The sequence below is a fragment of the Allobosea rubneri genome (genome assembly GCF_032464875.1).
Classification (GTDB): Bacteria; Pseudomonadota; Alphaproteobacteria; order Rhizobiales; family Beijerinckiaceae; genus Allobosea; species Allobosea rubneri.
Genome location: NZ_JAWDID010000005.1, coordinates 56,136 through 112,890, shown reverse-complemented (window position 1 = coordinate 112,890; position 56,755 = coordinate 56,136). Strand labels below are relative to the sequence as shown.

The 56,755-nt window shown below is 67.1% G+C and carries 52 protein-coding genes (2 of these 52 only partly in view); 32 read left to right on the top strand and 20 right to left on the bottom strand.

Translation table 11 applies throughout. The features are described 5' to 3' along the window. The 3 genes from mltG to gmk form a co-directional block, all read left to right on the top strand. Positions 1-34, top strand: the final stretch of a protein-coding gene (gene mltG, locus RKE40_RS05425) for an endolytic transglycosylase MltG (RefSeq protein ID WP_316017219.1). It extends 1,340 nt beyond the left edge of the window; only the last 34 of its 1,374 coding nucleotides appear in the window; the start codon falls outside the window, past its left edge; the stop codon is at positions 32-34. Positions 35-118: 84 nt separating this feature from the next. Beyond that, entirely contained in the window at positions 119-1,000 is an 882-nt protein-coding gene (locus tag RKE40_RS05420) for a YicC/YloC family endoribonuclease (protein ID WP_316017218.1), read from the top strand. After that, the gene (gene gmk / locus RKE40_RS05415) at positions 1,000-1,653 is read left to right on the top strand and encodes a guanylate kinase (RefSeq protein WP_390893256.1); all 654 of its coding nucleotides are present in this window, start codon (positions 1,000-1,002) and stop codon (positions 1,651-1,653) included. The genes RKE40_RS05420 and gmk overlap by 1 nt, the downstream gene beginning before the upstream one ends. A 36-nt stretch (positions 1,654-1,689) precedes the next feature. Here the strand turns inward: gmk and rsmA are convergent, their stop codons facing one another. The 5 genes from rsmA to lptF are packed head-to-tail and all read right to left on the bottom strand — an operon-like array spanning position 1,690 to position 8,474. Next, positions 1,690-2,553 (bottom strand): 16S rRNA (adenine(1518)-N(6)/adenine(1519)-N(6))-dimethyltransferase RsmA, encoded by an 864-nt coding sequence (gene rsmA, locus RKE40_RS05410; RefSeq protein ID WP_316017216.1) that lies wholly within the window; start codon positions 2,551-2,553, stop codon positions 1,690-1,692. After that, positions 2,550-3,569 carry a 4-hydroxythreonine-4-phosphate dehydrogenase PdxA gene (pdxA, locus tag RKE40_RS05405; protein ID WP_316017215.1) on the bottom strand — a complete coding sequence of 340 codons (1,020 nt, stop codon included), beginning with the start codon at positions 3,567-3,569 and terminating at the stop codon, positions 2,550-2,552. The genes rsmA and pdxA overlap by 4 nt, the downstream gene beginning before the upstream one ends. Before the next feature lie 43 nt (positions 3,570-3,612). Further along, positions 3,613-6,147: an LPS-assembly protein LptD gene (locus RKE40_RS05400; RefSeq protein WP_316017214.1), complete on the bottom strand. Its 2,535-nt coding sequence runs from the start codon at positions 6,145-6,147 to the stop codon at positions 3,613-3,615. Positions 6,148-6,195: 48 nt separating this feature from the next. Then, positions 6,196-7,284, bottom strand: a complete 1,089-nt coding sequence (gene lptG, locus RKE40_RS05395; protein ID WP_316017213.1) for an LPS export ABC transporter permease LptG — start codon at positions 7,282-7,284, stop codon at positions 6,196-6,198. Continuing rightward, positions 7,284-8,474: an LPS export ABC transporter permease LptF gene (gene lptF, locus RKE40_RS05390; protein ID WP_316017212.1), complete on the bottom strand. Its 1,191-nt coding sequence runs from the start codon at positions 8,472-8,474 to the stop codon at positions 7,284-7,286. The genes lptG and lptF overlap by 1 nt, the downstream gene beginning before the upstream one ends. A gap of 178 nt (positions 8,475-8,652) precedes the next feature. Here lptF and RKE40_RS05385 point away from each other — a divergent pair, with 178 nt between their 5' ends. From RKE40_RS05385 to RKE40_RS05375, 3 genes are read left to right on the top strand one after another with little or no spacing between them, the layout of a single operon-like run. Then, a complete protein-coding gene (locus RKE40_RS05385; protein ID WP_316017211.1) occupies positions 8,653-10,146 on the top strand; it encodes a leucyl aminopeptidase in 1,494 nt (497 codons plus the stop codon). Positions 10,147-10,193: 47 nt separating this feature from the next. Beyond that, a complete protein-coding gene (locus RKE40_RS05380) occupies positions 10,194-10,646 on the top strand; it encodes a DNA polymerase III subunit chi (protein WP_316017210.1) in 453 nt (150 codons plus the stop codon). After that, the gene (locus tag RKE40_RS05375; protein WP_316017209.1) at positions 10,643-11,053 is read left to right on the top strand and encodes a hypothetical protein; all 411 of its coding nucleotides are present in this window, start codon (positions 10,643-10,645) and stop codon (positions 11,051-11,053) included. Before RKE40_RS05380 ends, RKE40_RS05375 begins: the two co-directional genes overlap by 4 nt. Before the next feature lie 42 nt (positions 11,054-11,095). Here the strand turns inward: RKE40_RS05375 and RKE40_RS05370 are convergent, their stop codons facing one another. Next, positions 11,096-12,976, bottom strand: a complete 1,881-nt coding sequence (locus tag RKE40_RS05370; RefSeq protein ID WP_316017208.1) for an ABC-F family ATP-binding cassette domain-containing protein — start codon at positions 12,974-12,976, stop codon at positions 11,096-11,098. Positions 12,977-13,130: 154 nt separating this feature from the next. Between RKE40_RS05370 and RKE40_RS05365 the strand changes: the two genes are divergently transcribed. From RKE40_RS05365 to RKE40_RS05340, 6 genes are all read left to right on the top strand, one after another. Next, the gene (locus tag RKE40_RS05365; RefSeq protein WP_316017207.1) at positions 13,131-13,313 is read left to right on the top strand and encodes a hypothetical protein; all 183 of its coding nucleotides are present in this window, start codon (positions 13,131-13,133) and stop codon (positions 13,311-13,313) included. 57 nt (positions 13,314-13,370) lie between these two features. Next, a complete protein-coding gene (locus RKE40_RS05360; RefSeq protein WP_316017206.1) occupies positions 13,371-15,509 on the top strand; it encodes a methyl-accepting chemotaxis protein in 2,139 nt (712 codons plus the stop codon). 39 nt (positions 15,510-15,548) lie between these two features. Continuing rightward, on the top strand, positions 15,549-16,049 hold the full coding sequence (gene coaD, locus RKE40_RS05355) for a pantetheine-phosphate adenylyltransferase (protein WP_316017205.1): 501 nt from the start codon (positions 15,549-15,551) through the stop codon (positions 16,047-16,049). Positions 16,050-16,169: 120 nt separating this feature from the next. Further along, on the top strand, positions 16,170-17,501 hold the full coding sequence (gene proS, locus RKE40_RS05350) for a proline--tRNA ligase (RefSeq protein WP_316017204.1): 1,332 nt from the start codon (positions 16,170-16,172) through the stop codon (positions 17,499-17,501). A gap of 13 nt (positions 17,502-17,514) precedes the next feature. Continuing rightward, on the top strand, positions 17,515-18,813 hold the full coding sequence (locus RKE40_RS05345) for a lipoprotein-releasing ABC transporter permease subunit (RefSeq protein ID WP_316017203.1): 1,299 nt from the start codon (positions 17,515-17,517) through the stop codon (positions 18,811-18,813). A 14-nt stretch (positions 18,814-18,827) separates the two neighbouring features. Further along, entirely contained in the window at positions 18,828-19,517 is a 690-nt protein-coding gene (locus RKE40_RS05340; RefSeq protein WP_316017202.1) for an ABC transporter ATP-binding protein, read from the top strand. 135 nt (positions 19,518-19,652) lie between these two features. On the opposite strand, the gene RKE40_RS05335 is transcribed toward RKE40_RS05340, so the two are convergent. Then, entirely contained in the window at positions 19,653-20,606 is a 954-nt protein-coding gene (locus RKE40_RS05335) for a DMT family transporter (protein WP_316017201.1), read from the bottom strand. A 445-nt stretch (positions 20,607-21,051) separates the two neighbouring features. Between RKE40_RS05335 and dnaE the strand changes: the two genes are divergently transcribed. From dnaE to pncA, 3 genes are all read left to right on the top strand, one after another. Next, a complete protein-coding gene (gene dnaE, locus RKE40_RS05330; protein WP_316017200.1) occupies positions 21,052-24,522 on the top strand; it encodes a DNA polymerase III subunit alpha in 3,471 nt (1,156 codons plus the stop codon). A 241-nt stretch (positions 24,523-24,763) separates the two neighbouring features. Further along, on the top strand, positions 24,764-25,486 hold the full coding sequence (locus tag RKE40_RS05325; RefSeq protein ID WP_316017199.1) for an FkbM family methyltransferase: 723 nt from the start codon (positions 24,764-24,766) through the stop codon (positions 25,484-25,486). After that, positions 25,483-26,109: a bifunctional nicotinamidase/pyrazinamidase gene (gene pncA, locus RKE40_RS05320; protein WP_316017198.1), complete on the top strand. Its 627-nt coding sequence runs from the start codon at positions 25,483-25,485 to the stop codon at positions 26,107-26,109. The genes RKE40_RS05325 and pncA overlap by 4 nt, the downstream gene beginning before the upstream one ends. 14 nt (positions 26,110-26,123) lie before the next feature. Here the strand turns inward: pncA and RKE40_RS05315 are convergent, their stop codons facing one another. Further along, positions 26,124-27,290 carry a GGDEF domain-containing protein gene (locus RKE40_RS05315; protein WP_316017197.1) on the bottom strand — a complete coding sequence of 389 codons (1,167 nt, stop codon included), beginning with the start codon at positions 27,288-27,290 and terminating at the stop codon, positions 26,124-26,126. 318 nt (positions 27,291-27,608) lie between these two features. On the opposite strand from RKE40_RS05315, the gene RKE40_RS05310 reads away from it, so the two are divergent. From RKE40_RS05310 to pyrH, 4 genes are all read left to right on the top strand, one after another. Further along, positions 27,609-27,935 carry a pore-forming ESAT-6 family protein gene (locus RKE40_RS05310; protein WP_316017281.1) on the top strand — a complete coding sequence of 109 codons (327 nt, stop codon included), beginning with the start codon at positions 27,609-27,611 and terminating at the stop codon, positions 27,933-27,935. A gap of 315 nt (positions 27,936-28,250) precedes the next feature. After that, positions 28,251-29,255 (top strand): 30S ribosomal protein S2, encoded by a 1,005-nt coding sequence (locus tag RKE40_RS05305; protein ID WP_316017196.1) that lies wholly within the window; start codon positions 28,251-28,253, stop codon positions 29,253-29,255. A gap of 167 nt (positions 29,256-29,422) precedes the next feature. After that, the gene (gene tsf / locus RKE40_RS05300) at positions 29,423-30,346 is read left to right on the top strand and encodes a translation elongation factor Ts (RefSeq protein WP_316017195.1); all 924 of its coding nucleotides are present in this window, start codon (positions 29,423-29,425) and stop codon (positions 30,344-30,346) included. 107 nt (positions 30,347-30,453) lie between these two features. Next, on the top strand, positions 30,454-31,161 hold the full coding sequence (gene pyrH, locus RKE40_RS05295) for a UMP kinase (protein WP_316017194.1): 708 nt from the start codon (positions 30,454-30,456) through the stop codon (positions 31,159-31,161). A gap of 27 nt (positions 31,162-31,188) precedes the next feature. On the opposite strand, the gene RKE40_RS05290 is transcribed toward pyrH, so the two are convergent. Further along, positions 31,189-31,602 carry a VOC family protein gene (locus tag RKE40_RS05290; protein WP_316017193.1) on the bottom strand — a complete coding sequence of 138 codons (414 nt, stop codon included), beginning with the start codon at positions 31,600-31,602 and terminating at the stop codon, positions 31,189-31,191. A gap of 264 nt (positions 31,603-31,866) precedes the next feature. Between RKE40_RS05290 and frr the strand changes: the two genes are divergently transcribed. The 11 genes from frr to lpxB all read left to right on the top strand — a co-directional run bounded on the left by frr (position 31,867) and on the right by lpxB (position 43,842). After that, positions 31,867-32,430: a ribosome recycling factor gene (gene frr, locus RKE40_RS05285; protein ID WP_316017192.1), complete on the top strand. Its 564-nt coding sequence runs from the start codon at positions 31,867-31,869 to the stop codon at positions 32,428-32,430. 57 nt (positions 32,431-32,487) lie between these two features. After that, positions 32,488-33,252, top strand: coding sequence for an isoprenyl transferase (locus RKE40_RS05280; protein WP_316017191.1), 765 nt, complete (start codon positions 32,488-32,490; stop codon positions 33,250-33,252). A gap of 20 nt (positions 33,253-33,272) precedes the next feature. After that, a complete protein-coding gene (locus RKE40_RS05275) occupies positions 33,273-34,076 on the top strand; it encodes a phosphatidate cytidylyltransferase (RefSeq protein WP_316017190.1) in 804 nt (267 codons plus the stop codon). Between the two features lie 7 nt (positions 34,077-34,083). Then, entirely contained in the window at positions 34,084-35,265 is a 1,182-nt protein-coding gene (gene dxr, locus RKE40_RS05270) for a 1-deoxy-D-xylulose-5-phosphate reductoisomerase (RefSeq protein WP_316017189.1), read from the top strand. Between the two features lie 23 nt (positions 35,266-35,288). After that, the gene (rseP, locus tag RKE40_RS05265; protein ID WP_316017188.1) at positions 35,289-36,437 is read left to right on the top strand and encodes an RIP metalloprotease RseP; all 1,149 of its coding nucleotides are present in this window, start codon (positions 35,289-35,291) and stop codon (positions 36,435-36,437) included. A gap of 300 nt (positions 36,438-36,737) precedes the next feature. Further along, positions 36,738-39,257, top strand: a complete 2,520-nt coding sequence (gene bamA / locus RKE40_RS05260; protein WP_390893234.1) for an outer membrane protein assembly factor BamA — start codon at positions 36,738-36,740, stop codon at positions 39,255-39,257. A 42-nt stretch (positions 39,258-39,299) separates the two neighbouring features. Further along, on the top strand, positions 39,300-40,364 hold the full coding sequence (gene lpxD, locus RKE40_RS05255) for a UDP-3-O-(3-hydroxymyristoyl)glucosamine N-acyltransferase (RefSeq protein WP_316017186.1): 1,065 nt from the start codon (positions 39,300-39,302) through the stop codon (positions 40,362-40,364). Between the two features lie 90 nt (positions 40,365-40,454). Next, positions 40,455-40,913: a 3-hydroxyacyl-ACP dehydratase FabZ gene (gene fabZ, locus RKE40_RS05250; RefSeq protein WP_316017185.1), complete on the top strand. Its 459-nt coding sequence runs from the start codon at positions 40,455-40,457 to the stop codon at positions 40,911-40,913. A gap of 66 nt (positions 40,914-40,979) precedes the next feature. Further along, on the top strand, positions 40,980-41,789 hold the full coding sequence (gene lpxA, locus RKE40_RS05245; protein WP_316017184.1) for an acyl-ACP--UDP-N-acetylglucosamine O-acyltransferase: 810 nt from the start codon (positions 40,980-40,982) through the stop codon (positions 41,787-41,789). Next, positions 41,786-42,655, top strand: a complete 870-nt coding sequence (locus tag RKE40_RS05240; protein WP_316017183.1) for an LpxI family protein — start codon at positions 41,786-41,788, stop codon at positions 42,653-42,655. Before lpxA ends, RKE40_RS05240 begins: the two co-directional genes overlap by 4 nt. After that, on the top strand, positions 42,652-43,842 hold the full coding sequence (gene lpxB, locus RKE40_RS05235; RefSeq protein ID WP_316017182.1) for a lipid-A-disaccharide synthase: 1,191 nt from the start codon (positions 42,652-42,654) through the stop codon (positions 43,840-43,842). The genes RKE40_RS05240 and lpxB overlap by 4 nt, the downstream gene beginning before the upstream one ends. A gap of 7 nt (positions 43,843-43,849) precedes the next feature. Here the strand turns inward: lpxB and RKE40_RS05230 are convergent, their stop codons facing one another. From RKE40_RS05230 to gltX, 3 genes are all read right to left on the bottom strand, one after another. After that, positions 43,850-44,848 (bottom strand): Bug family tripartite tricarboxylate transporter substrate binding protein, encoded by a 999-nt coding sequence (locus RKE40_RS05230; protein WP_316017181.1) that lies wholly within the window; start codon positions 44,846-44,848, stop codon positions 43,850-43,852. 144 nt (positions 44,849-44,992) lie between these two features. Further along, the gene (gene gltA, locus RKE40_RS05225) at positions 44,993-46,282 is read right to left on the bottom strand and encodes a citrate synthase (protein WP_316017180.1); all 1,290 of its coding nucleotides are present in this window, start codon (positions 46,280-46,282) and stop codon (positions 44,993-44,995) included. Positions 46,283-46,592: 310 nt separating this feature from the next. Beyond that, positions 46,593-48,011: a glutamate--tRNA ligase gene (gene gltX / locus RKE40_RS05220; protein ID WP_316017179.1), complete on the bottom strand. Its 1,419-nt coding sequence runs from the start codon at positions 48,009-48,011 to the stop codon at positions 46,593-46,595. A 289-nt stretch (positions 48,012-48,300) separates the two neighbouring features. On the opposite strand from gltX, the gene RKE40_RS05215 reads away from it, so the two are divergent. Further along, entirely contained in the window at positions 48,301-50,433 is a 2,133-nt protein-coding gene (locus RKE40_RS05215; RefSeq protein ID WP_316017178.1) for a ComEC/Rec2 family competence protein, read from the top strand. Here the strand turns inward: RKE40_RS05215 and lexA are convergent. After that, positions 50,427-51,158, bottom strand: a complete 732-nt coding sequence (gene lexA / locus RKE40_RS05210) for a transcriptional repressor LexA (protein WP_316017177.1) — start codon at positions 51,156-51,158, stop codon at positions 50,427-50,429. The genes RKE40_RS05215 and lexA overlap by 7 nt on opposite strands. Before the next feature lie 178 nt (positions 51,159-51,336). On the opposite strand from lexA, the gene RKE40_RS05205 reads away from it, so the two are divergent. Then, positions 51,337-51,696, top strand: coding sequence for a hypothetical protein (locus tag RKE40_RS05205; RefSeq protein ID WP_316017176.1), 360 nt, complete (start codon positions 51,337-51,339; stop codon positions 51,694-51,696). 6 nt (positions 51,697-51,702) lie between these two features. Here RKE40_RS05205 and RKE40_RS05200 read toward each other — a convergent pair whose 3' ends face one another. The 7 genes from RKE40_RS05200 to RKE40_RS05170 all read right to left on the bottom strand — a co-directional run. Continuing rightward, positions 51,703-52,914 (bottom strand): molybdopterin molybdotransferase MoeA, encoded by a 1,212-nt coding sequence (locus RKE40_RS05200; protein WP_316017175.1) that lies wholly within the window; start codon positions 52,912-52,914, stop codon positions 51,703-51,705. Beyond that, on the bottom strand, positions 52,911-53,399 hold the full coding sequence (gene moaC, locus RKE40_RS05195) for a cyclic pyranopterin monophosphate synthase MoaC (protein ID WP_316017174.1): 489 nt from the start codon (positions 53,397-53,399) through the stop codon (positions 52,911-52,913). The genes RKE40_RS05200 and moaC overlap by 4 nt, the downstream gene beginning before the upstream one ends. Then, positions 53,396-54,208: an indole-3-glycerol phosphate synthase TrpC gene (gene trpC, locus RKE40_RS05190; RefSeq protein WP_316017173.1), complete on the bottom strand. Its 813-nt coding sequence runs from the start codon at positions 54,206-54,208 to the stop codon at positions 53,396-53,398. The genes moaC and trpC overlap by 4 nt, the downstream gene beginning before the upstream one ends. Positions 54,209-54,215: 7 nt before the next feature. After that, on the bottom strand, positions 54,216-55,229 hold the full coding sequence (trpD, locus tag RKE40_RS05185) for an anthranilate phosphoribosyltransferase (RefSeq protein WP_316017172.1): 1,014 nt from the start codon (positions 55,227-55,229) through the stop codon (positions 54,216-54,218). A gap of 14 nt (positions 55,230-55,243) precedes the next feature. After that, positions 55,244-55,861, bottom strand: a complete 618-nt coding sequence (locus RKE40_RS05180) for an anthranilate synthase component II (RefSeq protein ID WP_316017171.1) — start codon at positions 55,859-55,861, stop codon at positions 55,244-55,246. Between the two features lie 143 nt (positions 55,862-56,004). Next, complete coding sequence (locus RKE40_RS05175) at positions 56,005-56,535, bottom strand: DUF1579 domain-containing protein (RefSeq protein WP_316017170.1); 531 nt, start codon at positions 56,533-56,535, stop codon at positions 56,005-56,007. 104 nt (positions 56,536-56,639) lie between these two features. Further along, positions 56,640-56,755: the end of a DoxX family protein gene (locus tag RKE40_RS05170; protein WP_316017169.1), read on the bottom strand. It continues 304 nt past the right edge of the window; only the last 116 of its 420 coding nucleotides appear in the window; the start codon falls outside the window, past its right edge; it ends in the stop codon at positions 56,640-56,642.

Below are 56,755 nucleotides of genomic sequence, written 5' to 3'. Positions count from 1 at the left end.
CAGCCCGAAGGTCGTTCCGGCCCTGCGGCCCTGACCGCGCCTTTCCACATCCCGCGCTTGTCGTCGTGACAAGCGCTGTCTAGGGTCCGGCCGCATTCGCGGGCAGGAATATCGCAATATGGCAATCGAAAGCATGACGGGCTTCGCGCGTGAGGCCAGGACCGTCGCCACCCACGCCTTTGCCTGGGAGGTGCGCAGCGTCAACGGCCGCGGCCTCGATGTCCGTGTCCGCGTCCCGCCGGGCTTCGAGCTGTTCTCGGAGGCCGCGCGCAAGCAGATGTCCGCCGCCTTCTCGCGCGGCACGCTGCACGTCAATCTCGCCATCACCAGCGCGGCGGCGCCGGCGCGCCCGCGGATCAACCAGGAGGCGCTGGCCGCCCTGGTCGAAGCTGCAGCAACCGTGTCTCTGCCGGCCGGCATGGCTCCGGCCTCGCTCGACGGTCTTCTCGCCATTCGGGGCGTCGTCGAGATCGCCGAGGAGGCGGAGGATGCCGCCGCGGCACTCGAGAAGCCGGTTCTGGCCGCGCTCGAGCGGCTCGTCGCCTCGCTCAAGCAGGCGCGTCTCGGCGAAGGCCTCGCGCTGGAGACCGTGATCGGGGGGCATCTCGCCACCATCGCCCGGTTGACCGGGGAGGCCGAGAACCACCCCGCGCGTAGCGTCGAGGCGGTGAAGGCGCGTCTCGCCGCGCAGGTCGCCGCGCTGCTCGAAACCGGCAATGCCCTGGATGCCCAGCGCCTGCATCAGGAGGCGGCCCTGCTCGCCGTCCGCGCCGATATCCGCGAGGAGATCGACCGGCTGCATGCGCACGTCACCGGTCTGCGCGAACTGCTCGCCCAGGGCGGGCCTATCGGCCGCAAACTCGACTTCCTCGCGCAGGAGTTCGGACGTGAATCCTCGACGCTCTGCGCCAAGGCCGGCGATCCCGGCCTGTCGCGCATCGGCCTCGATCTGCGCACGACGGTCGACCAGCTCCGCGAACAGGTTCAGAACGTGGAATGATGGCGATGGCTGATCTCGTCCGCCCGGCCCGTCGCGGCCTGATGCTGATCCTGTCGTCGCCCTCCGGCGCCGGCAAGTCGACCCTGACGCGTACGCTGTCGCAGAAGGAAACCAATCTCGACCTCTCCGTGTCGGTGACGACGCGCGCCCGCCGGCCGTCGGAAATCGAGGGGGTTCACTACCATTTCATCGAGCGCGATTTGTTCGACGGTTTGCGCCAGCGCGACGAGCTGCTCGAATCCGCGGAAGTCCATGGCAATGGCTATGGCACGCCGCGCAAGCCGGTCGAGGAGGCGCTCAAGGCCGGCCGCGACGTGCTCTTCGACATCGACTACCAGGGCACGCAGCAGATCCTCGAAAAGGCCCGCGACGACGTCGTCGCGATCTTCATCCTGCCGCCCTCCATGGCCGAGCTGCGCTCGCGTCTTGTGCGGCGCGCCGAGGATGCACCCGAGGTCATCGCCAAACGCCTCGCAAATGCCCGCGACGAGATCGCGCGCTGGAGCGTCTACGACTACGTCATCATCAATGACGATCTCGGCGCGGCCTATGAATCGGTCCGCGCGATCCTCGTCGCCGAACGCCTGAAGCGCGCACGCGCGACCGGAATGGCGAGCTTCGTCGAGCAATTGCTCGAGGAGCAGACCGTCTGAGGAGCTGGCGGCGTCTCTGATCGCGCCGCCCCCAGCCTACAGAGCTTCTGCCAACGCGTTCGCGAGGCGCACGAAGCCGGAGACCGGGATCTCTTCGGCCCGCGCCGTCGGCAGCAGGCCCGCGGCTTCGATGATCGGCGTCGGCTCGGCGAGCACCGGCTTCAGGCTCTGGCGCAGCATCTTGCGACGCTGCCCGAAGGCGGCGAGCGTGACCCGCTCCAGCAGCAGGCGGTCGCAGGGCTCCGGACGCTGCCGGGGCACGAGTTGCACGATCGAGGAGGTGATCTTTGGCGGCGGCACGAAAGCGGTCTTCGGCACATCGAACAGGATCTTCGCTTCGCAGCGCCAGCCGGCGAGCACCGCAAGGCGTCCATAGGCGGCGCGCTGATCGGGCGTCGCGACGATGCGTTCCGCGACCTCGCGCTGGAACATCAGGGTTAGCGAACTCCACCAGGGCGGCCAGGGTTCGGCGCTGAGCCAGCCGACGAGCAGAGGCGTGCCGATATTATAGGGCAGGTTGGCGACGATCCGGGCTTCGCCGCCGCCAAGCAAATGCGAGAGGTCGACGGCGAGCGCGTCCCCGTCGACGACCTCAAGCCGCCCGGGATAGTGCGCGGCGATCTCGGCCAGCGCCGGCAGGCAGCGGCGGTCGCGCTCGATCGCGATCACGCGTCCGGCGCCGTTCGCCAGCAGCGCCCGCGTCAGTCCGCCGGGGCCAGGCCCGATCTCGACGACCGTCTGTCCGGCGAGCGGCCCGGCCGCCCGCGCGATCCGACCGGTCAGGTTGAGGTCGAACAGGAAGTTCTGGCCGAGCGCCTTCTGCGCCATCAGGCCATGGCGCTCGACCACCTCGCGTAGCGGCGGCAGCCCGTCCTGGGCAAGGCCATCCGATGCGCTCATGCCTGCGTCTCCATCTCGGCCTCCGCCATCCTGGCGGCGAGCCTCAGCGCCGCGCAAAGGCTGTCGGGCCGCGCCACGCCCTTGCCGGCGATATCGAATGCGGTGCCATGGTCCGGCGAGGTCCGGATGAAGTGCAGGCCGAGCGTGACGTTGACGCCCTCGTCGAAGGCGATCGTCTTGATCGGGATCAGCGCCTGGTCGTGATACATGGCGAGCGCGACGTCGTAACTGGCGCGCGCTCTTTCATGGAACATCGTATCGGCCGGGTAGGGTCCGCTGGCGTCGATGCCGAGTGCACGCAGTTCAGTGACCGCCGGAGCGACGACGGCATCGTCCTCGGATCCGAGCGCCCCGCCTTCGCCCGCATGCGGATTGAGCCCGCTCAGCGCCAGCCGGGGACGGGTGATACCGAAGCGCCGCGCAAGATCGGCCGCGACGATCTTTCCGGTCTCGACGATCAGTTCGGTGGTGAGCAGGCTCGGCACGGCCGTGAGCGGCACATGGATCGTCACGGGTACGACGGCGAGCCCCTCCGACCAGATCATCATCACCGGCTGCGGCACGGTCTTGCCGCCGCGTCCGGCGAGCTCGGCGAGGAACTCGGTGTGGCCGGGATGGCTGAAGCCTGCGGCGTAGAGCACGCTTTTAGCGATCGGATTGGTGACAAGGGCAGCCGCCAGTCCGGACTCAACGGCTGCGACACCGCGCTCTATCGCTCCGATCACGCCCGCCGCATTGGCCGGGTTGGGCCTGCCTGGCTCGACGGGCGACGCTCCATCGATCTCGACAACCGGAAGCGCCTCGTCGAAGACGGCGGTCGCCTCTTCCCACGTGATGCTCCGGACCGGTACCGCCAGGCCAAGCCGTTCTGCCAGCGCCTGCAGGGCAAGGGCATTACCGAGATAGGCGAAGGCAGGCAGCCGCTGCTGCCTGCGCAGCAGCCAAGCCATCAGGCTGATCTCCGGGCCGACCCCGGCGGGGTCGCCCTGTGTCAGGGCCAGCAGGCGATGGCGCAAGCGCGGCCTCCTCGGGCGATGGTCAGACCGCGTCTTTGCTTCGTCAGTTGCTGGCGACGCCGTCGCCCGAACTGCTCGTGCCGAGATTCTGCGAATAGCTGATCTCGCCCAGGGTCCGCAGTTCGAGCCGGAACATCACGGTCCGCGTGTCGTCCTTCGCTCCCGCCTGCCGGTCGGCATAGGACTGCGTATAGGTCACGTCGAAGATCGTGCACTCGTCCTGGTATCGCAGCCCTGCAGACAGGCCGGCCGTTTGGAACGGCCCGGTCTTGGGATAGACGGGGGCAGTATAGAGCGCCGGATTGAGCTGGTTGGCGACAAAGGCGTCGCGATAACGCTCGCGGTCGTACTTGTACTTGTCGAGGTCGAACAGCACGCTGCCGCGGACGCTCCAGTACTGCGCGAAGCTGAAGGACTGACTCAGGCTCAGGCCCTCGCGCCGCCGCGGAATGCCCAGTTCGGGCTGCGGCTCATAGCGGCTGTAGCCGACCGTGGTTGCGAAGAGCTTGTGTGTGTAGGAGGCCGAGGCGTCGATGCGCTGCGCCTCCCAGTTTGACTCGTCGAACCTCGCTCCGCCCTGGAAGAGCAGCCCCTTGAACGGCTGGTACTGTGCGCGCGCGACGTAATCCGAGTTGCGGGTATCGAGGCCGGACTGGAGGCCGGTATTGACCAGATCGCCGCTCGCGTATGAGTTGCGGCCACCGAGATGGTAGGACTGGCCGAAGAGCAGATTGGCGTAGGAATCCTTGCCGAACGTACCGGAGTAGCGCAGGCCGATATTGGCGCGGGTGCCGCCCTCGACCCGGTCGTAGCCCGAGAACTTGTTCCACTCGAACAGGTTCGTGTCGTCGAAGACCATGCTCTGCGCATCTTCGTTGGCGACGCGCATGCTGTTGGTTTCGTTCGGCCGGGCGACGATCTGAGCCACGGGCTCGAGAATGTGCGTGCCCCACGAGGTCGTGGCAACGAAGGGGTAGCGGTACATCAGGCCGGCCGCCGGCATCACCCGCCCGAACACGTCGTCCGTCGCGTCGGCGATCGTGCGGACATGGTAGTTGGTGTAGTCCGTCGTGTTCGGATTCACGGAGAAGATGTCGGCCCGCATCGAAGCGTAAGGCGTCCAGATCTGGCCGAACGAGTCGGTGAAATTACGCCGCCAGGCGACCTCGGCCGTTGCACGGGCGATATTGCCAGCGAGGCCGCGGATCAGGCAGCGGTCCTTCTGATAGACGGCGCAGCCGTCGTACAAACCATAGCCGGCCATCGTCGGGGTCGCCGGGATGTTCAGGAGATATCGGTCCTGGTTCGGGATGCCCTGGAACGCCGCCGCCTCACGCGAAAGATGCGTGATGTTGACGGTGAAGGAGAGTTCGCCGCCGATCAGCGAGGGCTTGTGGAGCCGCTTGTTGTAGTCGACCACCGGTAGCGCGACCGGCTGCTGCTTCTGCCAATCAAGATAGCTGAGCGGTTGGAAGTAGTAGCCCCGCATGTCGAACCAGGCGTTGGCGCTCTGGCCGTTAAGCCCCACGCTCGACGTCGATTCCTGCAGGTAACTGCCGTTCGTGATGCTCTCGCTTCGGATGCGGTAATTCTTGTAGAAGAACCGGTCGGTCGAGCCGGCGATATCCCAATTGAAGGTCCAGCGCGGATTGATGAAGACCTTGCCGGCGGTCTCGATCGAGCCGCGGAAATCGTCGTCGCCTGCGCCGAAGGGGCTCTTCAGGAAAGCGTCCTTGTCCTGCTGGAAGATACCCGCTGCGCGGATGTTGTAGGAGCCGTTGGAGAAGCGATGGCGCCATTCGACCTCGCCAAGGAGACCCTGGCGGGACAGATAGGTTGGGGTCAGCGTGACGTCGTAGTTCGGCGCGAGATTGATGAAATAGGGCAGGCCGACGCCGACACCCAGCGCGGAGGTGTTGATGAATTTCGGCGACAGGAATCCGGTCTTGCGCTTAACGGTCGCGTCCGGCCCCGACATGTAGGGGATATAGGCGATCGGGATGCCGGCGAACTCGAGCCGGGCATCCTCGTAATAGATCATCTGCTCGGACTTCTTGTGAATGATCCGGGCAGCGCGGACTTGCCAGAAGGGCGGCTTTTCTGGGTTCTCGGCGCAGGGTTCGCAGGCGGTGTAGATGCCCTTGTCGAAAACGAAGACCTCGCCGTCGGTGCGCTCGGCCCGCGGAGCCGAGAAGCGCGTCTTGTCGGTATTCACGACGCGCAGCGAATCGATGAATCCGTCGCGGAAATCGTCGGTCAGATTGAAGCGGTCGCCGGTGATGACGGTGCCGTTAGATTCGGTGATGCGGGCATTGCCGGTCGCCACGACGCGCTTGCTCATCCGGTCGTAGACGACGCGGTCGGCTTCGATGGTGCGGCCCTGATAGAGAATCTGGACGTCGCCGACGGCCGAGACCGTGTTCTTGTCCTTGTCGTAGACGAGCTCGCGCGCGTCCACGACCATACGCTCCTGCGGCTTGGCGGCGTTTTGCGCGAAGGCAAGGTTCGGTCCCGCGAAGACCGGCGCGAGCGTCGTCGCCAGCGCGGTCGCTGCGGCAAGGCGCGCGATGCGTCTCACGCCCGGAACCATGAACTCAATCCAAAATTAACCATAGGCACCGTACTATCAGCCGTCTTCCTGATGAAGCAGGGCAAGAGCGCCGAGAAGGCTACCCACGATCGCGGGCAGCCACGCGGCCACCGGGGCGTTGATGATCCCCGATGAGCCCAACTCCTCAGATAGTTGCGTAGCCACATAGAGCATGAACCCGGCCGCCACGCCACCTACCACCAGCTTGGTAACACCACCAAACCGGAAAAATCTTAAGGAAACGGATGCGGCCACCAGAATCATCGCGATGAGCAGCAGCGGGCGGGCTTTCAGGGATTCGTAGCGCAATTCATAGCGCGTCGTGTCGAGTCCGGCCTTGCGGGTCCGTTCGATCACGGTCGGCATCGACCAAAAGCCTACCGAGTCCGGTGGAGTGAAACTTTGCCGCACCTGCTCGGGCTCCAGATTGGTCGCGACGAGGTATGTCGTGTAGCTCTGTGGCTCTTCCATGACCGAGGTCACCCGGGCATCCGAAAGCTCCCAGTAGCCGTGATGCAGCACCGCCTGGCGGGCCTCGATGCGCTCGCTGAAGCCGCCATCCGGGGCGTAGTTGAAGAACGCGACCTGGGCGAGGCCTACGCCGTCCTCCAGAGCTGCCGCGGCCCTGATGATCGCCTGGCCATCGACGCTGCGCTGGCGAATCCAGATCTCCTTGCCGCTGGCTACCTGCCCGGTCCTGGCGAATAGCGAGGCTTCCAGTTTGGTGGCACGCTGCTTCAGCTCGGCCGCGACGGGGTTGTAGATGCCGATCGAGATCAGGCCGATCAGCCCTGCGACCAGAGCGGCCGGCTGCAGGAATTGCCAGGCCGAGATTCCGACCGAGCGGGCTACCACCAATTCGAGCTTCCGGCTCAGGTTCAGCAGGGCGAACATTCCGCCGAAAAGGACGGCGAAGGGGAAGATCTGCTCGGCGACCGAAGGCGCGCGATAGAGCGCGAGCTGGATGATGCTCGGCGTGGTCGCGACCGGCGAGTCGCCGGCGCGGCGCATCAGTTCGACGAAATCGAGCGTCAGGATCAGGAAGAAGAACGTCCCGAACACGCTCAATATGGCGCGGAAGAAGCGCTGGGTGAGATAGCGCCCAAAGGTCTTGAAGAGCAGCATCAGCTTCGCCGCCAGCGTGCCGAGATGGCGAGGAAAGGTGCGGCCAGCGAGTCTGTCAGCCGGTCGAGGACCGCTCGCGCCCGCGCGCCGAAGGCGATCATGCTGGCCGACACCGCGATGGTGACGAGCGGCAGCACATAGAGCAGCACGACCGCGAATCCGGAGCGCACGCTCGCGGTCCAGGCGGCGTAGGCGCCGATCCTGATCGCGCCGACCAGCAGGATCGCGAGCTGGATGGCGACGGCGCGGCCCTGGCGGGTGGTGCGCGCCTCGCCGAGCACGGCGAAGGCGACCAGCATGAAGGCGATCGGATAGAGCGGCGCCGAGAGGCGGTTGTGCAGCTCGGCGCGGAAGCGTCCTTCCTGGATCTTGTAGTAGGGCTCGTTCTTGTCCTGGGTCAGCAGCGCCCAGGTCGTTCGCTCGCGCGGCTTATAGATCACCTTGTCGCCGTCGCCGCCGCCGGCTCCGTCGGAATCGCCCGACAGGGCGGAGAGGTTGAGCGCATAGCGCTCGAACGAGATGATCGAGCTCGAATTCCGGTCGCGGCTCTCGCGCTGGATCGTGCCCTTTTCCAGCATCAGGAAGCTGTTTCCGTCGGCTTCCGCGGTCTGGCCACGCTCGGCGATGTAGATGGCTGGCTGGTTCGGGTCGCGCCGGTCCTGCATGAAGATGCCGAGCAGGGCCTGGCCCGAGCGCTCGCGGTAGTGGAAGGTGACGCCGGAATCGAGCGCGACGAACTGGCCTTCCTTGACGACGTTGGCGACGAAATCTGCCCGGATCATGGTGATCAGGTCGCGCAAGGCGCGGAAGCCGGCTGGCATCACCGAGACCGACATCCAGCCAACCAGCGCCGCCGTCGCCAGCGTCAGCACCAGGAATGGCCGGGTCAGGCGCTTCGGCGCGACCCCGGTCGCATTCATAACGATCAGCTCGGAATCGCTGTTGAGCTTGTTGAGCGTGTAGAGGGTCGCCATGAACAGCGCGACCGGCGCGATGCCGGCGATCAGCGCCGGCAGCGAGAGCAGGGTCACGGTGAAGAAGATCACCACCGTCTGGCCCTTGCCGGTGATCAGGTCGACTTCGCGCAGGGCCTGCGTCACCCAGATGACGCTGGTCAGGCCGACGAGCAGAATGACCGTCGCCACCGCGGCAATCTTGAGGATGTAGCGGTCGAGCAGTCCAAAACGCACGCGGTTCGATCCTGGGCAGGCGGCACAAGGGCGAAGGCGCTGCCCTTGGACGGCTCGCCTCGAAGCTCCTATGGTATAGCTTCGATCATGGCGCAAACGGGAATCGTTTGTGGCCGTCCCGCGCCATTGCCAGTCGATCCCGCCCCTTCCGTCCGCCCTCCGCCAATGTGAGCCGTCGATGTCGCAGCGCCTGAAGCTTGAGGTCAAAGCCCTGAACGCCGTCACCGGGGAGGATCTCGTCATCCTCGTCTCGGACAGGCTCGTACCGGCGCAGGCCGCCGAGGAATGGCTGGGCGAGGGCGGTCGCGGCCTGATCGCCCGTGCGGCCGCGGCCGAGCGCTTCAAGGGCAAATCTCTCTCGGGCCTCACCGTTCTGGCGCCCGAAGGGGCAAGCTACGAGCGGCTGATCCTGATCGGAACCGGGCCGGATGGCGAGCGCGACAAGCTCGATTTCGCCTTGCTCGGTGGCGCCATCGCCGGCCGGCTCGGCCATGGTCGCAGCGCCGACATCATCGCCGCCCTCCCGGAAAGCGAGCTCTCCGCCGCCGAGGTCGCCGAGATCGGCCTCGGCCTGAAGCTGCGTTCCTATGCCTTCAACCAGTACAAGGCCAAGAGCCGCGAGGCTGAGCAGAGCGAGCCGAAGACCGCGATCCTGCGCGTCGCCGACCCGTCTGCCGTCAAGAAGGCGCTGAAGGCGCGCGAGGCGATCGCCGGTGGCGTCGAGCTTGCTCGCGATCTCGTGAACGAGCCGCCGAACGTGCTCTACCCCGAGGAGTTCGCCGACCGCGCGGCCAAGCTCGAGAAGCTCGGCGTCGAGGTCGAGATTCTCGACGAGAAGCAGCTGAAGAAGATCGGCATGCGCGCGCTGCTCGGGGTCGGCCAGGGCTCGCGGCGTGAGAGCCGCGTCGTGGTGATGCGCTGGAACGGCGCTGGCAAGGGCGAGCAGCCGGTCGCCTTCGTCGGCAAAGGCGTGACCTTCGACACCGGCGGCATCTCGATCAAGCCGGCTGGCGGCATGGAGGACATGAAGGGCGACATGGCGGGCGCCGCCTGCGTCACCGGGCTGATGCACGCGCTCGCGGCCCGGAAGGCCAAAGTCAACGCGGTCGGCGTCATCGGTCTCGTCGAGAACATGCCGGACGGCAACGCCCAGCGTCCCGGCGACATCGTGACCTCGCTCTCCGGCCAGACCATCGAGATCATCAATACCGATGCCGAAGGCCGGCTCGTGCTCGCCGACGTGCTCTGGTACACGCAGGAGCGCTTCAAGCCGGCCTTCATGGTCAATCTGGCGACGCTGACCGGCGCCATCCTGGTCGCGCTGGCGCAGGAGAATGCCGGCCTGTTCTCGAACAATGACGCGCTGGCCGAGCGGCTCTTCGCTGCCGGCAAGGCCACCGGCGAGACGGTCTGGCGCATGCCGCTCGGCGCTGCCTACGACAAGATGATCGATTCCAAGTTCGCCGACATGAAGAACTCGGCCGGGCGCCATGGTGGCTCGATCACCGCGGCGCAGTTCCTGCAGCGCCATGTCAACGACACGCCCTGGGCCCATCTCGACATCGCCGGAACCGGCATGGGGTCGCTCAGCACCGAGATCAACCGCTCCTGGGGCTCGGGTTGGGGCGTACGCCTGCTCGACCGGCTGGTCGCGGATCACTACGAGGCTTGATTCGCATTATCAGCCCGCACGCATAAGCTGCTGGAAAAGCCGGCTTCATGGCCGAGATCTGGTTCTACCATCTGCAGTCCCGTCCGCTTGAGCAGGTCTTGCCGACCTTGCTCGAGCGCTCGCTTGCGCGCGGCTGGAAGGTGGTCGTCGAGTGCTCCAGCCGCGAGCGTCTCGCCTCGCTCGACGACCGGCTCTGGACCTATGCGGACGATTCCTTCCTGCCGCACGGTACGGCCGGCGAGCCGGACGCCGCCGGCAACCCGATCGTGCTCACCACCGACTCGGACAACCCGAATGCGGCGCAGGTCCGTTTCTGCGTCGATGGTGTCCGCATTCCCGACGCATTGGACACCTATGAGCGCGTCATCCTGATGTTCGACGGGGATGATCCGGAAGCTTTGGCTTCGGCCCGCGAGGACTGGAAGAAGTTGCGAGCGCGGGGCCTGGCTGCGACCTATTGGCAGCAGGACGACACCGGCCGCTGGGAGAAGAAAGCGTGAAAATTCCTGTTGCCCTGGCCCGGGCGACTGCGCTCGCCGGCTGTTCCGTCGACATGGGCGGGTATTCCTTCGTTTCCGACGAGCGCGGCACGCGCAGCAGCAGCGCCACGGCCCGCGTCTCGACGCAGGAGGCGATGCTGACGCCCGAAGGCGAATGCGCGGCCGATGTCTCGCTCGATCCGGCGACGCGACCACTGCCGAAGGAGATCGCGCCCGGAATCACCGAATGCGAGCTGGTCAGGCTGAAGGCCAAGCGGCCGACCGACGTGCTCATCGGTGAGAGCGGCAAGGGCCAGCGCGAAGTCCAGGTGCTCTATGCCGAGCCCGGCGGGCGCGAGATCTACATGTTCACCGACAACCGCCTGAGCCGCATCGTCAAGCCGGGGCAGCCAGAGCAGCAGGGCTAACTGCCTCTGGGGCCCGCTAGACCGCCGGCGTCGGGCGATGCCTCAGGCGCTCTCCAGCTCTTCGCTCAGCGAGAGCCATTCCTCTTCGGCCGCGCCGAGAGCCTCGGCGAGTTCGGCGCGCTGGCGTGAAAGCAGCAGCGCCTTCTCTGGGTCGCGCGCGAAGGCCGCGCCATTGCCGAGCACCTCGTCGACCTTCTCGATCAGCCCGGTGAGCTTGGCGATTCGTGCCTCGGCGAGGTTGAGCTTCTGGCGCAGCGGCCCCTGCGCCGCGCGCTTCTGGGCGTTGCCCTTGCGATCCTCGGCCTTGCCCCCAGAGGCGGGCGCTTCCTGCTTGCCCGATTTCTCGCGCCGCGCCGCCTTGGCGCCGCCGAGCACCAGGCTGCGGTAATCCTCCATGTCGCCGTCGAAATTCTTCACCGTGCCGTCCGCAACCAGCCAGAGCTGGTCGGCGCAGGCCTCGATCAGGAAGCGATCGTGGCTGACCAGGATCACGGCGCCGGGATAGTCGTTGATCGCCCTGACCAGCGCCGTGCGGCTGTCGATGTCGAGATGGTTGGTCGGCTCGTCGAGGATCATCAGATGCGGCCCGCCGAAGGTGGCGATGCCGAGCATCAGGCGAGCCTTCTCGCCGCCGGAGAGATTTTTCACCGGCGTGTCGGCCTTGGCTGCGGGAAAGCCGATCTGCGCCGTCCGGGCGCGGACCCGGGCCTCCGGCTGGTCCGGCATCAGCTCGCGGATATGGCCGACGGGCGTGTCCTCCATCCGGAGCTCGTCGAGCTGGTGCTGGGCGAAGTAGGCCGACTGGAGCTTGGACGAGCGCCGCATCTGGCCGGTCTTAGGCTCGAGCCGCCCGCCGATCAGCTTGCAGAAGGTCGACTTGCCGTTGCCGTTCGAGCCGAGCAGGGCGATGCGATCGTCGGGCGACAAGGTCAGGTTGAGCCGCGACAGGATGGTCCGGTCGCCATAGCCGGCGCTTGCGCCTTCGAGCACGACCATAGGAGGCGACAGCGGCCGTTCGGGTGCGGGGAAAGAGAAGGGCTGGACGTCGCGATCCTCGATGACCGCGATCTCCTGCATCTTCTCCAGGCGCTTGACGCGCGATTGCGCCTGCCGCGCCTTGGTCGCCTTCGCCTTGAAGCGATCGACGAAGGCCTGGAGATGCTTGCGCTCGGCGTCCTGCTTCTCGCGCTGCCTGGCGAGATTGGCCTGCTTCTCGGCGCGGAGCTTCTCGAAGGCGCTGTAGCCGCCGCGATAGATCGTCAGCTTGCCCTGGTCGAGATGCAGGATGTGGTCGACGCAGGTGTCGAGCAACTCGCGGTCATGGCTGACCACCAGCACGGTATGCGGATAGCGCTCGAGATAGTCGTAGAGCCAGAGGGTGCCTTCGAGGTCGAGATAGTTGGTCGGCTCGTCGAGCAGCAGCAGGTCGGGCTCGGAGAACAGCACCGCGGCAAGCGCGACGCGCATGCGCCAGCCACCCGAGAAGTCGGAGCAGGGGCGCTGCTGCGCGGCCTCGTCGAAGCCGAGCCCATAGAGCACCGTCGCGGCGCGGGCCGGGGCGGAATGGGCGCCGATATCGGCGAGCCGGGTCTCGATCTCGGCGATGCGCAGCGGGTCCGTCGCGGTCTCGGACTCCTTCATCAGCGCGGAGCGCTCGGTATCGGCCGCCAGAACGACCTCGATCAGCGTCTCCGGTCCGCCTGGCGCCTCCTGCGCGACCCCGCCGATGCGCATGCCCCGCGGCAGGCTGACGCTGCCGCCTTCGGGCGAAAGGTCGCCGGTGATGATGCGGAACAGGGTCGTCTTGCCGGTGCCGTTGCGGCCGACCAGCCCGACGCGCGCGCCTGTCGGCAGCGCCGCGCCGGCCTTGTCCAGCAGCAGCCTGTCGCCGAGCCGGTAGGTGATATCGCTGAGGGTGAGCATGGGCTGGCTTTAGGCAAACTTGTCGGCGCGATGCAAACACGAAATGGCCGGCGAGGGCGCAGACACGAATTCGACATATTCCAGCCATGCTGGAGCCCGCCGGCTCCCGCACCTCGAAGCTTCGTGCAACGCACTGATTCGCAAAGAACAATCCATGCAGCTCGGCTTTCTTGTCCAGCGTCGGCGTCGCGTTTCGCTCATGGCTGTCTTCATCGTTCTTCTGGCCGTCGTCGTCGGCAGCGCCGCCGCGCTCGCGGCGCTGACCCCGTCCCCGGGCTCTCTCCGCGGCAAGGCGGGGGCTCAGATGGGCCAAGCCGGCAGCTTCAAGCAAAGTTAACCGGCTTAGGGTTGTATCGCCCGCAATCGACTGAAGATCGAGCGGGGATACAGAGCAGTGTTCAGCCTAAGGGTGCGGCTTCCCGCCGCCATGCTCGCGCTCGCCTGTCTTGCAGCGATAGCCGTCGGCGTCTCCGCCTATCTCGCCATCTCCAACTGGGCCCATGAAGCGGCGCGAGCGCGGCTGCATGCGCTGGCCGAGAGCCATTCGCGCGCCATCGAACGCCGACTCGTGCTGCTGCGGTCCGAACTCGCAGTGCAGGCCCGCAGCGCCTATACGGTCTCGGCGCTGGACGAGCTGGGCAAATGGCTGGAGCTCGGCTCGCACGATCTCAACAGCATCCTCGCTCACTATCAGGGAGACGGGATGCGACCCGCGGCCGAGCGCATCGCGCTGACCGGGCAGGGCCACCAGCACGGCTATTCCTGGCGTCATGTCCGGATCCACGAGACCTATGCGGCGGCTCTGAAGCAGTTCAACTACGCCGACATTTACCTGGTCTCGATGAAGGGCAGGGTGGTCTACAGCGTCACCAAGGGCCCTGAATTCGGCCGCCTCCTCAGCGATCCGCAGCTCGTCGATACCGGGCTCGCCCGAGTGGTCGAGGAGGCCCGCCACAAGCCCGCCGGCACGCAGATTTTGCGCGATTTCGCGCCCTACGAGCTCTTCGGCGGCGAACCACGCGCTTTTCTGGCGGCGCCCTTCTACGACACTGAATCCGGGGAAACCGAGCAGAGCGGGACCATCGTCATCGCCGTCAATTCCGGGCTGATCGACGATGTGCTCCGCGCCAATGCTGCCGGGGTCGGTGAGATCGGTGTCTTCGTCATCGGCGATGACGGCATCATGCGTTCCAGCCCCTCGGCTCGCCGCGAGGCATCGGCGCCGCGCGATACGCTCGACCAGCGCAGGTTGGCCGCGCTTTCGGGTGATGCGTTGCTGCGGATGTCGAGCCTTGACGGCACGCCCCTCGTCGCCAGCGGCCAGAAGATCTCGGCCGGCGACTGGCACTGGCAGCTCTGGCTCACCGAGCCAGAACGCACCGCCTTCGCCGTCGTCGGCAAGATCCAGGGGGCGATCGTCACTGCGGGCCTGCTCGTCCTGGCGCCTCTGCTCGGCTTTGCGATCCTGCTCGGCTGGTCGGTGGCGCGGCCGATCGGCGGGCTCTCCGACGCGCTTGCCGGCATCGCAGCCGGCCGCACCGACCAGCCGATACCGGGCGCCCAACGACGCGACGAGATCGGCGGCATCGCCGCCTCGATCGGCGTGATCCGCGAGACATTGCAGCGCGAGGCGCAATGGCGCGAGGCGCAGCAGGAGACGCGCCGCGCCGAGGCCGACCGGCATCGCCGCAGCCTTCTCGGCGAACTTGCAGGCGAGCTCGAGCAATCGGTCCGCACCGTCAGCGCGTCCGTCGCGACGGCGGCAGGGGCGCTCGCCGCCACCGCCGACCAGCTCAGCGAGAGCGCCAGCGAGGCCAGGACTGGCGCCGCCGACGCCGATGTCTCGACCGGCAACGCGATCGCCCGGGTCCACTCGATCGAGCGCGCGGCGCAGGATCTGCTCGGCGCCGTCGACAGCCTGTCGGCCGAAGTCCGCCACTCCGATCTCACGGCGGGGCAGGCGCACAGGCACGCCGACGAGGTCAGCCAGGTCGTCGACGGGCTGGCCACGGGCGCGGCTCGTGTCTCCGAGGTTGTCGGCCTGATCTCGGCCATTGCCGGCCAGACCAATCTGCTCGCGCTCAACGCGACCATCGAGGCGGCGCGTGCCGGTGAGGCCGGACGGGGCTTTGCTGTCGTCGCCGCCGAGGTGAAGTCGCTCGCGACCCAGACCGCCGGTGCCACTCAGGACATCGCGCTCCAGATCGACGCGATGAACCGGGCGACCGTCGCCACGGTCGAAGGCATGGCCGGGATTCGGGCCATGGTGCAGGAGCTGAGCGAGGCGACGCGGCGCACCGCGCACACCATGCTGCGCCAGCACGAGGCGACGCGTGCCATTGCCGCCGACGTCGTCGCCGCGACGCAGGAGATCGTCCAGATCGGCCAGGCGACGGGGCAGGTGGCGCTCGCCTCGCACCAGACGGCAGGCTCGGCCGAAGCCGTGCTGGCCGCAGCGGACGAGCTGACTGGGCTGGCGCAGGCGCTCGAAGGCCGCGTCGACCGGCTGATCGCCGAACTTCGCGTCGCCTGAGTGCTTGTCGTCGCTCAGCGCTTTGGCTAACGCTGGCGCATGCGTACCGCCTTCTACACCGGCTCCTTCGATCCCGTGACCAACGGCCATGCCGACGTCATCGCGGCGGCGTCCAAGCTATGCGACCGGCTCGTGCTCGCGATCGGCGTCCATCCCGGAAAGAAGCCGGTGCTTTCCGTCGAGCAACGTGCCGCGCTGCTGCGTGTCGTCGCGGAGCCGTTGGCGCAGGCGGCCGGCGCGAGCGTCGAGGTCGTGACCTTCGATGATCTGGCCGTCGACGCAGCCCGCAAGGCCGGGGCGAGCATCATCATCCGCGGCCTGCGCGACGGTACCGATCTCGACTACGAGATGCAGATGGTCGGCATGAATGCGGCGATGGCGCCGGAGCTGCAGACCGTGTTTCTGCCGGCGACGCCGCTGACCCGCCATATCACCGCCACCCTGGTGCGCCAGATCGCTGCGATGGGCGGCGATATCTCGGCCTTCGTGCCGGCGCCGGTCGAACACGCGCTGAAGGCTGCCTTCGCCACCAAGGCGTGAGGGCGCTGTCCAGCGTTTAAGGCACTCGCCGGGTTGCAATTTCGCGACTGGGATGGTGTTTCTGAAGCCTTGCCGACTCGCTGCGCCGTCCGGCGCAAACTCCTCCTGAAGAGCCCTGCGATGCGCCTCTCCCGCTATTTCCTGCCGATCCTGCGCGATACGCCCAAGGAGGCCGAGATCGTCTCGCATCGGCTGATGCTGCGCGCGGGCATGATCCGCCAGCAATCGGCCGGCATCTACTCCTGGCTGCCGCTGGGCCTGCGCGTCCTCAACAAGATCAGCGCCGTGGTCCGCGAGGAGCAGAACCGCGCCGGCGCCGTCGAGATCCTGATGCCGACGATCCAGTCGGCCGATCTCTGGCGCGAGAGCGGACGCTACGACGCCTATGGCAAGGAGATGCTGCGGCTCAAGGACCGGCACGACCGCGAGATGCTCTACGGCCCGACCAATGAGGAGATGGTCACCGAGATCTTCCGGTCCTACGTCAAGTCCTACAAGGACCTGCCGCTCAACCTCTACCACATCCAGTGGAAGTTCCGGGACGAGGTCCGCCCGCGCTTCGGCGTGATGCGCGGCCGCGAGTTCCTGATGAAGGACGCCTATTCCTTCGACCTCGACCAGGCCGGCGCGCGCCATGCCTACAACCGGATGTTCACAGCCTATCTGCGCACCTTCGCGCGGCTCGGCCTTAAGGCGATCCCGATGCGGGCCGACACCGGCCCGATCGGCGGCGACCTCAGCCACGAGTTCATCGTGCTCGCCTCGACCGGCGAGAGCGAGGTCTTCTGCCATCAGGACTATCTCGGCTTCGAGACGCCGTCGGCTGACACCGATTTCGACAGCGTTGCCGGGCTGCAGGGCGTGGTCGACAAGTGGACGAGCCTCTACGCCGCCACCGAGGAGATGCACGACAAGGCGGCCTTCGACGCCATTGCGGCCGACAAGCAGGTTTCGGCCCGCGGCATCGAGGTCGGCCACATCTTCTATTTCGGCACCAAATACTCCGAGCCGATGGGCGCGACGGTCGCCGGCCCCGACGGGCGCGAGACGCCGGTCCATATGGGCTCCTACGGCATCGGCCCGAGCCGGCTCGTTGCCGCGCTGATCGAGGCCGGCCATGACGAGGCCGGCATCGTCTGGCCCGACGAGATCGCGCCCTTCGACATCGCGATCCTCAACCTGAAGACCGGCGATGCCGCGACCGACGCCGCCTGCGAGCAGCTCTACAAGGGCCTCGCCGCCAAGGGCTACGACATGCTCTATGACGACCGCGACGAGCGGCCGGGTGGTAAGTTTGCCACTGCCGATCTGATCGGCATGCCCTGGCAGGTGATCGTCGGGCCGAAATCCCTCGCCGAAGGCAAGGTCGAGCTGAAGCGGCGCGCAGGCGGCGAACGCGAGCTGGTTTCGCTGGAGGCGGCCCTGGCCCGCTTCCCCGGCAAGAGCGTGTGAGCGGGGCGCGGCGATGAGCATGGCCAGCGAGGCGCCTCCTGCTGCAGCGGCGCCCACCGGCACGAAGCCCTTTGCCGGCTTCGAATGGTTGCTCGCCGGACGCTATCTGCGCACGCGCCGCCGCGAAGGCTTCGTCTCGGTCATCGCCGGCTTCTCCTTCCTCGGCATCCTGCTCGGCGTTGCCACGCTGATCATCGTGATGTCGGTGATGAACGGCTTCCGCAAGGAGCTGCTGGAGAAGATCGTCGGCGTCAACGGCCACATCTTCGCCACCCCGATCGACCGTCCGCTCGACGATTACGAGGCGGTGGCGCAGCGGCTGCGCAAGGTGCCCGGCATCAAGTTCGCGATCCCGCTGGTTGAGGGGCAGGCGCTTGCCTCCTCGCAGGTCGGCAATGGCGGTGTGCTGGTGCGCGGCATCTCGGAGGAGGACATCAAGTCGATCCCCTTCGTCGCCAACAACATCAAGCAGGGCACGCTCGACGGTTTCGGCACGTCAGGCGGCGTCGCCATCGGCCGGCGGCTCGCAGGCTCGCTCGGCCTGCAGGCCGGCGACACCATCACCATCGTCACGCCGCGCGGGGCTTCGACGCCCTTCGGCACGGCGCCGCGGATCAAGGCCTATCCGATCACGGCGATCTTCGAGATCGGCATGTCGGAGTTCGACGCCTCCTTCGTCTTCATGCCGTTGGGCGAGAGCCAAGCCTATTTCAACCGCGACGGTGACGTGAACGTCATCGAGATCTTCATCGACAATCCCGACCAGACACAGGCGGTGCGCGATGCGATCGAGGCGGATGCGCCGCGCCCGCTCGTCCTGTCCGACTGGCGCCAGCGCAACCGAACCTTCTTCAACGCGCTCGAGGTCGAGCGCAATGTGATGTTCATCATCCTGACGCTGATCGTGCTGGTCGCGACCCTCAACATCGTCTCCGGCCTGATCATGCTGGTGAAGGACAAGACCGAGGACATCGCGATCATGCGCACCATGGGCGCCTCGCGCGGCACGGTGCTCCGGGTTTTCCTGATCACGGGAGCAGCGATCGGCGTCTTCGGCACCATAGCCGGCTTCATCCTGGGCGTCGTCTTCGCCAAGAACATCCAGACCATCAACAAGGGGCTGAGCAGCCTGCTGGGCGTCAATCCCTGGGACCCGACGGTGCGCTTCCTCAGCGACATCCCCTCGGTGATCGACTGGCGCGAAGTCGCCGTCGTCGTGGTGATGACGCTCGTCCTGTCGCTGCTGGCGACGCTCTATCCGGCCTGGAAGGCGGCGCGGCTCGACCCCGTCAAAGCCTTGCGGATGGGCTGAGGAGCAGAAGGCAGATGGCAACCGAAACCCCCGCGCTCTTCCTCTCGCAGATCGAGCGCTTCTATCCGCAGACCGATGGGCCGCTGGAGATCCTGCGCAAGGCCGATTTCGCGATCTGGCCCGGCGAGATGGTGGCGCTCGTGGCGCCGAGCGGGACCGGCAAGTCGACCTTGCTCCACGTCGCCGGCCTGCTGGAGAGCCCCGATGCCGGCGAAGTCTTCGTCGGCGGCATTGCGACCTCGCAGCTCGACGACAAGGACCTGACCCGGCTGCGGCGCACCGAGATCGGATTCGTCTACCAGTTCCACCACCTCCTGCCCGAATTCACCGCGCTGGAGAACGTGGTGCTGCCGCAGCGCATTCGCGGCCTCGGCAAGCAGGAGGCGTCCGAGCGGGCGACGGAGCTGCTGACCTTCCTCGGGCTGGGGGACCGGCTGGACCATCTGCCGAGCGAATTGTCGGGCGGCGAGCAGCAGCGCGTCGCCATCGGCCGCGCCGTCGCCAACGCGCCGCGCCTGCTCCTGGCCGACGAGCCGACCGGCAATCTCGACCCGCACACCTCGCTGCACGTGTTCGGTACGCTGGTGGCGCTGGCCCGGGCCTCCGGGCTCGCGGCGCTGATCGCGACGCATAATCTCGATCTGGCCTATCGCATGGACCGGCGCGTCACCATCCGCGAAGGGCTGGTCGTCCCGCTCGACTGAGGCTGGGCCTCGGGACGGCGCCGACCGGGTCGAGGCGACTTGACCGGCGCATGCGCCGCGCGTGCATGGCAGATTGCAGGACCGCCCGGCCGGGCGCCTGGTTCCGGTCCGGAACCGCGGGAGCCTCTGGCCTGGTCAGGACGACCTTGCTTTCCGGCGCGGCGCGACGACGATCAGGCCGGCGACGACGATCACCGCGATCCCGGCCCAGGTCGCCGGCGCCGGAAAGTCGCCGAACACTGCAAGCCCCAGAATGGTCGCGCCGACCAGCTCGAGATAGACCAGCGGCGACAGCGTCGAGACCTGGGCGAAGCGGAAGGCGCTGATCGTCATCAGATTGCTGGCCGCCGAAACCAGGCCCATGAGCAGGATCAGCATGAAGCCCTCGCGGTCCGGCACGCTCCATTGGAAGGCGACGAAAGGCGTCAGCATGGCGATGCCGAGGATCAGCTGCAGCGTCAGGGTCGATAGCGGCGAGGAGGCCTTCGCCGTGGCGCGCGTCATCACCAGATAGCAGGCCATCAGCCCTCCCGAGAGCAGAGCGATCAGCGTGCCGCTGCTGGTCTCGGCGCCGGGACGCACGACCAGGAGCGCACCGGCGAAGCCGAGCCCGACCGCCGCGAAGCGGCGCCAGTCGAGCCCCTCGCGCAGGATCACGGTCGCGAGCAGGGTCGCGATGATCGGGGCGATGAAATAGGCGCCGAGCGCATCGGCGAGCGGCACATGCTTGATCGCCATGAAGTACGAGGTCATGGCGCCGACGAGGAAGGCGGTCCGGACGATTTGGGGCAGGAACTGCCCGCGCGCGACCAGCGGCTCAGGCGAACGCCACTGCGCGATGGCCACGATCGGAAGCAGGAAGCCGAGCGCCGCGACATAGCGGGCCCAGCTCAGGAAGACGGCCGAATGCGCGCTGCTGAGATATTTCGCGATCGCGTCGGAGCTCGGGATGATCAGCATGGATCCCGCCATCAGCGCGATGCCGAGCGCCGTGTTGCGTCCCTGATCGGCCTGGCTCTTCCGGGGGCTCGTCGTCGCGGCCGCCTCGTTCCCGGTTTCGCGCGCCCCGGTCTTCTGATGCGTATCCATAAGCGGGGGTCCCGGCCGGCTCGGCTCCGCGGTCATGGATGCGAAGCCCGTGCCGGCTTGGCGTGGAGCTGTCTTCGGCGCAAGTCAGTCGAAGCTGAAGAAAGGTTTTGTTAACCGCTGTCGAATGCGAGGCAGATGGAACTAACCTACCGGCATTGACGAGAACAAAATAGGAACTAATCTGAACATAGATCGAACGAAGGAGATCGACATGCTGATCGCTCGCAAGCTGATGGCCGGCGCCGCCGAGTTTTTCGCCCTGGCGCTGTTCGTCGGAATGATCTGGGTCTGGGCTGCGCTCGCCGCCGCTCCTGGCGTCTGAGAAGGTTGATGGCGTGCCTCGCGGCCACGGCTGCGCGGCATGCGCCGGGCGTCCACAGGCCCGGCCCCGGCAGTGTCTCGACCCCGGCGCGGCGCTGCGCGATAACCCGCCCGAGAGGGCATCATGAGCGACCGGAAGAACGATTCGCAGGTTGAGGACGAGGTCGGATTCGTCCACCTCCACGTCCATTCGAGCTATTCCCTGCTTGAAGGCGCGATCCAGGTCGGCGCGCTTGCCAAGCTCGCGGCCGGCGACGGTCAGCCGGCGATGGCGCTGACCGACACCAACAATCTGTTCGGCGCGCTGGAATTTTCCGAGAAGCTGGCGGGCGTCGGCGTGCAGCCGATCGCCGGCGTGCAGCTCGGCGTCGATTTCGGTGACGACGAGACGGGCGGCCGCAAGCCCGTCCAGCCGGTGATCGGCCATCTCGTCCTGCTCGCCATGAACGAGGCGGGCTACGGCAACCTGATGAAACTGGTGAGCCAGGCCTGCCTCGCCGCCGGCACCGGCCAGCCCGTGGTGACCATCGAGCAGCTTGCCGAAAGCCGGGAGGACCTGATTGCGCTGACGGGCGGGGCTGGCGGTCCCCTCGACCTTGCCCTGCGGGCCGGACAGCCGGCGCAGGCCGGGGCGCGGCTGCTGCGGCTGCAGACGATCTTCGGTGATCGTCTCTATGTCGAGTTGCAACGCCATGAGCGCGATGACGGCCCTTCGGTCGAGGCCGGGTTGCTCAAGCTCGCCTATGACGCCGACCTGCCGATCGTCGCGACCAACGAACCCTATTTCGGAAAGCCGGCGGATTTCGAGGCGCACGACGCCTTGCTGGCGGTCGCGGCCGGGCGGCTGCTGTCCGACAATGAGCGCCGCCGCGTCACGCCGGAGCACTATTTCGCAACGCGGGCCGAGATGAAGCGTCGCTTCGCCGATCTGCCGGAGGCGCTGGCCTCGACCGTCGAGATCGCGCGGCGCTGCTCCTGGCGCGTCGGTACCCGCAAGCCGATCCTGCCGCGCTTCGGCGAGGAGGGGCGCGACGAGGCCGAGGAGCTGGAAAGCCAGGCGCGGGCAGGGCTCGCCGCAAGGCTGGAGAAGCATGGGCCGGCACAGGGCTTCGCCGTCGAGGATTACGACAAGCGGCTCACCTTCGAGCTCTCGATCATCACCCGGATGAAGTTCCCGGGCTACTTCCTCATCGTTTCCGACTTCATCAAATGGGCCAAGGACCACGACATACCGGTCGGGCCCGGCCGCGGCTCGGGCGCCGGCTCTCTCGTCGCCTATGCGCTGACCATCACCGACGTCGACCCGCTGCGCTTCGGCCTGCTGTTCGAGCGCTTCCTCAATCCGGATCGCGTCTCGATGCCGGACTTCGACATCGACTTCTGCCAGTACCGGCGTGAAGAGGTGATCGAGTACGTCAAGCACCGCTATGGCGAGGAGCGCGTCGCCCAGATCATCACCTTCGGCACCTTGCAGGCGCGCGGCGTGCTGCGCGACGTCGGCCGCGTTCTGGAAATGCCCTACGGCCAGGTCGACAAGCTGACCAAGCTGGTGCCGCAGAACCCGGCAAAGCCGATCACGCTGCCGGAAGCGATCGCCGGCGAGCCGAAGCTGCAGGAGGCGGCGGCCGAGGAGCCGGTCGTCGCGCGGCTGCTCGAGATCGCCCAGAAGCTCGAGGGCCTGCACCGGCACGCCTCGACCCACGCCGCCGGCGTCGTCATCGGCGACCGGCCGCTGGAGCAGCTGGTCGCGCTTTCGGTCGATCCGCGCACCGGCATGCGCGTCACCCAGTTCAACATGAAATGGGTCGAGCAGGCCGGGCTGGTGAAGTTCGACTTCCTCGGCCTGAAGACGCTGACGACGCTGACCATCGCGGTGAAGCTGATCGCGCAGCGCGACATCAAGGTCGATCTCGCGCAGTTGCCCTTCGACGACCCGACCACCTACGCCATGCTGGCCCGCGGCGAGACCGTCGGTGTGTTCCAGGTGGAATCGGTCGGCATGCGCAAGGCGCTGGTCGAGATGAAGGCCGACCGGATCGAGGATCTGATCGCGCTGGTGGCGCTCTACCGCCCCGGCCCGATGGACAACATCCCGACCTATTGCCGCCGCAAGCTTGGGCTGGAGGAGCCGACCTATCTCCATCCCGGCATGGAGCCCTACCTCTCAGAGACGCATGGCATCATCGTCTACCAGGAGCAGGTGATGCAGGTGGCGCAGGCGCTCTCGGGCTATTCGCTCGGCGAAGCCGACCTGCTGCGCCGCGCCATGGGCAAGAAGATCAAGGCGGAGATGGACGCCCAGCGCGACCGCTTCGTGAAGGGCGCCATCGAGAACGGCATCAAGAAGGACATCGCTTCCGAGATCTTCGATCTCCTGGCGAAATTCGCAGACTACGGCTTCAACAAGAGCCATGCCGCGGCCTATGCCGTCGTCGCCTTCCAGACCGCCTATCTCAAGGCCAATTTCCCGGTCGAGTTCCTCGCGGCGTCGATGACGCTCGATATCGGCAACACCGACAAGCTCTCGGAATTCCGCCGCGATGCCGAGCGCCTCGGCATCAAGGTCGAGCGGCCCTCGATCAACCGCTCGGGCGTCGATTTCGACGTCGCCGACGGCGCGATCCGCTATGCGCTCGGCGCGATCAAGGGCGTCGGGCGGGCCGCGGTCGAATCGATCGTCGTGGCGCGTTCCAAGGAGGGGCCGTTCCGCGACCTCGCCGATTTCGCCCGCAGGATCGATACGCGGCTGGTCAATCGCCGAACGATCGAGGCGCTGATCTGCGCCGGCACGCTCGACGAGATCGAGCCGGAACGCGCCAAGGCGATGGCGGCCGTCGACGGCATGCTGGCGCTCTCCAACCGCACCCGCGATGCGGCGGAGGGCGGCCAGTCGGAACTCTTCGGCGGCGGCGGGGTGGCGGAAGCCTTCCGCATTCCGCCCTTCGAGCCCTGGGCTCCGGCCGAGCGCCTTCAGCGCGAGCACGACGCCGTCGGCTTCTTCCTCTCCGGCCATCCGCTCGACGATTACGAGCATGTGCTGAAGCGGCTGCGGGTCCAGAGCTATGCCGATTTCGCCCGCACCGTCCGGGCCAGCGGCACTTCGATCGCCAAGGTCGCCGCCTCGGTCATCGATCGATCGGAGCGCCGGACAAAGTCCGGCAACAAGATGGGCATCGTCCAGCTCTCCGATCCCAGTGGCCAGTTCGAGGCGATCCTGTTCTCGGAAGGCCTGCAGCGCTATCGCGAGTTGCTCGAGCCCGGCGCTGCGCTGGTGCTGCGGCTCTCGGCCGTGCTCGACGGCGAGGAGGTGCGTCCGCGGATCGAGGATGTCGAGCGCCTCGACGAACTGGCCTCGCGCCAAAAGCAGGATCTCTGCGTCTTCCTGCGCGACGACAAGGCACTCGCCTCGATCGCCGAGCGGATCAAGCCGCGCGGCGACGGCGCCCGGGCCGTGGGCAAGGTCTCGCTGGTGATGATCCTGGACGACGGCGCCCAGGAGGTCGAGGTCGAGTTGCCCGGGCGTTACCCGATCAACCAGCAGGTCGCGAACGCCGTCCGCGCCGCGCCGGGCGTGGTGAACGTCGAGCTGCGCTGACGGAAGGCATGTCGAAGCAGGGCCTTCCGGCCCCTCTTCCTGAGGAGCAGCCGAAGGCTGCGTCTCGACGGATGTTCCCGGAGTCTCTGGAGCCAGTTCGACCATGCTTCGAGACGCGATCCAATGAAACGCTCCTCGGGACTCAGATGGAGAACGGCCGGAAGCGGTTTCTTGAGCTTGCGCTGTAAGCCGTTGCTGCCTCAGAGTGTTTGCAGAAGACGATGACGTCCGGGGGGACCTGATGAAGCAGTATGTCGCGCGCATTCCGATGAGCCTTGCCGTGCCGGACGCCATGCATTGGGCGATCAAGGACGTGCTCGAGGGTGAGTACGAGGCCGGGTTCGACGGCGTCGGCCTCGACATCCTCGACATCGGCGCAAATGTCGGCTCCTTCGCGCTCTGGGCGACGGCGCGCTGGCCGGGCAGCGTCGTCACCTCCTATGAGCCGCATCCCGGCACCTTTGAGCTGCTCAAGCGCAACACCGATCGGCGCCGCGACATCCGGGCGGTCAATGCGGCGCTGTTCCCCGGCGGCCAGAAGACGGCAAGCTTCGTCAGCCGTTTCGCCGGCGACGGGGAATCGGGGCTGGCGTCCTATGCCGGCGACACCTTCGTCGACGGCGCCATGGTCGAGCGCTACGAGGTCGCGGTGGTCGATCCGGCGAGCCTGCCCTCGGCCGATATCGTCAAGATCGACATCGAGGGCGGCGAGGGCGACGTGCTCGACCACATCGACCTCTCGCAGACCTCGCTCGTCCTGCTGGAATATCAGAACCGCAAGAACCGGCTGCAGCTCGAGGCCCGGCTCGCCGCTGATTTCGAGCTGATCGATACGGTGGAGCATATCTGGGACCCGCTGCTCGAGCAGCGCTGCTACCGCCCCGATCTCGCCGGTGACGTCTATGGTCGCATGTTCGCGGCCCGCAGGGGGATCACCCGGATGACCAGGTCGGCCACGCGATGATCGACGCCGGGACGGCACTGATCGCCGTCGATCTCCAGAACGATTTCTGCAGCGGCGGCAGCCTCGCCGTGCCCGGAGGCGAGGAGGTCGTTCCGCTCGTCAATGCGCTCGGAAGAAACTTCTCCACGGTCGTGCTTACGCAGGACTGGCACCCTGCCGGTCACGCCTCCTTTGCCTCAAGCCACCCGGGGCGCGCGCCCTTCGAGATCGTCGAGATGCCCTATGGCCCGCAGGTGCTCTGGCCGGACCATTGCGTCCAGGGACAGGCCGGTGCCGATTTCCATCCGGCAATCGAACTCAGCATGGCACAGGCCGTCATCCGCAAGGGCTTCCATCGCGGGGTCGACAGCTATTCCGGCTTCGTCGAGGCCGATGGCCGCACGCCGACGGGGCTCGCCGGTTATCTGCGCGAGCGCGGTGTCGGGCGCATCGTCATAGCCGGGCTCGCCACGGATTTCTGCGTCAACTGGACGGCGCAGGATGCGGTCCGCGGCGGCTTCGAGGTGCTCGTCGTCGAGGAGGCCTGCCGGGCGATCGATCTCGACGGTTCGCTTGATCGGGCCTGGGCCGAAATGAACGCGCTCGGCGTCCGGCGCGTGAGCATGGCGGAGTTCGCCGGCTAGACCAGCATTGTGCTTCAGTAGAGCGCGGCGGCCGGGTGCAGCTCGGCCCGGTCGCGGCCGAGGCGCTTCGAGCGATAGAGCGCTTCATCGGCCTGCTGCAGCAGCGCTTCCAGCCGATTGTCGGCGACGCTCCCCTCGGCGACGCCGATGCTGAGCGTCGGCTTCACCCTGGTCTCGCCCCAGGCCGCCAGGGCCCGCCCGAAGGCGGCGCGAATCCGGTTGGCGACGCCGATCGCCTCCGCCGCTGTCAGATGCGGGAGCACGACGACGAACTCGTCGCCGCCCTGCCGCGCCAGGATATCGCTCGCGCGCAGTTCGCTGCGCGCCGCATCGGCGAAGATCAGCAGGATCTTGTCGCCGGCAGCGTGGCCATGGGTGTCGTTGAGCCGCTTGAAATGATCGATATCGATGAGCAGGACGGCGAGCCTGCGCGGGCGCCGCACGGCTTCGGCCGTCAGTTCCTCGATCGAGCGCTCCAATCCGTTGCGGTTCAGCGCTCCCGTCAGCGCATCCTGCTGAGCGAGCGAGACGAGCGCGTTGCGATGGCGCTCGGTGGCGAGCAGCAGCAGGGCGCAACCGCGCAGCAGCAGGAAGGCGGTGCCGGTGACTGCCAGCCAGGGCTGTGCCTCGTTCGGCGTGAAGAGCTCGGGGCCGATCTGGCCGGAGGCGGCGAGGTAGGCGTTGAAGGCGAAGGTCGCGGCGGTCGGCGCGAACAGGCCGATCAGGATCGCGCCCGAGACCAGACGCTCGCGCCGCAACAGGTTGAGCCCCTCGCGGACCACGGCGATGTCGCAGCCGCTCGCCAGCACGGACATCAGCATGACGCGGTTGGTGAAGCCTTCGGGCTCGTTCCAGAGCAGCAGCAGAATGCCAGCGATGGCGATGGCGGCGAGGTAGATCGGCAGGCGGGCCGGACGCCCGGCGAAGGACCTGACGCTGTAGAGCGTGAGCAGATAGCCGGTCCAGCTCACGAGATTGGCGAGCGGTATCGAGATCAGGTCCGGGATCGAGCCGCGCAGGGCGACACCGATCGTACCGATCCCGATCAGCAGGTTGCTCAACCCCCACCACAGCGGCCAGCGCTCGAATCGACCCGTGGCGAACGCGAGCAACTGCACGAGCCCGAGCAGCGTGCAGGTGATCGCGCCTGCCAGATAGATTGTCCTCAGGTCGAGATCCACGCAGCCGCCAAGTCGATTCTGTCGTAGCGAAACGCCTAGCAGCATCCCGTGAATCGTTGGTTCACGGCGCGTCTCCCGCTCGGGAAGCGGCCAGCGCGTTCTGCTGGCGCCGCCGGCGACGATCCTGTCAATCAGTGTTCGCTCATGATCGTCATGCGCTTGTCTTCGGCCTGACGCAACGCTAGCTCGGACACGGCCGGGGGGCGCCACCGCATCGACAGATGCCATGATCGGAAACGGAAGATCCCCATGACATTTTCCCTGAAGTCTCTTTGCGCTGCCGTTGCGGTCTCCATCCTGGGCTTCGGCCCTGGCGCTATGGCTCAGGCTCCTGCCGATCAGATGGCCATCGCCTATCAGGCGGGGCGCAATCAGCTCGGCATTCTCGCCTATTGCGCGGAGAAGGGCCATGCCGGAGCCGACGTCGTCGAGATCCAGCGCAAGATGCTCGGCCTGATTCCCGTGCCCGCCGACAAGAGCGCCGGCGATACGGCCGAGGAAGCCGGCCGCAAGGGGACGATCTCGATGATGGGCGTCACCCAGGACATCGAGACGATAGCGAAGGCGCAGGGCGGCTCGGCGGCGAGCTACTGCAAGCAGATCGGCGATGTCGTGAAGCAGGCCGGCGCGTCGCTGCCGAAATGACGCCGATCAGGGCAGAGGCGCTGTCTGCTCGAGATCGTGACGTATTCTCAGGGGCATGCTCGGCTATTCCAAGGTGTTGATCGAGCATGCGCGGCGGCGTTGATCGCTCGCCTCTGCCGGCGCGGCCCGTATCGGCCGCCCGGCAATGCTGTCTCGCCGCGGGGTTCCGCCTTGCATTTTCGCCGCGCGCCCTGTAAGGCGCAGGCCATTCCACATGGGGAGCATCACCTCGATACCGAGGCGTTCCGGTGACCGGCCAGTCGATGCCCGGCTCATTTCGCTCCCCAGAGGCTCAACCGGAAGGACAAGAATACGATGGCTCTGCCTGATTTCTCCATGCGCCAGCTCCTCGAGGCCGGCGCCCACTTCGGCCACCAGGCCCATCGCTGGAACCCGAAGATGTCGCCGTACATCTACGGGACCCGTAACAATATCCACATTCTCGACCTGTCGCAGTCGGTGCCGATGCTGTCGCGCGCCCTGCAGGCGGTCAGCGACACCGTCGCCCGTGGCGGCCGCGTCCTCTTCGTCGGCACCAAGCGCCAGGCGCAGGATGCCATCGCCGACGCCGCCAAGCGTTCGGCCCAGTACTATGTCAACTCCCGCTGGCTCGGCGGCATGCTGACCAACTGGAAGACCATCTCGGCTTCGATCCAGCGCCTGCGCAAGGTCGACGAGCTGCTGAACGGCGCCAGCACCGGCCTGACCAAGAAGGAGCGCCTGATGCTGGCGCGCGAGCGCGACAAGCTCGAGAAGGCGCTCGGCGGCATCAAGGACATGGGCGGCACGCCCGACATGATCTTCGTGATCGACACCAACAAGGAGCAGCTGGCGATCAAGGAGGCTCAGCGCCTCGGCATCCCGGTCGCCGCCATCGTCGACTCGAACTCGGATCCGGACGGCATCACCTTCCCGGTCCCGGCCAATGACGACGCCGGCCGCGCCATCCAGCTCTATTGCGACCTGATCGCCCGTTCGGCCATCGACGGCATCTCGCGCGCCTCGGGCGATCACGGCATCGACCTCGGCGCCGCCGAGGCCCCGCTCGTCGAGACCGCTCTGGCCGAGCCGGCCGCCGACGCGGCCGCCGCTTTCGAGCTGCTGACCGCCCCGCGCGGCGCCCCGGACGACTTCATGAAGCTCTCGGGCATGGGCCCGGAGATCGTGCAGAAGCTCAATGACGGCGGCATCTTCCACTTCTGGCAGCTCGCTGCCATGAGCCCGGCGGATGTCAGCAAGGTCGATCATGACCTGAAGCTGGCCGGCCGCATCGAGAGCCAGGGCTGGGTTGCCCAGGCCCGCGATCTCGCCGACGCCTGATTCTCCAGGATTGCGGCGCGTCATCGGCGCGTCGCACTTCGATACTGACTAAAGCCGAAGCAGCGCCGACGGCCGGAAACGGAGCGTCGGCGTTTGCCGATCGGTACCACGACCAGGATTGCGGCACGCCATCGGGCGGCGCCGCCAAGAGAGCAAGGACGACGCAAATGGCTGCGATCACCGCCGGCATGGTGAAGGAACTCCGCGACAAGACCGGCGCGGGCATGATGGACTGCAAGGCCGCTCTGTCGGCCACCGACGGCAATATGGAAGCCGCCGTTGACTGGCTGCGTGCCAAGGGCCTGTCAAAGGCCGCCAAGAAGGCCGGCCGCGTCGCCGCCGAGGGCCTCGTCGCCGTCGCCGTGCGCGGCAACAGCGGCGTCGTGGTCGAGGTCAACTCCGAGACCGACTTCGTCGCCCGCAACCTCGAGTTCCAGGCGCTGGCCCGCACCATCGCCGATGTCTCGCTCGAGCGGGGCGGTGATGTCGAGGCGCTGGCCGCCCATCACTATCCGGGCGGCGGCACGGTTGCCGACGCGATCGCCAACGCCATCGCCACGATCGGCGAGAACATGACGCTGCGCCGTGTCGCGCAGGTCTCGGTTTCGGCCGGCGTCATCGGCTCCTATGTCCATGGTGCCGTCACCGACGGTCTCGGCAAGATCGGCGTCATCGTCGGCCTGGAAACGTCCGGCCAGGGCGAGGAACTCGCCACGATCGGCCGCCAGGTCGCCATGCACATCGCCGCCAGCAACCCTGTCGCGCTCGATCTGGCTTCGGTCGATCCGGCCGTGCTGGAGCGCGAGAAGGGCATCCTGGCCGAGAAGAACGCCGGCAAGCCCGAGCATGTCCTCGCCAAGATCGTCGAGAGCGGCATGAAGAGCTACGCCAAGGAGTACTGCCTGCTCGAGCAGACCTACATCCATGACGGCTCCAAGTCGGTCTCGCAGGTGCTGAAGGAGGCCGAGGGCAAGGTCGGCGGTCCGATCAAGATCACCGGCTTCGCGCGCTTCGCGCTCGGCGAGGGCATCGAGAAGGAAGAGCAGGACTTCGCGGCCGAGGTCGCCGCGGCCGGCGGGACCGCTGGCTGAAAAGCCGGTTGATAGAGACCAGAAAGGCCGCGCATCGCGCGGCCTTTTTTGCAAGAAGCTGACATCGCTCCCAATCCGAGAGTGGCGGCACGAAACGGAGAGCCCCGATGAGACCCAAACGCGTGCTTGTGAAGCTCTCGGGCGAAGCCCTGGCGGGAGCGAGCGGAAACGGCCTCGACGGCGCGACGCTGACGGCGCTTGCGGCGGATATCTCAGCTGCGGCGCGCGAGGGTGTCGAGATCGGCATCGTCGTCGGCGGCGGCAATTTCTTCCGTGGCGTCCAGGGGCTGAACAAGGGGCTCGACCGCACCAGCGCCGACTCGATCGGCATGCTCGGCACGGTGATGAACGCGCTCGCGCTCGAACATGCGATCGAGACGGCCGGCGCTCCGGCCCGCGCCATGTCGGCGGTGCCGATGCCTTCGCTCTGCGAGAGCTATGCCCGCAAGCGGGCGCTCGACCATCTCAGCAATGGCAAGGTGGTGATCCTCGGCGGCGGCACTGGCAATCCCTATTTCACCACCGACACCGGCGCCGCGCTCCGCGCCGCCGAGCTCGACTGCAGCCATCTGCTCAAGGCGACGCAGGTCGACGGCGTCTACACCGCCGATCCGAAGAAGGATCCGGATGCGGTGCGCTTCGATCGGCTGACCCATGTCGAGGCGATCACCCGCGACCTCAAGGTGATGGACACCGCGGCCTTCGCCCTGGCGCGCGATGCCGGCCTGACCATCGTCGTCTTCTCGATCGCCGAGCCCGGCATGCTCGCGGCCGTGCTGCGCGGCGAGGGCAGGGCGACCTACGTCACGCCCTGAGCGGCGCTCAGGGCCGAGTGCGCCGGCTCAGTAATTTGGCCACAGGCCAGGCGTCGCCAGTTCGAGCATGTGGCCGTCGGGATCGCGGAAGTAGAGGCTCCTGCCGCCGCGGTCCCAGCTCATCCGGCCCTCGATCGCAATCCCCTGCTGCTGCAGCCTCTCGTCCCAGAGGGCGAGTTCGTCGAGATCGACGGCAAAGCAGATGTGAAGTGGGCCGGAGCCGTCATGCGGCGGTATGCTGCCGCCGGCCGACATTTGCGTCCTGAGCGACTGGCCACGCAGGAACAGCAGCAGCACGCTGGCGCCGCCGACATCGTAGGCGAACAGCGTCCCGGTCTTGAGCATGGGGGGCAGGCCGAGCTTGACCTCGTAGAAGTCGCGGGCGCGCTCGAGGTCGTCGACATAGAGCGCGGTCTCGATGATGCGGTTGAGGCGGGGCACTGGCTTGCTCCTCGGTTGTTCAGAATGGAAGGCCGATGGGCTGGCGCTGCCTTCCAGATCGGCTATGAAGCAAAGGGCGGCATGGTCGCCGCCGCAAGGCTTTCCGGGCAGGTGCAGTACGCGCTACCGGGAAGCCGATATCCAGCTTGCTCCGGCAAAGTGCCACCGAGGCATGAAATCCTTGACCCTGCGCGAGCCGCTCGCCATGGTCGCGCGCATTTCCGGTTCGGTCCTCTGCCGGGTTTCGACAAGGTTTTGAAGACGATGGCCCAAACCACTTTCGATCTCGCCGACCTGAACCGCCGCATGGACGGCGCCGTCCAGTCGTTCAAGAGCGATCTCGCCTCGCTGCGCACCGGCCGCGCCTCGGCCAATGTGCTCGATCCGATCACGGTCGAAGCCTATGGCGCGCGCACGCCCCTGACCCAGCTTGCCACCGTCAGCGTCCCCGAGGCGCGCCTGCTTTCGGTCCAGGTCTGGGATCGCAGCATGGTCCAGGCGGTCGAGAAGGCGATCCGCGAATCCGATCTCGGCCTCAACCCGCAGACGGAAGGCCAGGTGCTGCGCATCCGCATCCCCGAGCTGAACGAGCAGCGCCGCAAGGAGATGGTCAAGGTCGCGCACAAATACGCCGAAGAGGCGAAGATCGCAGTCCGCCATGTCCGCCGCGACGGCATCGACCTGATCAAGAAGCTCGAGAAGGACGGTCACCTGCCCAAGGACGACGTCGCCAAGCAGTCGGACCAGGTCCAGAAGGCGACCGACAAGCACATCGGCGAGATCGATCAGGCGCTGGCGTCGAAGGAAAAGGAAATCCTGCACGTCTGAGCCGCGGCACGGACCTGCAATCATCGACGGACGGGCTCGGCCCGAAGAGGCATAGGAATGTCAGACGGCCCGCGCCCGGTATCGCCCGGCATCCAATCGGCCCCGACCCATGTCGCGATCATCATGGACGGCAACGGCCGCTGGGCGCAGATGCGCGGCCTGCCGCGGCAGGAAGGCCATCGCCGCGGGCTCGAGTCCCTGCGCCGCGCTGTCCGCAATGCCGGCGAGCTCGGCATTCGGGTCCTGACGCTCTATTCCTTCTCGACCGAGAACTGGCGCAGGCCGAAGGCTGAGGTGTCCTTCCTGCTCGGCCTGCTCCGCCGCTTTGTCGAAAACGACCTCGCCGAGTTGCATGAGGCTGGCGTCCGCGTCCGCATCATCGGCAGCCGGGATCTCGCGCCGGATCTGCGCCAGCTGATCGAGCGCGCCGAGAGCATGACCGCCGGCAATCGCGGCCTTACCCTGGTCGTGGCCTTCAATTACGGCTCCCGCGACGAGCTCGTGCGGGTCACCCGTGCGCTGGCTGCCGACGTTGCAGCCGGCCGGCTGAGCCCGGAGGCGATCGACGAGGACATGCTGACCTCCCGGCTCGACACCGGAGACCTACCGGAGCCCGATCTGGTGATCCGGACCTCCGGCGAGACCCGCATCTCCAACTTCCTGCTGTGGCAGGCCGCCTACGCCGAGTTCGTCTTCACGCCCGTCCTCTGGCCCGACTTCGACCGCAAGGCACTCGAGGATGCGGTGGCGGAGTTCCACCGCCGCGAGCGTCGCTTCGGCGGCGTCAACCAGCCGGCAGCTTGCAATGTGGGGGTCGCGTGAATGAGCCTTCCGGCGACGCTGTGAAGGCCGGCGCTTCCGAACTGCGTCTGCGCGTCCTGTCCGCGCTGGTGCTGGCTGCCGTGATTCTGGCGGTTACGCTGCTCGGCGGTCCTGCATTCCGTTTTGTCTGGGTGCTGGTGGCTGGCCTTGTTGCCTATGAATGGCTCGCCATCATCAGTGCGCGCAACGCGATCGCTGGTGGGATCGGTGTCGCCCTCGCCGGATTCGCGCTGGGCTTTGCGCCGGTGAGCGACCCGGCGCTGGCAGGCTCCGCGGCGGTGCTGGCCCTGGCCGGCGCGGTCGTGACCACGCAGGTCGATGATCGCCGCATGCTGGAGGCCTGCGGCGTCGCCTATGCGCTTTGCTTTGCCCTTGTCACGCCGGCGTTGCGCCAGGTGCCGGAGATCGGGCTGTTCCTGATCGTCTGGACCTTCGCCGTGGTCTGGTTCACCGATATCGCCGCCTATTTCACTGGCCGTGCCCTGGGTGGCCCGAAGCTGATGCCGAGCGTCAGTCCAAAGAAGACCTGGTCGGGTGCCCTCGGCGGCGCTGCGGCCGGTACGGCAGGGGGGCTGGCGGTCTGGTACCTGTCGCCGGTGGCGACGGGGCTCGGCCTTGCTATGGTGTTCGCAATCTCGCTCGCGGCCTCGGTCTTCAGCCAGGCCGGGGACCTGTTTGAATCGGCCATCAAGCGCCGCTTCGGCACCAAGGACTCCAGCCGCCTAATCCCCGGCCATGGCGGTTTCCTCGACCGGCTCGACGGCTACTGGGCCGTGCTGGTCTTCGCGGGCATGCTGCTTTATCTCGCCCGTCTGGGGCACTGATCGTACCATGCGCCGTCTTGTCACCATCCTCGGAGCGACCGGCTCCGTCGGCCGTTCCGCCCGCGATGTCATCGCCGAGAATCCGGACCACCTCGCGGTGGCCGCAGTCGTTGCAGGTCGCGACGTGTCGGGCGTGGCGCAGGTGGCGCGCGAAACCGGGGCGCGCTTTGCTGCGATCGCCGACGAGACGCTTGCCGGCGCGCTCCGCGAAGCGCTCGCCGGCAGCGGCATCGCGCACGGTGCCGGGCGCACTGCCGTGCTCGAGGCTGCAAGCCTGGATAGCGACATCGTCGTCAGCGCGATCTCCGGCGCCGCCGGCCTGGAGGCCACTTTCGCCTCGCTCCTACCCGGGCGCGTCGTCGCGCTCGCCAACAAGGAGAGCCTGGTCTGCGCCGGCGAGGCCGTGATGGCTCAGGCGTCCCGGGTCGGGGCGCGCATCCTGCCGCTTGATTCCGAGCATAATGCCCTGTTCCAGGTGCTTGGCACCGAGCCGGTCTCGGCGATCCGCTCGATGACGCTGACCGCGTCGGGCGGCCCGTTCCGGACCTGGAGAGCCGAGCGGATCGCTGCGGCGACGCCGGAGCAGGCGCTCGCCCATCCGAACTATGCGATGGGCGCCAAGATCACGATCGATTCCGCCAGCATGATGAACAAGGGACTCGAACTGATCGAGGCCCGCTTCCTGTTCCAGCTTGGCGCCGATCAGATCGACGTGCTGGTCCACCCGCAGCAGATCGTGCACGGGCTGGTCAATTTCCGCGACGGCTCCGTGAGCGCCGGCATGGCCATCCCCGACATGCGCGTCGCCGCGGCGCATTGTCTCGGTGTCGATGGCAGGCTCGACGCGCCGCAGGACCGGTTCCTCGACCTCGCGAGCTGTGCGCCGCTCGTCTTCGAGCGCCCGGATCTTGCGCGCTTTCCGGCGCTCGGTCTGGCGATGGCGGCGCTCGCGGAGGGCGGGGCTGCCCCGGCAATCCTGAATGCCGCGAACGAGATCGCCGTGGCGGCTTTCCTCGCGCGTCAGATCCCGTTCTGGGCGATCCCGGCCCTGGTCGAAGCCGTCTGCGCGCAGCCGAGCGGGCAGGGGCGTGAGGCGCCGGCGAGCGTCGCCGCGGCGCTGGCGATTGACCAAGATGCGAGAAACCGCACCCGGCTCCTCTTGTCGGAAGGCCGCTTCGCTGTCACCTAGTGGCGGTAAGTCGGGAGAGTTTTATGGATATCCTGGGATCGGTCTGGCACGCGGGAAGCTTCCTGCTGGGCTACCTCGTGCCCTTCCTGTTCGTCCTGACCATCGTCGTGTTCGTCCATGAGCTCGGCCATTTCCTGGTCGGGCGCTGGTGCGGCGTCGACGTCAAGGTCTTCTCCATCGGCTTCGGCCGCGAGCTTTTCGGCTTCAACGACAAGCATGGCACGCGCTGGCGCTTCGCGCTGATCCCGCTCGGGGGCTACGTCAAATTCTCCGGAGATGCCGACGCCTCGAGCACGCCGGACGGCGAAGCCGTGGCGCATATGAGCCGCGAAGAGCGCGAGCGCTCCTTCCCGGCCCAGTCCGTCGCCGAGCGTGCGGCGATCGTCGCTGCTGGGCCGATCGCGAATTTCCTGCTCGCGATCGCGATCTTCGCGGTCACGGCCTACAGCTTCGGCAAGCCGGTGCTGGCGCCGCGCGTCGAGATGGTCACGGCGGGGGGCGCGGCCGAGCGGGCGGGCCTGAAGGCCGGCGACCTGATTCTCAAGGTCGAGGATCGCGAGATCAAGAGCTTCTCCGATCTGCAGCGCCAGATCTCGACCCGTCCGAGCGAGCCTCTGCCGGTGACGTTCGAGCGGGACGGAGCGACCATGGTCCTGACCGTGACGCCGGATCTCGTCGAGACCTCCTCGCCCTTGGGCAAGCAGCGTCTCGGCATCATCGGCGTGCAGGCCTCGTCAAAGCCGAGCGACTGGACCACCCAACATTTCGGCCTGGTCGAATCGTTGAAGCTCGGCGTGAGCGAAACCTGGTTCGTGGTCGAGCGGACCTATGACTACCTCGCCAAGCTCATCAAGGGGAAGGAATCGACGGACCAGCTCTCCGGGCCGATCCGTATCGCGCAGGTCTCCGGAATGGTCGCCTCGAGCGGTGGCCTGCTCGCGCTGATCAATCTCGCCGCGATTCTGTCGGTCTCGATCGGCCTGATGAACCTGTTTCCGGTGCCGATGCTCGATGGCGGGCATCTGATGTTCTATGCCATCGAAGCGGTGCGTGGCCGGCCGCTGAGCGAGCGGGCGCAGGAGATCGGCTTCCGGGTCGGGCTCGGCCTGGTGCTGATGCTGATGCTGTTCGTGACATGGAACGACCTCGTTCATGTCCGCTCGCTGCTCTGACCGCAGTCCGTTAACGGAACCGGCCGAATCCGAGCTTTTCGGGTTGTGATATCCCTGCCACGCTGACGCGCCGGATTATGGCATTTTCTGGCCGCTTCCGGCCGTGAGCCCCGATTCTATCGGGGCCCGCGCGTGACCTGACGGCAACGAACGACGTAAAAACACTTTGTTAACGACAATGCTGGTTTGCGTCCCGCGGGAAACTTTGTAGAAGCGTTTGGTCTTCAATGTCGCCGTGCTCCCGCCGCTTGCGGGGGTCCCCTCACGGGGTGGTGACCCAAGAATGGAATAGGCGACCCGATGACGTCGACGCTTCAGAGCCGGTCCTTGAGAATGCGGCTCTCTCGATCAGTCGGACTTTCGGCCTTTATGTTGGCCGTTAGCGGTGGCGTGGTGTTTGCGCAGGCCGTGATTGTCCAAGGAAACAGGCGCGTCGATGCGGAGACGATCCGCTCCTACGTGACCGCGCAGGGTTCCGGGAGCCCGGCGGAGATTCGTCAGAATCTCCTGTCGACCGGACTCTTCTCCAATGTTCAGGTCAGCCGCCGCGGTTCGCAGACCGTTGTCTCCGTCCAGGAGAACGACACGATCAATCGCGTCGCTTTCGAGGGTAACCGTCGCCTCAAGAGCGATGTCCTGCTTGGTCAGGTTCAGTCCAAGGCCAACGGGCCGCTGAGCCAGGCGCTGGTCGATGCCGACGTCGAGCGTCTGAAGGAGGTCTATCGTCGCGCGGGTTACGGCTCCGCGACCATTTCCGGCCGCATTCAGGCGCTGCCGAACGGCCGCTCGGACGTCGTCTTCACCATCGCCGAAAGCGGCAAGACCGGTATCAAGGAGATCAATTTCTCCGGGAACGGTGTCTATTCGTCGTCGCGTCTGCGCAATCTGATGAGCTCGACGGAATCCAACTTCCTCAGCTTCATCAAGACCTCCGACGTCTACGATCCCGATCGGATCGCGGCCGATCTCGAGCTGATCCGGCGCTACTATCTGAAGAACGGCTACGCCGATTTCCGTATCGTCGCGAACGATGCGCGCTTCGACGACGCCAAGGGTGGCTGGATCGTCGACGTCACGGTCGACGAGGGGCCGCAGTATCGCGTCGGCAATGTCTCGGTCGATTCCCGCCTGCGCGATATCGATCCCGGCGCGCTCGAGCGGCTGGTCAGCACCTCGTCCGGCGACACCTACAACGCCGAGGCGGTCGAGCGGTCGCTGGTCAATCTGACCACCGAGGTTTCGCGCCGCGGCTATGCCTTCGCGCAGGTTCGCCCGCGCGGCGAGCGCGATGCGAACGGTCAGATGATCGGCATCACCTACGTCGTCGAGGAAGGTCCGCGCGTCTATGTCGAGCGGATCAACGTCCGCGGCAACACCCGTACGCGTGACTATGTCGTGCGTCGCGAGCTCGATCTCGGCGAAGGCGATGCCTACAACAAGGTCTTCATCGACCGCGCCGAGCGTCGCCTGAACAATCTCGGCTTCTTCAACAAGGTCCGGATCACCAACGAGCCGGGCAGCGCGCCTGATCGCGTCGTCGTCAACATCGACGTCGAGGACAAGGCGACGGGCTCGTTCTCGATCGCCGGCGGCTACTCGACCTCCGATGGTATCATCGGCGAAATCTCGCTCTCGGAATCGAACTTCCTCGGGCGCGGCCAGTTCGTCCGCATCGCCGGCACGATGGGCCAGCGCACCCAGGGCATCGATTTCTCCTTCACCGAGCCTTATTTCCTCGGTCGCCGGATCGCGGCGGGTATCGACCTGTTCTCGAAGTTCAACGACAACTACAATATCGGCCGTTTCGAGAGCCGTGTGACGGGCGGCCAGCTCCGGTTCTCCTTCCCGATCACGGAAGAGTTCTCGATCACGCCGCGCTACTCGATCTATACGACCGAGATCAAAATCCCGAACAACTACAGCCATCCCTATAACGACTGTAGCTACCCGATCCCTGGCGTCACGCCCGTCGGAGCGCAGGCCAACAACTTCTTCAACTGCTTGAGCAATGGCGAAGCTTCGATCGCTGTGAAGGAAGCCCAGGGGACGACCTTGACCTCCCTGGTCGGCCTCAACTTCAATTACAACTCGCTCGACAACTTCCAGAACCCGCGCAACGGCTTCACGGCCGAGCTGAAGCCCGAGTTCGCCGGTCTGGGCGGCGATTCGAAGTTCCTTCGCGTCAGCGCCGATGCGCGCTACTACAAGGAGTTCCTCGACGACTTCGTCGGTATCGCGCGCGTCCAGGGCGGTCACGTCCAGGCGACAAGCGGCGATCTGCGCATGATCGACCACTACTTCCTTGGACCGACACTGGTTCGCGGCTTCGCGCCGTCCGGTATCGGCCCGCGCGACGTGCTCAACGATCCGACGGCGAATGCGCTCGGCGGCACCACCTATTTCGGCGGTTCGCTCGAGGTGCAGTTCCCGATCTTCGGCTTGCCGCGGGACCTTGGCCTGAAGGGCGCGGTCTTCGCCGACGCCGGTACGCTGTTCAACTATGACGGCGGCTCGAAGAGCATCACCAATGGGTCCTTCGCGGGCTGCCCGGCCGGCTCGGAGGCGCGCCAGTTCAACGTGGCGTCGACGTCGATCTACCAGTCCAACGTGGCCTGCGTTCGCGACAAGAACGTGATCCGCTCGTCGATCGGCGTCAGCTTGCTCTGGCAGTCGCCGCTCGGCCCGATCCGCTTCGACTACGCCTACGCGCTGACCAAGGACGACGGTCAGATCGGTACCGATCCGCGTACCGGTATCACCGCCAAGTACGGCGGAGACCGTCTGCAGGCCTTCCGCTTCTCGGGCGGCGCTCGCTTCTGACCCCCAGCAGGGCGCGTCTCGCGCCCTGCGACGGACCATCTCATGGCAGATCCCAGTTTCTTTCCCGTGGCGACCTCGTTGTCCTTCAACGAGGTCGCTTCGCTTTGCGGCCTCACACTGCCTGAGGGCGCCGACCCGGCGCGCCGGGTCGAAGGCGCGGCTCCGCTCGAGACGGCCGGCGCCAATGACGCCGCCTATATGGACAACCCGAAATATGTCGCGGCGCTGGCCGGCACATCGGCCGGGCTCTGCTTCGTCTCGCCGCGTTTTGCCGATCGCGTGCCGGCGGGCACCGTCGCGCTGGTGACTCCGGCGCCTTACCACGCCTTCGCCAAGCTGCTCGCCACCTTCCATCCGCAGGCTTTGCGACCGGCTTCGATGTTCGGCTCGGCCGGCGTTGCTCCGGGCGCCTTCGTCCACGCCACGGCGCGGCTCGAAGCCGATGTCACCGTCGACCCCGGTGCCGTGATCGGACCCGGTGCGGAAATCGGTGCCGGCAGCATCATCGGCCCCCAGGCTGTGATCGGGCCGCAGGTCCGGATCGGCCGGGACTGCAGCATCGGTGCCGGCAGCACTTTGCAAAGCGCGCTGATCGGCAACCGCGTCATCATTCATCCCGGCGTGCGCATCGGCCAGGACGGCTTCGGCTTCGCCATGAGCCCGAAGGGGCACATGAAGGTGCCGCAGGTCGGCCGCGTCATCATTCAGGACGATGTCGAGATCGGCGCCAATAGCTGCATCGACCGCGGGGCCAGCCGCGATACCGTGATCGGCGAGGGCACCAAGATCGATAACCTGGTGCAGATCGGCCATAACTGCGTGATCGGCCGCCATTGCGTGATCGTTTCGCAGGTCGGCATCGCCGGCTCCAGCACGCTGGAGGACTTTGTCGTTCTCGGCGGGCAGGTCGGTTTGGCTGGCCATCTGACCATCGGCATGGGCGCGCAGATTGCGGCACAGAGCGGCGTCGCCGGCGATGTTCCGCGCGGCGCGCGCTATGGCGGGTATCCGGCGCAACCCGCTTTGAGCTGGGCCCGCGAGTCGGCCCTGCTCAAGCAGCTTGTCGCCAAGCGCGGCAAGACGACGGGCGGCGACGAAAGCGCTTGATCTGCGGCCGGCTTCCGGCAATGCAGCTTGCATGGCAGAGAATGAGCGACCGGAGGCGTGGCCGGAAGGCGCTTTGGGAGAAGTGATAAGATGACGGATGCGACGAAATCGCTCGGCGTGGCCGATATCCAGAAGATCATGGCCTGCATTCCGCACCGCTATCCTTTTCTGCTTGTCGACCGCGTGATCGAGATGGATGGCGATGCTTCCGGCGTCGGCATCAAGAACGTCACCGTCAACGAACCTCAGTTCACCGGACATTTCCCGGGCCGACCCGTCTTCCCGGGCGTACTGATGATCGAGGCAATGGCCCAAACGGCGGGCGTGCTCGTTGTGAGCTCGCGCGGCGACGATGAGGCTGCGGTCTCGACCGTGCTCTTCACCACGATAGATAAGGTCAAGTTCCGCAAGCCGGTGATTCCGGGGGACAGCCTGCGCTTTCACCTCACCAAGATCGCGCGCAAGCGCAACATCTGGTTCTACCGCGGCGAGGCCAAGGTCGATGGCGTTCTCGTCGCCGAGGCCGAGCTCTCCGCCATGGTGATGTGAAACGCGGCACAGTCTGACCCCGCGCCGCTGCTTCCGACCAGAATCCAAGTCGACAGGTCCCATTTCATGAGTGCCACGATCCACCCGATGTCGGTCGTCGACCCCGCTGCACGGCTGGGCGAGGGAGTCGTCGTCGGTCCGTTCTGCACGGTCGGTCCGCAGGTCACGCTCGATGACGGGGTCGAGTTGATCAGCCATGTCGCGGTTGCGGGTATCACCAGCATCGGCGCCCGCACGAAGATCTACCCCTTCGCCTCGATTGGGCATCCACCTCAGGATCTGAAGTTCAAGGGTGAGCCTTCGACGCTAACCATCGGTGCCGATTGCGTGATTCGTGAAGGTGTCACGATGAATCCGGGCACCGAGGGCGGCGGCATGAAGACCGTGATCGGCGATCGCGGCCTGTTCCTCGCCAACTCGCATGTCGGTCATGACAGCATCATCGGCAGCAACGTCATCTTCTCGAACAATGTGATGTGCGCCGGGCACGTCACCGTCGGCGATTTCGTCATCGTCAGCGGTGGGACCGGGTTGCACCAGTACATCCGCGTCGGGGATCACGCCTTCATCGGCGGCGGTGCCGGCGTGATGCACGATGTCATTCCGTTCGGCATGGTGCGGGACAACCCGGCTCATCTCGCCGGCCTCAACCTGGTCGGCCTGAAGCGCCGCGGCTTCTCCCGCGAGCAGATTCATGAGCTGCGCCGTGCCTACCGTCTGCTCTTCGCCGATGAAGGCACCTTGTCGGAGCGCGTCGAGGACGTCGCCAGCGAGTTCGCCTCGCATCCGCTGATCCACGAGATCCTCGACTTCATCCGCAGCGGCGGCGAGCGCGCAATCTGCGTGCCGCACGACGTCACCGCGCCGGACCGGTGAACACGGGCCCCGCGGAAGGGCCCGGCAAACGATCCGGGCTGCGTCTCGCCATCCTGGCCGGCGCCGGCGAGTACCCGGCGCATGTCGCACGCAATGCGCGGGCCGCAGGTGCTGAGGTCTATGTCGCGGCGCTGTCGGGCGCGGCGAACATTGCTGATTTTCCCGGCTGCGACGCGCAGGAATATCGCCTAGGCCAGCTCGGCCGCCTGCTCGATGCGCTCAAACGTCGTGAGGTCACCGACATCGTGATGATCGGCGCGCTGCCGCGCCCGAGCTTCGGTGCGCTGGCGCCCGAGCTGTCGACCTTGAAGTACCTGCCGCATTTCGCGCGCGCCTTCCAGGGCGGTGACGATCACCTGCTTCGGGGTGTCGTGAGCTTTTTCGAGGGGCAGGGGTTTCGGGTCGGGAGCCCGGCGGAGATGGCGCCGGAAATCGTCGCGCCGCTCGGGGCTCTCGGACGGACGGTGCCGGCTTCGGTCGCCCGCGACGCCTTGCTGCGCGGCTTCGACCTCTTGGCGGCGCTGTCGCCTTTCGATATCGGCCAAGGCGCCGTGATCGCCGATCATCGCGTGATTGCGGTCGAGGCGGCCGAGGGCACCGATGCCATGCTCGAACGCGTCGCAACTCTGGTTAGGGCAGGGCGCCTCAAGCTCGGCAAGGGCGACGGCGTCCTCGTCAAGGCGCCGAAGCACGGCCAGGATCTGCGCGTCGATATGCCAGCGATCGGACCGGACACCGTCGCGCGTGTTGCCGAGGCAGGGCTCGCCGGAATCGCGGTGCGCGCCGGGGGCGTCCTGGTCGGCGACCGTGCCCGCCTCGCGGCCCAAGCCGATGCCGCCGGCATCTTCATCGAGGGCGTGTCGTGAGCATCCGGCCGTTCCGGCTCTTCATCGTCGCGGGCGAAGCCTCCGGCGACGCGCTCGGTGCCCGCTTCGTGCAGCAGCTCCGCCGTGACCTCGGCAACCGGCCGCTAGACCTTCGCGGCGTCGGTGGCGAAGTCCTGGCGGCCGAAGGGCTGGAGAGCGTCTTCCTGCAGGAAGACATCGCGGTGATGGGATTCGGTCCGGTCGTGGCGCGCCTGCCGCTGCTGCTGCGGCGGATATCTGACGCTGCGAAGGCCGCGGCGGCGTTCGCTCCCGATCTGATGCTGACGATCGACGCTCCGGATTTCGGGCTGCGCGTCGACAAGAAGCTGCGCAGGCTCAAGCCGGCCGTGCCGATCGCGCATTGGGTCTGCCCGAGCGTCTGGGCCTGGCGACAAGGCCGGGCGCGGCGCATGCGCCCGCATGTCGACCGCATCCTGGCGCTGCTGCCGTTCGAGCCGGAAGCTCTGGCGCGCCTCGGCGGACCGGAGACTGTCTATGTCGGGCACCCGTTGATCGAGCGTCTGGATGAGCTGCGCCCCGATGTCGACGAGGCCCGCTTGCGTGCCGATGCGGCGGCTCCCCTCATTCTCGTGCTTCCCGGCAGCCGTGGTTCCGAGATCCGCCATCTCATGCCGGCTTTCGGCGAGACGATCGCTCGTATCGCCCAGGCCTTGCCGCAGGCGCGCTTCGTCCTGCCGGCTGTGCCGCGTCTGGCCGACACGATCAGCCAGGTCGTTGCGGATTGGTCGGTGAAGCCGGAGATCGTCACGGGCGAAGCGGCCAAGCTCGCGGCGTTCCGTCAGGCGCGTGCCGCGCTCGCTGCGTCCGGCACGGTCACCCTCGAGCTCGCTCTGGCGCAGGTCCCGACCGTCGCCGCCTATCGTGGCGCCGGCTGGGAGGCTGCACTGGCGCGCCGCCTGATCAAGCTGCCGACCGTGATCCTGCCCAATCTCATTCTCGGCGAGAATATCGTTCCCGAGTTCATCCAGGACGAGGTGACGCCGGACGCGCTGACGCAGGCGCTGCTCGCAGTGATCCCGGAGGGGGCTGCGCGCACGCGCCAGCTCGATGGTTTCGCCGGAGTCGAGCGCGAGATGCATCGTGCCGGGCCGAGCCCGGCCGCGAATGCCGTCGAAGCGGCGCTCGCGCTGGTGGAAGCGCGAGCCGCCGCCGCGTCCGGACGATAGCGCCGCGCTATTCGACTGCCGCGCCCGAGGCCTTGGCGATCGGCGCCCATTTCGCCAGCTCAGCCTTGACGTGCTCGCCCAGGGCTTCCGGGGTTGAGCCGACGATGACGGCGCTGACATCCTCCAGCCGTTGCTTCACGGTCGGATCGGTCAGCGAGCTGTTCGCCGCGGCATTGATCTTGTCGACGACCGCCTTTGGCATGTTGGCGGGGCCGAAGAGCGCGTTCCAGGTGTAGGTCTCGTAGCCAGCAAGGCCGCCTTCGGCGATCGTCGGCAGATCCGGGAAGGACGAAACCCGCTCCTTGGTGGTCACGCCGATGGCGCGCAATTGCCCGGTGCGGATGAACTGCGCCGAGGAGGGCAGGTTGTCGAACATGATCGGCACCGCGCCGGAGACGACATCGTTCAGCGCGGGCCCGGCGCCGCGATACGGCACATGGTTCATGCTGACGCCGCCGAGCGACTTGAAGAGCTCTCCCGAGAGGTGCAGCGGCGTGCCGACGCCGGAAGAGGCATAGGAGTACTTGCCCGGATTGTCCTTCAGGACCTTCAGGACCTCCTGGACCGTCTTCGCCGGGAAGCTCGGATGCACGACCATGACATTGGGCACAACGGCCAGCAGCGAGATCGGCGTGAAATCCTTGACCGCGTCGAAGGTCACTGTCTTGAGGATAGCCGGGTTGAGGGCATGGGTCGAGATCGTGCCCATCAGCAGCGTGTAGCCGTCCGGCGTCGCGCGCGCGACCGCCGTCGAGCCGATATTGCCGCCGGCGCCGGCGCGATTGTCGATCACCACGGACTGGCCGAGCAGCTCGCCCATCTTCTGCCCGACGAGGCGCGCGACGATGTCAGTCGAGCCGCCGGCTGCGAAGGGAACGATCAGCGTGATCGGCCGGGTCGGAAAATTGGCTTGTGCATAGGCGGGGGCGGCGAGCCCGCCGGCGAGCGGAAGTGCCGAGGCGCCGACGAGGAAGCTGCGGCGGCTCAGATCTGTTGGACGAGGCATTATTCAAATCCTCCTGGACGTTGTAGCTGACTGTAGCGCGTCGAGGCGGCACGTCACGATCAGGCAAAAGTTCAATGCCTGGAAACAATGAGGCCGCGGCGGTTTCCCGTCGCGGCCCCAAAAAGGCTTGGAATGGCGTGCGGCTCAGCGCCGGCCGATCGGCGCGTAGTCGCGCTTCGGCGCGCCGGTGTAGAGTTGGCGCGGACGGCCGATGCGCTGGGACGGATCCTCGATCATCTCCTTCCACTGCGCGATCCAGCCGACCGAACGCGCCAGCGCGAACAGCGCCGTGAACATCGAGGTCGGGAAGCCCATCGCCTTGAGCGTGATGCCCGAATAGAAATCGATGTTCGGATAGAGCTTCTTCTCGATGAAGTAGCTGTCGGAGAGGGCGATGCGCTCCAGCTCCATCGCGACGTCGAGCAGCGGGTCGTCCTTGATGCCGAGCTCGTTCAGCACCTCATGCGTGGTCTTCTGCATGATCTTGGCGCGCGGATCGTAGTTCTTGTAGACGCGGTGGCCGAAGCCCATCAGGCGGAAGGGATCGTTCTTGTCCTTCGCCTTGGCGATGTATTTCGGGATGTTGTCGACCGAGCCGATCTCCTCGAGCATCTTGAGGGCCGCTTCGTTGGCGCCGCCATGGGCGGGCCCCCAGAGGCAGGCGATGCCGGCCGCGATGCAGGCGAAGGGATTGGCGCCCGAGGAGCCGGCGAGGCGGACCGTCGAGGTCGAGGCGTTCTGCTCGTGGTCGGCGTGCAGGATGAAGATGCGGTCGAGGGCCCGCGCGAGCACCGGGTTGACCTTGTACTCCTCGGCCGGGACTGCGAAGCACATGCGCAGGAAGTTGGAGCTGTAGTCCAGCGAGTTCAGCGGATACACGAAGGGCTGGCCGATCGTGTACTTGTAGGCCATCGCCGCCAGCGTCGGCATCTTGGCGATCATCCGCATCGACGCGATCATGCGCTGCTGCGGATCCGAGATGTCGGTCGAGTCATGGTAGAAGGCCGACATGGCGCCGACCGAGGCGACCAGCACTGCCATCGGGTGCGCATCGCGGCGGAAGCCCTGGAAGAAGCGGGCCATCTGCTCGTGCACCATGGTGTGGCGCGTGACGCGATAGTCGAAATCGGCCTTCTGGGCCGCGGTCGGCAGATCGCCATAGAGCAGCAGGTAGCAGGTCTCGAGGAAGTCGCCATGCTCGGCGAGCTGTTCGATCGGGTAGCCGCGATAGAGCAGCACGCCCTCGTCGCCGTCGATATAGGTGATCTGCGACTCGCAGCTCGCCGTCGAGGTGAAGCCGGGATCGTAGGTGAACATCCCGGTCTGGGCGTAGAGCTTGCCGATGTCGATGACCGAAGGTCCGATCGATCCAGCCTTGACCGGCATGTCGACGGTCTTGCCGTCGACACTCAACTGACTCGTGGTTCCGCTCATGGATGCCGATCCTTTCAGGCTCGATCTCAAATCATCTCAGCGGCCGAATGTCGTTCCGACCGATCACTGGTCATCTGGCGCCGTCCGAAGCTCCGCAATGCCGGCTCCATGACGGAATGTGAGGGTGCCGCTGCGGCGAGGAAGCGTTCATCAGACTGATTTTGAAGCGTTTTTGGCAGCGGCCGCTCCGGGGAAGGAGCAGCCGCCACGCCGCGTTGCTAGACCATTTCCGGGAGGGGTTCAACAGAGAGCGACATGGCCTTCGCTGTTACCTCCCGCAGTGCGGCATCGCCGCTCCTGCGCTGCCGGCTCAGGCGACGTCGGAGAGCCGCGCCAGAACCTCCTCGCGCCCGAGCACGGCCATCACGTCGAACAGCCCCGGAGAGGTGGTGCGGCCGGTCAGGGCGGCGCGCAGCGGCTGCGCCACCTGGCCGAGCTTGACGCTGTTTGCCTCGGCGAATTCACGCACGGCGGCTTCGAGCGCCGGGGTTTCCCAATCCGGCAGCGCCGCGAGCTTCGCGGCCAGCTTCGGCATCCGCTCGCGCGCCGCATCGTCGAGCAGCGCAGCCGCCTTGGGCTCGAGGGCCAACGGACGCTGGGCATAGAGATAGAAGGCGCTGTCCAGCAGTTCGACTAAAGTCTTGGCGCGTTCCTTCAGTCCGGGCATGGCGGCGAGGAACCGGCTTTCGAGCGCCGGGTCGAGTTTCGCCGGCACACCGCGGGCCGGCCCGATCTCGGGCAGGATCGCCTTGAGCGCCTCCAGCAGCTCGCGGTCGTCCGACTGGCGCATATAGAGCCCGTTCAGGTTCTCCAGCTTGGCATAGTCGAAGCGCGCCGGAGAGCGCCCGATCGACGAGAGGTTGAACAGCGCCGTCATCTCCTCGGTCGAGAAGATCTCCTGGTCGCCATGGCTCCAGCCGAGGCGCAGCAGATAGTTGCGCAAGGCGGCCGGCAGATAGCCCATGGCCCGGTAGGCATCGACCCCGAGCGCGCCATGGCGCTTGGAGAGCTTGGCCCCGTCAGCGCCGTGAATCAGCGGGATGTGCGACATGCTGGGAACCTTCCAGCCCATCGCCTGATAGATCTGCGTCTGCCGCGCCGCATTGGTGAGGTGATCGTCGCCGCGGATGACATGGGTGACACCCATGTCATGGTCATCGACGACCACGGCGAGCATGTAGGTCGGGTTGCCGTCGGAGCGCAGCAGGACGAGGTCGTCGAGATTCTCGTTCTGCCAGACGACGCGGCCCTGGACCTCGTCCTCGACCACGGTCTCGCCGGTCTGCTCGGCCCGCAGGCGGATCACTGGCTTGACGCCGGCCGGCGCCGTCGCCGGGTCACGGTCGCGCCAGCGCCCGTCATAGCGCATCGGCCGGCCTTCGGCCTTGGCCTTCTCGCGCATCTCGTCGAGTTCCTGCGGCGTCGCATAGCAATAATAGGCATTGCCGGCGGCGAGCATCTGCTCGGCGACCTCGCGGTGACGAGCGGCGCGCTGGAACTGGTAGACGGTCTGGCCGTCCCAATCGAGGCCGAGCCAGGACAGACCGTCGAGGATCGCGGCGATCGCGGCATCGGTGGAGCGCTCGCGATCGGTATCCTCGATGCGCAACAGCATCCTGCCGCCATGGCGGCGTGCATAGAGCCAGTTGAACAGGGCGGTGCGGGCGCCGCCGATATGGAGGAATCCGGTAGGCGACGGCGCAAAGCGCGTGACGACCTCATCGCTCATGAAAGAAGGACTCCGACGGAACGGGCGGATGAAGGGCGAGGGCCGGCTCACGGGCGGTCTCGGCCGGGGCTGACAACCGGCGCGGTCGCTGTAACATGGCTTTGCGGCCGCCGTTAAGCGCTTCCTGCGCCGGCGGCGAAAGGGAGGCCGATTGCTCTCCGTTCCGCCCGGGCGTCGCCGCAAGGCCGTTGCGGCTGTCCTTGCCTTGCAAGGCGGGGCAGGGTGGACGCGCCGTCTGACGCAGAGCCCAGCCTGGAATCCCGCAAGCTGGCGCATGCGCCTAGGTGCCATGCTTGAAACCGAGGTCGAGCGCCGCCGCCTCTTCAACTGGCTGCCCGTGCCGCTCGGGCTCGGCGTCATCCTGTATTTCCTCGCCGATCGTGAGCCGGGCCTGATTGCGCCGCTGCTCGGCTTCGCCTTGTCGGCGCTCGCAGCGTCGCTGCTGCGCCACAAGCGCCTCGCCATGGCGATCTGCCTGGGGTTCGCCGCCGTCTTGGCCGGCTTCGCGGCCGGAGCCTGGCGCACGGCGAGTATCGCGGCACCGGCGCTCGCCCGCCTCCATGTCGGCAAGGTCACAGGTTTCATCGAGGCGCTAGAGCAGCGCGAAAAGGGTGTCCGCCTCGTTCTGCTGGTTACCGACATGCCGGGTGTCGACCCGCAGCAGCGGCCGCGCCGGATACGTGTCAGCACGGCCGCGACGACACTGAAGCCCGGCGATCACATCGTCGCGACCGCGCGGCTCCTGCCGCCGCCCGGGCCGGCGCGTCCCGGCGGCTACGACTTTGCCCGCGACGCCTTCTTCCGCGGCATCGGTGCCGTCGGCAACATCGCCGGCAAGGTCGCGCTGGCACCGGCGCCGGTGCCGCAGTCGCGGCAACTCGCCTGGAGCGTCGCCATCGACCAGGCCCGCAATGCGCTGACCGAGCGCATCGCCACCATCGGCGGCGGGCAGGCGGGAGCGATGGCAGCCGCCCTGGTCACCGGCAAGCGTGGCCTGATCACTGAGCCGACCAATGACGACCTGCGCGCCGCCGGCATCTACCACATCGTCTCGATCTCCGGCCTGCACATGGTCCTGGCGGCCGGCACGATCTTCTGGCTCGCAAGGGCATTGCTGGCGCTGTCGCCAGGCATCGCGCTGTTCTGGCCAGTCAAGAAAATCGCTGCGCTCGCCGCCATGTTCGGCGCTACCGCCTATTGCGTCTTCTCCGGCGCTGAAGTCGCGACCGTGCGCTCGCTGATCATGACGCTGGTGATGCTCGGCGCCATTCTGGTCGACCGGCCGGCCCTCAGCATGCGCAACCTCGCCTTGGCGGCGATCATCGTCCTGCTGCGCGAGCCGGAGGCGCTGCTCGGGCCGAGCTTCCAGATGTCCTTCGGCGCGGTCGCGGCGCTGATCGCCTTCGCCGAACGCTGGCAGGAGCGCCCGCCTGATGCGGCTGCCGCCAGCTGGCCCTGGCCGCTGCGGCCGCTCTGGCTCTCGGCCGTCGGCATCATCGTCACCACCTTGCTGGCGACGGCCGCGACTGCGCCCTTCGGCGTCTACCACTTCCAGACCTTCAACCCGTTCGGCCTGCTCGGCAACGCGCTCGCCCTGCCTTTCGTCTCGCTCATTGTCATGCCGGCCGCGGTCTTCGGCGTGCTGGCTTATCCGTTCGGGCTCGACTGGCCGGGCTGGGCCCTGATGGGCTGGGCCTCCGGTCTCGTCCTGCAGCTCGCCCATTGGGTCGCCGGTATCGAACGCTCGACCATGGTGCTGCCTGCCTTCGATCCCGTGGCGCTCGCCCTGTTCGCGCTGGCGCTGCTCTGGCTGACCTTGTGGACGACGGCCCTGCGCTTCCTCGCGGCGCTGCCGCTCTGCGCCGGCCTGGCGCTCGCCTCGGACCCGACGCGGCCCGACATCCTGATCGAGCGCGACGGTTCCGGCATCCTGGTGCGCGGTGCCGAAGGACGACTCGTCCTGGCAGGCAAGCCGAGTCGCTTCGTGCTGACGCAATGGCTCCATGCCGACGGCGATTCCCGCCCTCCGGATGATGCCACCTTGCGAGAGGGCGCCGCCTGCGACGCGCGCGGCTGCGTGATCCGTCTCAAGGATGGCCGCAATGTCGCCTACACAAAGGACCGCGTCGCCATCGTCGAGGACTGCCAGCGCGCCGACCTCGTCGTCACGCCGCTCCACGTCAATGGCACCTGTACCGCCCGACTGATCGACCGGGCCGCGCTCGCCCGCGATGGCGCGACGGCGCTTGGGTCCATGCGCGGCGGCAGCTGGCGCGCCTACACCGCCGAGGACGCAACGCGCCTGCGACCCTGGACCCGGGCCCGGCCCGCTCCTGCGACCGTGCCTTCTTCATCGGAGCCAGCACGTACGCCCGCAAACGTGCCGACCGAGCAGGCGGAGGACAGCGGGATGCTTCAGTAGCGCCGCATCAGATTGACGAGCCGGCCCTGGATCTTGACCCGGTCCGGGCCGAGCACGCGGGTCTCATAGGCCGGGTTGGCCGCTTCGAGCGCGATCGAGGAGCCGCGCTTGCGGAGGCGCTTCAGCGTCGCTTCCTCGTCGTCAATCAGGGCGACGATGATGTCGCCGGTATTGGCCGTGTCCTGCTTGCGGATGACGACGGTGTCGCCGTCGAGAATGCCGGCCTCGATCATCGAATCGCCGCGGACTTCGAGCGCGTAGTGCTCGCCGCCGCCGAGCATGTCGGCGGGCATGGAGACGCTATGGCTGCGATCCTGGATCGCCGAGATCGGCGTGCCGGCGGCGATGCGGCCCATGACTGGGATGGAGACGGTGGAGCGCCCGTTCTCCTCGGCGCCCGCCGGGCGCGGCTTGGCTAGATTGGCTGCCGGGGCAGGCGGGGTCTGGCCGAGGCCGCCCTGAACGACCGACGGGCTGAAGCGCCCGCGCTGCGCCTGCGGCCCGCCGATCCCGTCCGGCATCTTGATGACTTCGAGCGCGCGGGCGCGGTTCGGCAGCCGGCGAATGAAGCCGCGTTCCTCCAGCGCCATGATCAGCCGGTGGATGCCGGATTTGGAGCGTAGGTCGAGCGCGTCCTTCATCTCGTCGAAGGAGGGCGGTACGCCGGATTCTCGCAGGCGTTCATGGATGAAGCGAAGCAGTTCGAACTGTTTGCGTGTCAGCATGATCTCGCCGCCCCGGCCTTTCGCATCGGAATCGAAACAAAGCACGAACAACATACCCGTTCGCCTTGTGTTCCGCAAGGGACGTCCATCGGCCGTATTGCGCCGCGCGAAACTGGCCCTTCTGCGTGCAAGCGAAGCTTTGTCCAGCGTGGGGTGCCACGGCGAGAGGGAGGGAGCGATGGCGGTCAAGCTGACGAGTCTGAGCGCTATGATGGCCGCGGCTGTGGCCGGTATGGCGAGTGCCGCCGAACTGCCGGTGCGCGGCGAATTCGGCGATCCGACGCAGCAGGGCTGCAGATGGCTGAAGGAGGGGACCGAGGGCGCCTATGTCGGCTTCAACCGCGGCGGCCGCACCGGCGAGGCAGGCGAGGGCGGCTGCCATTTCAGCCGGATAGAGCGCGTATCCGCCAACGAATACCGGATGAGCGGCACCTGCTTCAGCATCGACGGGCCGAAGCGTCGCGCCAGCCGGACCCTCAAGGTCGTCTCGAACGACGAGGTCGTCTATGGCGGCACGCGCTATCTGCGCTGCCGCTGATCGGCCTCAGCGCAACCGGATAATCCGGCACGGATCGCCGGCCTTGGCCGGTTCGGCGAAAACCGGCCGGATCACCAGCGCCTCGGCCCGGGCGAGGTTCGCCAGCATCGAGGAATCCTGCTTGGGAAAGGGCTTCACCCGGCGCTCGCCTGCCTCCGTCACGAAGGTCGAGCGCAGATAGTCCTGGCGCTCGTCATTCGCCGGCAGGTCGACGGCGAGGACCGCCGGCTCGCCGCGGTCGCGCTCCGGCTCGGCCATGCCGAGCAGGGCCTCGATCAGCGGCGTGACGAAGAGGTGTCCGCAGACGATCGAGGAGACCGGGTTGCCGGGGAGGCCAAGCGCGACCATCGGGCCGAGCCTTCCCATCATCATCGGCTTGCCCGGCCGCATCGCGATCTTCCAGAAGCCGAGATCCATGCCCTGGGCCTTGAGTGCGGCCTGGACGAGGTCATGCGCGCCGACGGAGGCGCCGCCGAGCGTGATCAGCACATCGGCATTCGCCGCCTTCGCCGCCTCGATGCGGGCCGCAAGATCGGGATGATTGTCGCGGGCGATGCCGAGATCGAGCGCCGTGCCGCCGGCCTGCTCGACCAGTGCGGCCAGCGCATAGCTGTTCGAGGCGACGATCTGGTCGGGGCCGACCGGCTCGCCCGGCAGGACGAGCTCGTCGCCGGTGGCGAGGATTGCGACCACGGGCTTGCGGCGAACCGGAAGCTCCGGATGCCCCATTGCGGCGGCAAGGCCGAGCGCGGCGCTGTCGAGGCGGCGGCCGGCCGCGAGCAGGATCTCGCCACTGCCGAAATCGAGCCCGGCGGCGCGCACGAACTGACCCCTGCCCGCCGCCTTGGTGACGCGGATCACCGGGCCGTCGACGCCCTCGGCATGCTCCTGGATCAGGATGGCGTCGGTGCCCTCGGGCAGCGGCGCTCCGGTGAAGATGCGGACGGTCTCGCCGGGGGCGACCGCGCCGGAAAAACCGCGGCCGGCGGCGGATTCGCCGATGACCCGCAATTCCTTGCCGGGCTGGAGATCATCGGCACGAGCGGCATAGCCGTCCATCGCCGAATTGGCGAAGGGCGGCTGGGTGCGCAGCGCCGCGACATCGGCCGCCAGCACACGGCCGGCGCAGCGCGCCAAGGGCAGGGTTTCGGCGCCGGTGGTTCCGGGAACGCTGTCGAGCAGCGCGCGCAGCGCGACGGCAACCGGTGTCAGGCTCATCTCTGCCCTTCCGCAACTTCGTAGACGCCGGACTTGCCGCCGGATTTGTGGACGAGCTGGATCGCTTCGATACGCATGCCGCGATCGACCGCCTTGACCATGTCGTAGACCGTCAGGCAGGCGACGCTGACGGCGGTCAGCGCTTCCATCTCGACGCCGGTCTTGCCGGTGAGGCGCACTTCGGCCCGCACCCGCACGCCCGGCAGGGCCTCGTCGATCGCAAGATCGACGGCAATCTTGGTCAGCAGCAGCGGGTGGCAGAGCGGGATCAGCTCATGGGCCCTCTTTGCCGCCATGATCCCGGCGAGGCGGGCAGTGCCGAGCACATCGCCTTTCTTGGCGTCGCCGGCGCGCACGATCGCGAGCGTTTCCGCCTGCATCACGACGCTGCCTTCGGCGACGGCGATCCGGGCGGTTTCCGCCTTGTCGCCGACATCGACCATGTGGGCCTGGCCCTGGCTGTCGAGATGCGAAAGCCGGCTCACGCCGCCGCCTCCGTCGCCTTTCCGGTCAGGAGCTGACGGGTCGCGCCTGCAACATCCTGCTGACGCATCAGGCTTTCGCCGACGAGGAAGGTGTTGACGCCGCAGCCCTGAAGCCGGGTGATGTCGGCATGGCTGAAGATGCCGCTCTCCCCGACGAGATGCCGGTCGGCCGGGACCAGCGGTGCCAGGCGTTCGGTCACGGCGAGGCTGACCTCGAAGCTGCGCAGGTCGCGATTGTTGATGCCGACCAGAAGGGTGTCGAGCTTCAGCGCCCGCTCGAGCTCGGCTTCGTCATGGACCTCCGCCAGCACGGCCATGCCGAGCGCCTTTGCGGTATCGGTCAACTCGTGAGCCGCGGCATCGTCGACCGAGGCCATGATCACGAGGATGCAGTCGGCGCCCCAGCTGCGGGCCTCGAAGACCTGATAGGGCTCGAACATGAAATCCTTGCGCAGGCCCGGCAGACCGGAGGCCTCGCGCGCCTGCGCCAGATATTCCGGCTGGCCCTGGAAGGAGGGGGTGTCGGTCAGCACCGAAAGGCAGGCGGCGCCGCCTTCCGCATAGGCCTTCGCCAAGGCCGGCGGATCGAAATCCGGCCGGATCAGGCCCTTGGACGGGCTCGCCTTCTTGATCTCGGCGATCAGCGCCGGCAGTCCGGCCTTCCGCTTGGCTTCGAGAGCGCCGAGAAAGTCGCGCGGCGGCGGCATGGCGGCGGCGCGGCGCTCGATCTCGGCCTGCGGCACGGCGCTGCGAGCGACGACGATCTCCTCGCGCTTATAGGCCTCTATCCGCTTCAGAATGTCGGACATGGCTGCCTCAGGCGTTCGAGCTGGCGACGAGCGCGGCGAGCACGCCCTTGGCCTTGCCGCTGTCGAGGGCCTGATAGGCCTGGGCGAGGCCATCACCGAGCGCGCCGGCCTTGCCGGCGACGACGAGGGCTGCCGCGGCATTGAAGGCTGCGATGTCGCGGAAGGCGCTCTTCTTGCCGTCGAGCACGTCCTGCAGGGCCTTGGCGTTCTGCTCCGGCTCGCCGCCGCGCAGATCCTCGGACTTCGCCCGGGCGATGCCGACATCCTCGGGCGAAATCGAGAAGCTCTCGATCTTGCCGTCCTTGAGCGCGACGACGCGGGTCGGGCCGGTGGTGGTGATCTCGTCGAGCCCGTCCGAGCCATGCACGGCCCAGATCGACTGCGAGCCGAGCGAGGCGAGCACCTTCACCATCGGCTCGAGCCAGGTCTCCGAGAAGGCCCCGACGAGCTGCTTCTTCACCCCGGCCGGATTGGAGAGCGGCCCGACGAGGTTGAAGATCGTGCGGGTGCCGAGCTCGGTGCGCACCGGCGCGACATGGCGCATCGAGGCGTGATGGGCGGGGGCGAACATGAAGCCGACGCCGGCATCGCGGATGCTGCGCTCGATCCCGGCGGGCTCGAGCCCGACCTTGACGCCGAGCGCCGTCAGCACGTCCGCCGCGCCGGAGCGCGAGGACGCCGCGCGGTTGCCATGCTTGGCGACCGGCACGCCGCAGGCGGCGGTGATGATCGAGGCCAGGGTCGAGACGTTGTAGGAACCCGACGCATCGCCGCCGGTGCCGACGATGTCGATCGCCTCGGCCGGGGCCGAAACGGTGAGCATGCGGGCGCGCATCGCGCTGACCGCGCCGGCGATCTCTTCGGTGCTCTCGCCGCGAACGCGCAGCGCCATCAGGAAGGCGGCGGCCTGGGCGTTGGTGACGCCGCCCGAAAGCATGGTCTCGAAGGCGTCGCGGGCCTCCTCGCGCGAAAGCGAGGCGCCGGTCGCGACCTTGGCGATGAAGGGCTTGAAGTCTTCCATGGGAACTCGATCGATCAGGCTGTCGCGGAAAGGGCGGCGGAGTCGGACGCGGCCGACCATCGTTCGGCGAGATCGAGGAAATTGCGCAGGATCGTCGCGCCGTGCTCCGAGGCAATGCTTTCCGGATGGAACTGCACGCCGTGCACCGGCAGCTCGCGATGCGAGAGCGCCATGATCATGCCGTCGCCGGATTCCGCCTCGATCGAGAGCACCTCCGGGCAGGTTTCGCGCTTCACCACCAGCGAGTGGTAGCGCGTCGCCTCGAGCGGGCCGTTGATGCCGTGGAACAGGCCGCGTGCGCGGTGCGTGACGGTCGAGACCTTGCCGTGCATCGGCAGCGGTGCGCGCACGACCTCGCCGCCGAAGACCTGGCCGATCGTCTGCAGGCCGAGGCAGACGCCGAACATTGGCACCTTGCCGGCGCCTTCGCGCACGAGGTCGAGGCAGATGCCGGCTTCGGTCGGCGTGCACGGGCCGGGCGAGAGCACGATCGCGCCGTGGCCGCCGGAAAGCGCCTCCGCGACCGTCAGCGAGTCGTTGCGGCGAACTTCGACCTCGGCTCCGAGCCCGCCGATCAGGTGGACCAGGTTCCAGGTGAAGCTGTCGTAATTGTCGATCAGCAGGATGCGCATCGCCGTCCGGGGCCGTCCCCACCCGTTGTCATTGCGATTGCACATGGCCCCGAACGCGCGTGCGGGTCAAGCACGAGGGCGCGGAGCCGGCCGGCCCGCGCCCTCGTCCAATCGTTGCCGCAGCTGCGTGCGGCGCCCTGGCGCTACCGCTTGCGGCGGTAATGCGCGGTCATGAAGCTGTGCCACGTCCCATCCGGGCCCTGTGCCTGCGATGACAGGGTATGATGGTCGTCGCTCTTGATCTCGAGGATGTCCTGATACTTCGCGGTCTTGCCCGGCGTGGTGAAGTCGGGACCTTCCGTGTCGAGGGTGAGGATCTTGCCGGAAGCGTCGAGCTTGCCGGAATAGACCCACTGATTGGACATCATCGAGCCGATGAAGCTGCCGACGAACACGCTCTTCAGGGCATCGTAGCCGAGGGTCAACCGGGTCTGGGCCGGCGAACCGTCCGGCATCTTGCTGTGGCCGTCTCCGACGATCCAGAGTCCGCCGAACGAGGTCGTCGAATGGGTGCCGCTCGACTTCATCGGCGGCTGGTCAGGGCCCATCAGGCAGTCGGCCTCATAGGTCCATTCACCGACGAGCTTGTGCAGCCATTCATGCTCCTGCTGCGGCTTGGCCGGCATGCACCCGGAGAAGTCCTGCGTCTTTTCGGCTTCAGCGATATTCGACATGGCGTGTTCCTCCTGTGTTGGCGCCTCCGAGAAGGCTTGCTGAAGAAGGTGCGACGGCTTTCCGTCAGTTTGCGACAGGATGGGGCCGCTTATTTGGCGAGCGGTCAGGTTTCTGCACGCAAGGGGATCATGCGGCGCAACTTTGTGTCGCGCAGGTAGAGCCCGCCCCAGGCGAGCAGGCCGAGATAGAGGCCGAAGAAGAGATGGCTGAAGAGCGGGC

What these genes read in the sequence shown, in the direction of transcription:
- RKE40_RS05420 (WP_316017218.1), top strand. Translation starts at nt 119, where the DNA reads ATGGCAATCGAAAGCATGACGGGCTTCGCGCGTGAGGCCAGGACCGTC.
- gmk (WP_390893256.1), top strand. Translation starts at nt 1,000, where the DNA reads ATGGCGATGGCTGATCTCGTCCGCCCGGCCCGTCGCGGCCTGATGCTG.
- rsmA (WP_316017216.1), bottom strand. Translation starts at nt 2,553, where the DNA reads ATGAGCGCATCGGATGGCCTTGCCCAGGACGGGCTGCCGCCGCTACGC.
- lptG (WP_316017213.1), bottom strand. Translation starts at nt 7,284, where the DNA reads ATGCTGCTCTTCAAGACCTTTGGGCGCTATCTCACCCAGCGCTTCTTC.
- RKE40_RS05385 (WP_316017211.1), top strand. Translation starts at nt 8,653, where the DNA reads ATGTCGCAGCGCCTGAAGCTTGAGGTCAAAGCCCTGAACGCCGTCACC.
- RKE40_RS05380 (WP_316017210.1), top strand. Translation starts at nt 10,194, where the DNA reads ATGGCCGAGATCTGGTTCTACCATCTGCAGTCCCGTCCGCTTGAGCAG.
- RKE40_RS05370 (WP_316017208.1), bottom strand. Translation starts at nt 12,976, where the DNA reads ATGCTCACCCTCAGCGATATCACCTACCGGCTCGGCGACAGGCTGCTG.
- RKE40_RS05365 (WP_316017207.1), top strand. Translation starts at nt 13,131, where the DNA reads ATGCAGCTCGGCTTTCTTGTCCAGCGTCGGCGTCGCGTTTCGCTCATG.
- coaD (WP_316017205.1), top strand. Translation starts at nt 15,549, where the DNA reads ATGCGTACCGCCTTCTACACCGGCTCCTTCGATCCCGTGACCAACGGC.
- proS (WP_316017204.1), top strand. Translation starts at nt 16,170, where the DNA reads ATGCGCCTCTCCCGCTATTTCCTGCCGATCCTGCGCGATACGCCCAAG.
- RKE40_RS05345 (WP_316017203.1), top strand. Translation starts at nt 17,515, where the DNA reads ATGAGCATGGCCAGCGAGGCGCCTCCTGCTGCAGCGGCGCCCACCGGC.
- RKE40_RS05340 (WP_316017202.1), top strand. Translation starts at nt 18,828, where the DNA reads ATGGCAACCGAAACCCCCGCGCTCTTCCTCTCGCAGATCGAGCGCTTC.
- RKE40_RS05335 (WP_316017201.1), bottom strand. Translation starts at nt 20,606, where the DNA reads ATGGATACGCATCAGAAGACCGGGGCGCGCGAAACCGGGAACGAGGCG.
- dnaE (WP_316017200.1), top strand. Translation starts at nt 21,052, where the DNA reads ATGAGCGACCGGAAGAACGATTCGCAGGTTGAGGACGAGGTCGGATTC.
- RKE40_RS05325 (WP_316017199.1), top strand. Translation starts at nt 24,764, where the DNA reads ATGAAGCAGTATGTCGCGCGCATTCCGATGAGCCTTGCCGTGCCGGAC.
- pncA (WP_316017198.1), top strand. Translation starts at nt 25,483, where the DNA reads ATGATCGACGCCGGGACGGCACTGATCGCCGTCGATCTCCAGAACGAT.
- RKE40_RS05310 (WP_316017281.1), top strand. Translation starts at nt 27,609, where the DNA reads ATGGCTCAGGCTCCTGCCGATCAGATGGCCATCGCCTATCAGGCGGGG.
- RKE40_RS05305 (WP_316017196.1), top strand. Translation starts at nt 28,251, where the DNA reads ATGGCTCTGCCTGATTTCTCCATGCGCCAGCTCCTCGAGGCCGGCGCC.
- tsf (WP_316017195.1), top strand. Translation starts at nt 29,423, where the DNA reads ATGGCTGCGATCACCGCCGGCATGGTGAAGGAACTCCGCGACAAGACC.
- pyrH (WP_316017194.1), top strand. Translation starts at nt 30,454, where the DNA reads ATGAGACCCAAACGCGTGCTTGTGAAGCTCTCGGGCGAAGCCCTGGCG.
- frr (WP_316017192.1), top strand. Translation starts at nt 31,867, where the DNA reads ATGGCCCAAACCACTTTCGATCTCGCCGACCTGAACCGCCGCATGGAC.
- RKE40_RS05280 (WP_316017191.1), top strand. Translation starts at nt 32,488, where the DNA reads ATGTCAGACGGCCCGCGCCCGGTATCGCCCGGCATCCAATCGGCCCCG.
- dxr (WP_316017189.1), top strand. Translation starts at nt 34,084, where the DNA reads ATGCGCCGTCTTGTCACCATCCTCGGAGCGACCGGCTCCGTCGGCCGT.
- rseP (WP_316017188.1), top strand. Translation starts at nt 35,289, where the DNA reads ATGGATATCCTGGGATCGGTCTGGCACGCGGGAAGCTTCCTGCTGGGC.
- bamA (WP_390893234.1), top strand. Translation starts at nt 36,738, where the DNA reads ATGACGTCGACGCTTCAGAGCCGGTCCTTGAGAATGCGGCTCTCTCGA.
- lpxD (WP_316017186.1), top strand. Translation starts at nt 39,300, where the DNA reads ATGGCAGATCCCAGTTTCTTTCCCGTGGCGACCTCGTTGTCCTTCAAC.
- fabZ (WP_316017185.1), top strand. Translation starts at nt 40,455, where the DNA reads ATGACGGATGCGACGAAATCGCTCGGCGTGGCCGATATCCAGAAGATC.
- lpxA (WP_316017184.1), top strand. Translation starts at nt 40,980, where the DNA reads ATGAGTGCCACGATCCACCCGATGTCGGTCGTCGACCCCGCTGCACGG.
- RKE40_RS05230 (WP_316017181.1), bottom strand. Translation starts at nt 44,848, where the DNA reads ATGCCTCGTCCAACAGATCTGAGCCGCCGCAGCTTCCTCGTCGGCGCC.
- gltA (WP_316017180.1), bottom strand. Translation starts at nt 46,282, where the DNA reads ATGAGCGGAACCACGAGTCAGTTGAGTGTCGACGGCAAGACCGTCGAC.
- gltX (WP_316017179.1), bottom strand. Translation starts at nt 48,011, where the DNA reads ATGAGCGATGAGGTCGTCACGCGCTTTGCGCCGTCGCCTACCGGATTC.
- RKE40_RS05215 (WP_316017178.1), top strand. Translation starts at nt 48,301, where the DNA reads ATGCTTGAAACCGAGGTCGAGCGCCGCCGCCTCTTCAACTGGCTGCCC.
- lexA (WP_316017177.1), bottom strand. Translation starts at nt 51,158, where the DNA reads ATGCTGACACGCAAACAGTTCGAACTGCTTCGCTTCATCCATGAACGC.
- RKE40_RS05205 (WP_316017176.1), top strand. Translation starts at nt 51,337, where the DNA reads ATGGCGGTCAAGCTGACGAGTCTGAGCGCTATGATGGCCGCGGCTGTG.
- RKE40_RS05200 (WP_316017175.1), bottom strand. Translation starts at nt 52,914, where the DNA reads ATGAGCCTGACACCGGTTGCCGTCGCGCTGCGCGCGCTGCTCGACAGC.
- trpC (WP_316017173.1), bottom strand. Translation starts at nt 54,208, where the DNA reads ATGTCCGACATTCTGAAGCGGATAGAGGCCTATAAGCGCGAGGAGATC.
- trpD (WP_316017172.1), bottom strand. Translation starts at nt 55,229, where the DNA reads ATGGAAGACTTCAAGCCCTTCATCGCCAAGGTCGCGACCGGCGCCTCG.
- RKE40_RS05180 (WP_316017171.1), bottom strand. Translation starts at nt 55,861, where the DNA reads ATGCGCATCCTGCTGATCGACAATTACGACAGCTTCACCTGGAACCTG.
- RKE40_RS05175 (WP_316017170.1), bottom strand. Translation starts at nt 56,535, where the DNA reads ATGTCGAATATCGCTGAAGCCGAAAAGACGCAGGACTTCTCCGGGTGC.